General features: G+C 61.6%; 53 protein-coding genes and 1 tRNA gene (1 of these 54 running past the window's edge). 27 read left to right on the top strand and 27 right to left on the bottom strand.

Going from position 1 to position 57,671, the window contains the following annotated elements:
- Positions 1-2,321, top strand: partial view of an Orn/Lys/Arg family decarboxylase gene (locus tag OHL11_RS16480; protein ID WP_263372639.1) — the 3' portion only. It extends 88 nt beyond the left edge of the window; 2,321 of the gene's 2,409 nt are visible here — the last part of the coding sequence; its start codon lies off the left edge, out of view; its stop codon occupies positions 2,319-2,321.
- Between the two features lie 197 nt (positions 2,322-2,518).
- Here the strand turns inward: OHL11_RS16480 and OHL11_RS16475 are convergent, their stop codons facing one another.
- Positions 2,519-3,325, bottom strand: a complete 807-nt coding sequence (locus OHL11_RS16475; RefSeq protein WP_263372638.1) for an SDR family NAD(P)-dependent oxidoreductase — start codon at positions 3,323-3,325, stop codon at positions 2,519-2,521.
- Positions 3,326-3,467: 142 nt separating this feature from the next.
- Here OHL11_RS16475 and OHL11_RS16470 point away from each other — a divergent pair, with 142 nt between their 5' ends.
- From OHL11_RS16470 to OHL11_RS16445, 6 genes are all read left to right on the top strand, one after another.
- Positions 3,468-4,100: a TetR/AcrR family transcriptional regulator gene (locus OHL11_RS16470; RefSeq protein ID WP_263372637.1), complete on the top strand. Its 633-nt coding sequence runs from the start codon at positions 3,468-3,470 to the stop codon at positions 4,098-4,100.
- A gap of 24 nt (positions 4,101-4,124) precedes the next feature.
- Positions 4,125-4,448 (top strand): hypothetical protein, encoded by a 324-nt coding sequence (locus tag OHL11_RS16465; RefSeq protein WP_263372636.1) that lies wholly within the window; start codon positions 4,125-4,127, stop codon positions 4,446-4,448.
- Between the two features lie 162 nt (positions 4,449-4,610).
- Positions 4,611-5,936, top strand: a complete 1,326-nt coding sequence (gene nadA, locus OHL11_RS16460; protein WP_263372635.1) for a quinolinate synthase NadA — start codon at positions 4,611-4,613, stop codon at positions 5,934-5,936.
- Entirely contained in the window at positions 5,933-7,552 is a 1,620-nt protein-coding gene (gene nadB, locus OHL11_RS16455) for an L-aspartate oxidase (protein WP_263372634.1), read from the top strand. Before nadA ends, nadB begins: the two co-directional genes overlap by 4 nt.
- Before the next feature lie 110 nt (positions 7,553-7,662).
- A complete protein-coding gene (gene nadC / locus OHL11_RS16450; RefSeq protein WP_263372633.1) occupies positions 7,663-8,526 on the top strand; it encodes a carboxylating nicotinate-nucleotide diphosphorylase in 864 nt (287 codons plus the stop codon).
- A gap of 191 nt (positions 8,527-8,717) precedes the next feature.
- The gene (locus OHL11_RS16445; RefSeq protein WP_390236401.1) at positions 8,718-9,128 is read left to right on the top strand and encodes a helix-turn-helix domain-containing protein; all 411 of its coding nucleotides are present in this window, start codon (positions 8,718-8,720) and stop codon (positions 9,126-9,128) included.
- A gap of 65 nt (positions 9,129-9,193) precedes the next feature.
- Here OHL11_RS16445 and OHL11_RS16440 read toward each other — a convergent pair whose 3' ends face one another.
- From OHL11_RS16440 to OHL11_RS16425, 4 genes are all read right to left on the bottom strand, one after another.
- Entirely contained in the window at positions 9,194-10,093 is a 900-nt protein-coding gene (locus tag OHL11_RS16440; protein WP_263372631.1) for a rhomboid family intramembrane serine protease, read from the bottom strand.
- A gap of 33 nt (positions 10,094-10,126) precedes the next feature.
- Positions 10,127-10,645 carry a hypothetical protein gene (locus tag OHL11_RS16435; protein WP_263372630.1) on the bottom strand — a complete coding sequence of 173 codons (519 nt, stop codon included), beginning with the start codon at positions 10,643-10,645 and terminating at the stop codon, positions 10,127-10,129.
- 71 nt (positions 10,646-10,716) lie between these two features.
- Positions 10,717-11,730: an MBL fold metallo-hydrolase gene (locus OHL11_RS16430; protein WP_263372629.1), complete on the bottom strand. Its 1,014-nt coding sequence runs from the start codon at positions 11,728-11,730 to the stop codon at positions 10,717-10,719.
- Between the two features lie 227 nt (positions 11,731-11,957).
- Positions 11,958-12,419 (bottom strand): MaoC family dehydratase, encoded by a 462-nt coding sequence (locus OHL11_RS16425; RefSeq protein ID WP_263372628.1) that lies wholly within the window; start codon positions 12,417-12,419, stop codon positions 11,958-11,960.
- A 137-nt stretch (positions 12,420-12,556) separates the two neighbouring features.
- Between OHL11_RS16425 and OHL11_RS16420 the strand changes: the two genes are divergently transcribed.
- Both OHL11_RS16420 and OHL11_RS16415 read left to right on the top strand, forming a co-directional pair.
- Positions 12,557-13,396: a DNA-methyltransferase gene (locus tag OHL11_RS16420; RefSeq protein WP_263372627.1), complete on the top strand. Its 840-nt coding sequence runs from the start codon at positions 12,557-12,559 to the stop codon at positions 13,394-13,396.
- A 46-nt stretch (positions 13,397-13,442) separates the two neighbouring features.
- Positions 13,443-15,080, top strand: coding sequence for an aspartyl protease family protein (locus tag OHL11_RS16415; RefSeq protein ID WP_263372626.1), 1,638 nt, complete (start codon positions 13,443-13,445; stop codon positions 15,078-15,080).
- 46 nt (positions 15,081-15,126) lie between these two features.
- On the opposite strand, the gene OHL11_RS16410 is transcribed toward OHL11_RS16415, so the two are convergent.
- Positions 15,127-16,071, bottom strand: a complete 945-nt coding sequence (locus OHL11_RS16410) for a metallophosphoesterase family protein (protein WP_263372625.1) — start codon at positions 16,069-16,071, stop codon at positions 15,127-15,129.
- Between the two features lie 122 nt (positions 16,072-16,193).
- Here OHL11_RS16410 and OHL11_RS16405 point away from each other — a divergent pair, with 122 nt between their 5' ends.
- Both OHL11_RS16405 and OHL11_RS16400 read left to right on the top strand, forming a co-directional pair.
- Positions 16,194-17,753 (top strand): GH39 family glycosyl hydrolase, encoded by a 1,560-nt coding sequence (locus tag OHL11_RS16405; protein ID WP_263372624.1) that lies wholly within the window; start codon positions 16,194-16,196, stop codon positions 17,751-17,753.
- Positions 17,754-17,932: 179 nt separating this feature from the next.
- Positions 17,933-19,564: an aspartyl protease family protein gene (locus OHL11_RS16400; protein ID WP_263372623.1), complete on the top strand. Its 1,632-nt coding sequence runs from the start codon at positions 17,933-17,935 to the stop codon at positions 19,562-19,564.
- 67 nt (positions 19,565-19,631) lie between these two features.
- Here OHL11_RS16400 and atpC read toward each other — a convergent pair whose 3' ends face one another.
- The 9 genes from atpC to hfq all read right to left on the bottom strand — a co-directional run bounded on the left by atpC (position 19,632) and on the right by hfq (position 28,164).
- Positions 19,632-20,063, bottom strand: coding sequence for an ATP synthase F1 subunit epsilon (gene atpC, locus OHL11_RS16395; protein WP_263372622.1), 432 nt, complete (start codon positions 20,061-20,063; stop codon positions 19,632-19,634).
- Positions 20,064-20,066: 3 nt separating this feature from the next.
- Complete coding sequence (atpD, locus tag OHL11_RS16390; protein ID WP_263372621.1) at positions 20,067-21,515, bottom strand: F0F1 ATP synthase subunit beta; 1,449 nt, start codon at positions 21,513-21,515, stop codon at positions 20,067-20,069.
- A gap of 18 nt (positions 21,516-21,533) precedes the next feature.
- On the bottom strand, positions 21,534-22,625 hold the full coding sequence (locus tag OHL11_RS16385; RefSeq protein ID WP_263372620.1) for a F0F1 ATP synthase subunit gamma: 1,092 nt from the start codon (positions 22,623-22,625) through the stop codon (positions 21,534-21,536).
- Positions 22,626-22,643: 18 nt separating this feature from the next.
- Positions 22,644-24,179, bottom strand: a complete 1,536-nt coding sequence (atpA, locus tag OHL11_RS16380; RefSeq protein WP_263372619.1) for a F0F1 ATP synthase subunit alpha — start codon at positions 24,177-24,179, stop codon at positions 22,644-22,646.
- Between the two features lie 53 nt (positions 24,180-24,232).
- Complete coding sequence (gene atpH, locus OHL11_RS16375; RefSeq protein ID WP_263372618.1) at positions 24,233-24,787, bottom strand: ATP synthase F1 subunit delta; 555 nt, start codon at positions 24,785-24,787, stop codon at positions 24,233-24,235.
- On the bottom strand, positions 24,787-25,500 hold the full coding sequence (locus OHL11_RS16370; protein ID WP_263372617.1) for an ATP synthase F0 subunit B: 714 nt from the start codon (positions 25,498-25,500) through the stop codon (positions 24,787-24,789). The genes atpH and OHL11_RS16370 overlap by 1 nt, the downstream gene beginning before the upstream one ends.
- Positions 25,500-25,961, bottom strand: a complete 462-nt coding sequence (locus tag OHL11_RS16365; protein WP_263372616.1) for a F0F1 ATP synthase subunit B family protein — start codon at positions 25,959-25,961, stop codon at positions 25,500-25,502. Before OHL11_RS16365 ends, OHL11_RS16370 begins: the two co-directional genes overlap by 1 nt.
- 418 nt (positions 25,962-26,379) lie before the next feature.
- The gene (gene hflX / locus OHL11_RS16360) at positions 26,380-27,855 is read right to left on the bottom strand and encodes a GTPase HflX (protein ID WP_263372615.1); all 1,476 of its coding nucleotides are present in this window, start codon (positions 27,853-27,855) and stop codon (positions 26,380-26,382) included.
- A 27-nt stretch (positions 27,856-27,882) separates the two neighbouring features.
- A complete protein-coding gene (gene hfq, locus OHL11_RS16355; RefSeq protein WP_263372614.1) occupies positions 27,883-28,164 on the bottom strand; it encodes an RNA chaperone Hfq in 282 nt (93 codons plus the stop codon).
- Positions 28,165-28,359: 195 nt separating this feature from the next.
- Here hfq and OHL11_RS16350 point away from each other — a divergent pair, with 195 nt between their 5' ends.
- Positions 28,360-29,550, top strand: a complete 1,191-nt coding sequence (locus OHL11_RS16350; protein ID WP_263372613.1) for a DegT/DnrJ/EryC1/StrS family aminotransferase — start codon at positions 28,360-28,362, stop codon at positions 29,548-29,550.
- Positions 29,551-29,709: 159 nt separating this feature from the next.
- Here the strand turns inward: OHL11_RS16350 and OHL11_RS16345 are convergent, their stop codons facing one another.
- Together OHL11_RS16345 and OHL11_RS16340 are read right to left on the bottom strand one after the other, a co-directional pair.
- Complete coding sequence (locus OHL11_RS16345; RefSeq protein ID WP_263372612.1) at positions 29,710-30,843, bottom strand: SH3 domain-containing protein; 1,134 nt, start codon at positions 30,841-30,843, stop codon at positions 29,710-29,712.
- 87 nt (positions 30,844-30,930) lie between these two features.
- Complete coding sequence (locus tag OHL11_RS16340; RefSeq protein ID WP_263372611.1) at positions 30,931-32,055, bottom strand: lactonase family protein; 1,125 nt, start codon at positions 32,053-32,055, stop codon at positions 30,931-30,933.
- A gap of 131 nt (positions 32,056-32,186) precedes the next feature.
- Between OHL11_RS16340 and OHL11_RS16335 the strand changes: the two genes are divergently transcribed.
- The 7 genes from OHL11_RS16335 to ubiE all read left to right on the top strand — a co-directional run bounded on the left by OHL11_RS16335 (position 32,187) and on the right by ubiE (position 38,001).
- Complete coding sequence (locus OHL11_RS16335; RefSeq protein WP_263372610.1) at positions 32,187-32,711, top strand: twin-arginine translocase TatA/TatE family subunit; 525 nt, start codon at positions 32,187-32,189, stop codon at positions 32,709-32,711.
- Positions 32,704-33,603: a twin-arginine translocase subunit TatC gene (gene tatC / locus OHL11_RS16330; RefSeq protein WP_263372609.1), complete on the top strand. Its 900-nt coding sequence runs from the start codon at positions 32,704-32,706 to the stop codon at positions 33,601-33,603. The genes OHL11_RS16335 and tatC overlap by 8 nt, the downstream gene beginning before the upstream one ends.
- Before the next feature lie 9 nt (positions 33,604-33,612).
- Positions 33,613-34,539, top strand: coding sequence for a M28 family peptidase (locus tag OHL11_RS16325; RefSeq protein ID WP_263372608.1), 927 nt, complete (start codon positions 33,613-33,615; stop codon positions 34,537-34,539).
- A 66-nt stretch (positions 34,540-34,605) separates the two neighbouring features.
- Complete coding sequence (locus tag OHL11_RS16320) at positions 34,606-35,022, top strand: DoxX family protein (RefSeq protein ID WP_263372607.1); 417 nt, start codon at positions 34,606-34,608, stop codon at positions 35,020-35,022.
- A 142-nt stretch (positions 35,023-35,164) separates the two neighbouring features.
- Entirely contained in the window at positions 35,165-36,085 is a 921-nt protein-coding gene (locus tag OHL11_RS16315; RefSeq protein ID WP_263372606.1) for a TerC/Alx family metal homeostasis membrane protein, read from the top strand.
- A 45-nt stretch (positions 36,086-36,130) separates the two neighbouring features.
- Positions 36,131-37,255: a 3-dehydroquinate synthase gene (aroB, locus tag OHL11_RS16310; protein WP_263372605.1), complete on the top strand. Its 1,125-nt coding sequence runs from the start codon at positions 36,131-36,133 to the stop codon at positions 37,253-37,255.
- Positions 37,255-38,001 (top strand): bifunctional demethylmenaquinone methyltransferase/2-methoxy-6-polyprenyl-1,4-benzoquinol methylase UbiE, encoded by a 747-nt coding sequence (gene ubiE, locus OHL11_RS16305; RefSeq protein ID WP_263372604.1) that lies wholly within the window; start codon positions 37,255-37,257, stop codon positions 37,999-38,001. The genes aroB and ubiE overlap by 1 nt, the downstream gene beginning before the upstream one ends.
- A gap of 207 nt (positions 38,002-38,208) precedes the next feature.
- On the opposite strand, the gene OHL11_RS16300 is transcribed toward ubiE, so the two are convergent.
- Positions 38,209-38,949: an SDR family oxidoreductase gene (locus OHL11_RS16300; protein WP_263372603.1), complete on the bottom strand. Its 741-nt coding sequence runs from the start codon at positions 38,947-38,949 to the stop codon at positions 38,209-38,211.
- Positions 38,950-39,269: 320 nt separating this feature from the next.
- Here OHL11_RS16300 and OHL11_RS16295 point away from each other — a divergent pair, with 320 nt between their 5' ends.
- Positions 39,270-41,186 (top strand): NHL repeat-containing protein, encoded by a 1,917-nt coding sequence (locus OHL11_RS16295; protein WP_263372602.1) that lies wholly within the window; start codon positions 39,270-39,272, stop codon positions 41,184-41,186.
- Positions 41,187-41,277: 91 nt separating this feature from the next.
- Here the strand turns inward: OHL11_RS16295 and greB are convergent, their stop codons facing one another.
- Positions 41,278-41,832, bottom strand: a complete 555-nt coding sequence (gene greB, locus OHL11_RS16290) for a transcription elongation factor GreB (RefSeq protein ID WP_263372601.1) — start codon at positions 41,830-41,832, stop codon at positions 41,278-41,280.
- Positions 41,833-41,960: 128 nt separating this feature from the next.
- On the opposite strand from greB, the gene OHL11_RS16285 reads away from it, so the two are divergent.
- From OHL11_RS16285 to OHL11_RS16275, 3 genes are all read left to right on the top strand, one after another.
- On the top strand, positions 41,961-42,548 hold the full coding sequence (locus OHL11_RS16285) for a TetR/AcrR family transcriptional regulator (protein ID WP_263372600.1): 588 nt from the start codon (positions 41,961-41,963) through the stop codon (positions 42,546-42,548).
- A gap of 109 nt (positions 42,549-42,657) precedes the next feature.
- On the top strand, positions 42,658-43,455 hold the full coding sequence (locus tag OHL11_RS16280; RefSeq protein ID WP_263372599.1) for an SDR family NAD(P)-dependent oxidoreductase: 798 nt from the start codon (positions 42,658-42,660) through the stop codon (positions 43,453-43,455).
- Between the two features lie 131 nt (positions 43,456-43,586).
- Positions 43,587-43,979: a YybH family protein gene (locus OHL11_RS16275; protein WP_263372598.1), complete on the top strand. Its 393-nt coding sequence runs from the start codon at positions 43,587-43,589 to the stop codon at positions 43,977-43,979.
- A 119-nt stretch (positions 43,980-44,098) separates the two neighbouring features.
- On the opposite strand, the gene OHL11_RS16270 is transcribed toward OHL11_RS16275, so the two are convergent.
- Positions 44,099-45,019, bottom strand: coding sequence for an AraC family transcriptional regulator (locus tag OHL11_RS16270; RefSeq protein ID WP_263372597.1), 921 nt, complete (start codon positions 45,017-45,019; stop codon positions 44,099-44,101).
- A 97-nt stretch (positions 45,020-45,116) separates the two neighbouring features.
- On the opposite strand from OHL11_RS16270, the gene OHL11_RS16265 reads away from it, so the two are divergent.
- Positions 45,117-46,601 (top strand): cation-efflux pump, encoded by a 1,485-nt coding sequence (locus OHL11_RS16265; protein ID WP_263372596.1) that lies wholly within the window; start codon positions 45,117-45,119, stop codon positions 46,599-46,601.
- Complete coding sequence (locus OHL11_RS16260) at positions 46,598-47,473, top strand: PASTA domain-containing protein (protein WP_263372595.1); 876 nt, start codon at positions 46,598-46,600, stop codon at positions 47,471-47,473. The genes OHL11_RS16265 and OHL11_RS16260 overlap by 4 nt, the downstream gene beginning before the upstream one ends.
- A gap of 7 nt (positions 47,474-47,480) precedes the next feature.
- On the opposite strand, the gene OHL11_RS16255 is transcribed toward OHL11_RS16260, so the two are convergent.
- The 6 genes from OHL11_RS16255 to OHL11_RS16230 all read right to left on the bottom strand — a co-directional run bounded on the left by OHL11_RS16255 (position 47,481) and on the right by OHL11_RS16230 (position 54,621).
- The gene (locus OHL11_RS16255; protein ID WP_263372594.1) at positions 47,481-48,740 is read right to left on the bottom strand and encodes a transcription antitermination factor NusB; all 1,260 of its coding nucleotides are present in this window, start codon (positions 48,738-48,740) and stop codon (positions 47,481-47,483) included.
- On the bottom strand, positions 48,724-49,656 hold the full coding sequence (fmt, locus tag OHL11_RS16250; RefSeq protein ID WP_263372593.1) for a methionyl-tRNA formyltransferase: 933 nt from the start codon (positions 49,654-49,656) through the stop codon (positions 48,724-48,726). The genes OHL11_RS16255 and fmt overlap by 17 nt, the downstream gene beginning before the upstream one ends.
- 14 nt (positions 49,657-49,670) lie before the next feature.
- Positions 49,671-50,231, bottom strand: coding sequence for a peptide deformylase (gene def, locus OHL11_RS16245; protein WP_263372592.1), 561 nt, complete (start codon positions 50,229-50,231; stop codon positions 49,671-49,673).
- Positions 50,232-51,413 carry a chorismate synthase gene (gene aroC / locus OHL11_RS16240; RefSeq protein WP_263372591.1) on the bottom strand — a complete coding sequence of 394 codons (1,182 nt, stop codon included), beginning with the start codon at positions 51,411-51,413 and terminating at the stop codon, positions 50,232-50,234.
- Between the two features lie 43 nt (positions 51,414-51,456).
- Positions 51,457-52,527 (bottom strand): 3'-5' exoribonuclease YhaM family protein, encoded by a 1,071-nt coding sequence (locus OHL11_RS16235; protein ID WP_263372590.1) that lies wholly within the window; start codon positions 52,525-52,527, stop codon positions 51,457-51,459.
- Between the two features lie 87 nt (positions 52,528-52,614).
- Entirely contained in the window at positions 52,615-54,621 is a 2,007-nt protein-coding gene (locus tag OHL11_RS16230; protein WP_263372589.1) for a peptidylprolyl isomerase, read from the bottom strand.
- 202 nt (positions 54,622-54,823) lie between these two features.
- On the opposite strand from OHL11_RS16230, the gene OHL11_RS16225 reads away from it, so the two are divergent.
- Positions 54,824-56,437, top strand: coding sequence for a S41 family peptidase (locus tag OHL11_RS16225; protein ID WP_263372588.1), 1,614 nt, complete (start codon positions 54,824-54,826; stop codon positions 56,435-56,437).
- Positions 56,438-56,502: 65 nt separating this feature from the next.
- Here the strand turns inward: OHL11_RS16225 and OHL11_RS16220 are convergent.
- Positions 56,503-56,577: transfer RNA gene (locus OHL11_RS16220), tRNA-Gly, on the bottom strand.
- Between the two features lie 127 nt (positions 56,578-56,704).
- Between OHL11_RS16220 and OHL11_RS16215 the strand changes: the two genes are divergently transcribed.
- On the top strand, positions 56,705-57,568 hold the full coding sequence (locus tag OHL11_RS16215) for a tyrosine-type recombinase/integrase (RefSeq protein WP_263372587.1): 864 nt from the start codon (positions 56,705-56,707) through the stop codon (positions 57,566-57,568).
- The last annotated feature ends 103 nt before the right edge of the window (positions 57,569-57,671 follow it).

Below are 57,671 nucleotides of genomic sequence, written 5' to 3'. Positions count from 1 at the left end.
ACGCCATCGGCGACGAAGGCTACGAGGTCGTCCGTACCACCTCGCCCGAAGACGGCATTTCGCTCGTCAACTCCGACCCCAGCTACTCGGCCATCCTGCTCGACTGGGACCTCGAGACCAACTCGCAGTTTGAAGAACGCGCCGCGCTCGACATCATCCGCGGCGTGCGTCACCGCAACAAGAAGGTGCCGATCTTCCTCATCGCCGACCGCACCCTCGTCTCCGAGCTTCCGCTCGAAGTCGTCAAGCAGGTCCACGAGTACATCCACCTCTTCGGCGACACGCCGGCCTTCATCGCCTCGCGTCTCGACACCGCCATCGAGCGTTACCACGAGCAGCTTCTGCCGCCGTACTTCCGCGAACTTGTGAAGTACAACGACCAGTCCGCCTACAGCTGGGACGCGCCCGGCCACATGGGCGGCGTCGCGTTCCTCAAGCACCCCGTCGGGCAGGAGTTCCACCGCTTCTTCGGCGAGAACCTTCTCCGCTCCGATCTCGGCATCTCGTCTGCACCGCTCGGCTCGTGGCTCGACCACATCGGGCCTCCGGGCGACTCGGAGCGCAACGCCGCGCGCATCTTCGGCGCCGACTGGACCTTCTACGTCCTCGGCGGCTCGAGCACCTCGAACCAGATCGTCGGCCACGGCGTCATCGCGCAGGACGACATCGTCCTCGCCGACGCGAACTGCCACAAGAGCATCTGTCACTCGCTCACCGTCACCGGCGCGCGCCCCGTCTACTTCAAGCCCACGCGCAACGGCTACGGCATGATCGGCCTCGTGCCGCTCAAGCGCTTCACGCCGGAGTCCGTGCAGGAGCTGATCAAGCGCAGCCCGTTTGCTCCCGGCGCGCACTCGCAGCAGCCCACCTACGCGGTCATCACGAACTCCACCTACGACGGCCTCTGCTACAACGTCGATCAGGTCGTTGAGCAGCTCCGTGACTCTGTGCACCGCGTGCACTTCGACGAAGCCTGGTACGCCTACGCGAAGTTCCACCCCATCTATCGTTCGCGCTACGCCATGGGCGTGCCCGAAGAGATGGAGAACCGCCCGACGCTCTTCTCCGTGCAGTCCACGCACAAGATGCTCGCGGCGTTCTCGATGGGTTCGATGGTGCACGTCAAGCTTTCAGACACCGACCCGCTTGACTTCCACCAGTTCAACGAAGCCTTCATGATGCACGGCACCACCTCGCCGTTCTATCCGCTCATCGCCTCGCTGGACGTCGCCGCTGCCATGATGGACGAGCCCGCCGGACCCACCCTCATGGACGAAACCCTGGCCGACGCGATCAGCTTCCGCCAGGCCATGAGCTCCGTCGCGCGCCGCCTGCTGCTCGAAACCGACAACGGCCCCACGTGGTTCTTCGACGTCTATCAGCCCGAGCACGTCATCGACCCCGCCACCGGCGAGAGCATCCTCTTCGAGGATGCCGAGGACGAACTGCTCGCCACCGAGCCCTCCTGCTGGCTCGTGAAGGGCGACGACGAATGGCACGGCTTCACCGGCCTCGACTCACCCGACGATTACTGCATGTTGGACCCGGCGAAGGTGACCATCCTCACGCCCGGCGTCAACGCACAGGGCGTCATGGGCGACTGGGGCATCCCCGGCGCCATCCTCACGGAGTTCCTCGACAGCCGCCACGTAGAAATCGCCCGCACCGGCGACTACACCGTGCTCGTGCTCTTCTCCATCGGCACCTCGAAGGGCAAGTGGGGCTCGCTGCTTGAAAACCTCTTCGAGTTCAAACGCCTCTACGACACCGACGCGATGCTCGACGAAGCGCTGCCCGAGCTCGTGCAGAAGTTCCCGCACCGCTACCGCAACCTCTCGCTCAAGGAACTCTCCGACGAGATGCACGAGGCGATGATCGAGCTGAACCTCGCAGGCCTCGTCAACGCAGCCTGCGACGAAGACTTCGACCCCGTCCTCACGCCCGCGCAGACCTACCAGAAGCTCGTCCGCCACGAAACCGAACGCGTCCCGTTCAGTGAAATGGCCGGCCGCATCGCCGCCGTGATGCTCGTGCCCTACCCGCCGGGAATCCCGATGTCTATGCCCGGCGAACGCTTCGGCGGACCGAAGTCACCGGTGATGCAACTCATCCTCGCGATGGAGGAGTTCGGCAAGCGCTTCCCCGGCTTCGAACGCGAAGTCCACGGCATCGAGGTCGAAGAAGACGGCAGCTACTGGATGCGCGCGGTCATCGAAGACGACAAGCCCGCAAAGAAGCCGACGAAGCGCAAGACCGAGACGACGGAGACGATCGAAGCCAATCGCCTGCCCAGCCGCCCGGTCCGTCGCTCGACCGAGTGATACTCCGCGACACAGCATTAATTTGCCGATCCCTTCAAGGGATCGGCAAATTGCTTTTACGCCCGCAGAGAAAACGCTTTCTGAAGCCCGACGGAGAGACCGGATACCGCCGGCCCGTCACACGAGCAACATTGATGCGATAGCGGGGCTGATGCTCTCCAGGGCGCGATCAAACGGCCTCGCTTCGCAGATAGGCCCTACTTCACGCGGTACCGCTGCGCCGACGTGCTCACCTGCGAAGCCATCAGGAGCTTCATCGAGGTTTCCTCGAATGCTTTCACCAGCTCCGCGTGGTGCACACTCGGCGCGGTAATGAACTCGCCCGCATCCAAACCCGCGAGCGCCGCGTCCACGCATTCGTCCGTGTCCATCAGCGGCATGTCGCCTAACGCTTCCTTCGGCAGCCCCATCACATCCCAGATCTCCGAAACCGTGCCCGATGGAGCCACATATTGCAAGCGAACCGCGCTTTCTGCAATCTGCTGCTTCAGCGCCTGCGTGAAGTTCATCACGTACGCCTTCGTGCCGCCGTACACCGGCACCATCGCATATCCCGCAAAGCTGACAACCGAGCCAATGTTGATGATCGTGCCCGCGTTGCGCGCGAGGAACCCAGGCAACACAGCCTGCGTAAGCAGCGTCAGCGACGTCACATTCAGCGTGATCATCTTCGTCAGCGTCGTCGCCGAAACCTCCGCTACCGGCTCAATATTCGATGTACCCGCGTTGTTCACCAGCAGCGTGATCGACGCATCACCGGCAAGCCGCTTCGCCGTTGCCTCGATCCCCGCAGCGTCGCTAAGGTCAGCGACAAACGACTCCACATTCACGCCATGCTTCGCCTCAATCTCCGCTCCGATCGCCTTCAGGCGATCGCCACGACGCGCCACCAGCAACAGATCGTATCCGCGCTGCGCCAGGCGATCCGCATACACCTTGCCCAAACCCGACGACGCTCCCGTCACTACCGCCACACCCAACGCGCTACGCTTCATCTCGCTCATCAACATCCTCCACTTCCAGAATTTGCGAAAGGCTAATTTCCTACCGCTCGGTAAAAGATGTACACAGTGCGTCCGCGATTCAGATAAATTTACCGTTCGATAGGTAATTGATCCACATGCCATCATCGAGCATCTGATCTTTATGCGATCGACCGCATCAACACCGGCAGAGGAAAAGCGCGGCCCCGGTCGCCCTCGCGGCTTCGACCGCGAAACCGCCCTGCGCGCCGTGCTGCTGCTCTTTTGGAAGCACGGTTTCGACGGCACCTCCTACACCGACCTCACCGAGGCCACCGGCATGAGCAAACCGACGCTCTACGCCACCTTTGGCGACAAAATCGAGCTTTTCCGCCAGGCGATGGTGATGTACGCCGAGGAGTCCATTGCCATCTACAAGGAGGCGCTCGACCAGCCGACAGCGCGCGAAGCCGTCGAGGCCTGCCTGCTGCTCGCACGCGGCCTTCAGCCCAAAGGCGAAGAGCCGCAGGTCTGCTTCCTCGTGCAGGGCGCACTCACCGGCAGCGCCGACACTGCGGCCCTGCGCGCCGAACTCTCCGCCATGCAGCGCGAGGCGACGCGCATGTTGAAGCAGCGGCTTGATCGCGGAAAGCGCAAAGGCGAACTCCCCGTTGACACCAACACCGCCGCGCTCGCGGAATACTTCAGCTCCGTCGTCACCGGCCTCTCCGTGCAAGCCGCCAACGGCGCCGCCCCGAAGGACCTCAACCGCGTCATCGAATTAGCGATGACCGCATGGCCCGGCAAGCACTCGTAGCCAACACTCGATACACTTCTCGCTATGGCTGAGACGTCTGGTTGGATCGAGATTGAAGAGAAGCTGTCGGCACTGATCGAGGAAGAGGAATTCGAGCAAGCAGTGATAGACAATAGCCGCAACCTTATCAAGGCTTGCCAGTTTTTTGCTTCTCCAGCGCAAGTCGACAGGGGCTATAACCCCACCATCTGCTTGATCTGGACTGAGAACGAAGTCGGAGTATGTTCGGATCATTACGAGTTCTACAGCTTCCAAGATGGAGGCATGAATATTCGTCATTTCAACCGTAAGTCAGATGAACCTGTCCCCGAAGAACTCCTGCGCCAAATCGTAGCGATTCCGCATTAACGAGCGTCTTCTGGCCTCAGACGATTTCGCCGCACTGGATCCGCTGAATCACCCGCTCGGCAGTACGAAAAGCGTATCCTAAAAGACAGCGTCTTTCCCCGCGCGCGGCTCATCCAACGTTGAGAGCCTACGCAGCCGACGCATGGCTTACAGGAGTCCGCAGTGCCTTCAGTACCAGAAACGATCCACCTGATTCAGATTGGTGAACAGGCAGGAGCCGGCAGCACTTGTTCCGCAGCCCTCGACGACAACCCCTGGCTGCACGACGCCGACCACAGCTACGGTCCCGGCGCTTCTATCGACGATCCGCTCCCGTCGGATGCGCCCAGGCAAGGCGTTCTTCCCGCAGAGTATCGTCAGGCCTCGCGCGAAGAGCTCGACCTCCGCATCCGCGCCGCCAAGGCCGCGCTCGGCGAGCGTCTCGTCATCCTCGGCCATTTTTATCAGCGCGATGAAGTCGTGAAGTATGCCGACTTCGTGGGCGACAGCTTTCAGCTCGCGCAGGCCACCAAGAAGACGCCGAATGCCGAAGCCATCGTCTTCTGCGGCGTCCACTTCATGGCAGAAACCGCCGACATGCTCTCCGGGCCGAACCAGGCCGTCATCCTGCCGAACCTCGCCGCAGGCTGCTCGATGGCCGACATGGCCGACCTCGACGCCGTCGAAGATTGCTGGGAAGAGCTGACCGCGTTGTTCGCCTCGGATCCGGGTACCCCACATCTCGATTCTGGAGATGTGGGTTCGCAGAAACTCCAGCCGGTCATCCCCGTCACCTACATGAACTCCTCGGCCGCGCTCAAGGCCTTCTGCGGACGCCACGGCGGCGTGGTCTGCACCTCGTCGAACGCGCGCTCCGTGCTGGAGTGGGCCTTCGCCCGCGGCCAGCGCGTGCTCTTCTTCCCCGATCAACACCTCGGCCGCAATACCGCCAAGGCCATGGGCATCTCGCTCGATCAGATGCCGCTCTGGAAGCCCGAAGTGGACCTCGGCGGCAACACCGAGCAGGCTCTTCGTGACAGTAAGGTCATCCTCTGGCACGGCTTCTGCTCCGTACACAAACGCTTCTCCGTCGAGCAGATCGCCATGGCCCGCCAGCGCCATCCCGGTGTGCGAGTCATCGTGCACCCCGAGTGCACGCTCGAGGTCGTCGAAGCCTCTGACGAAAACGGCTCCACCGACTACATCCGCAAGGCCATCGAAGCCGCGCCCGCAGGCAGCATCTTCGCCATCGGCACCGAGATCAACCTCGTGCAGCGCCTCGCGAACGACCACCCGGACAAGACGATCTTCTGCCTCGACTCCATCGTCTGCCCCTGCTCGACGATGTACCGCATCCACCCCAGCTATCTCGCGTGGGTGCTCGAAGCCTTCGAGCGCGGCGAAGTCCTCAACCGCATCACGGTTGACGAAGCCACCACCAGCGACGCGCGCATCGCGCTCGAACGCATGTTGGCCCTCGCCCCCGGAAAGCCTGTGAGCGCAGCATGAGCCAACGCCTTCACGTAGCGGTGGTAGGAAGCGGCATCGCGGGCCTCATCGCCGCACTGCGCTTGTCCAAGCAGCACGATGTCACGCTCGTCACCAAGAACGAGCTCGCCGAGTCCAACACACGCTGGGCGCAGGGCGGCATCGCTGCCGTCATGTTCGAAGACGACAACGTCGAGAACCACATCATCGACACGCTCAACGCAGGCGCAGGCCTCTGCGATCCAGCTGCCGTTCGCGTCCTCTGCGAAGAAGGCCCGGAGCGAATTCAGGACCTCATCCGCTTCGGTGTGCAGTTCGACAAGCGCAACGGCGAACTCGCTAAGGGCCTCGAAGCCGCGCACTCTTACCCGCGCGTGCTACACGCAGGCGGCGACTCCACCGGCCTCTCCATCGAGATGGCGCTCGTCCACGCGGTGTGCTCGAACAAGGCGATCACCGTGCTCGAGCACACCTTCGTCGCCGACATCCTCACACGTAACGACCAGTGCATCGGCCTGCACCTCATCGACCGCCCCCAAAACGGGAAACAAGAGCGCTCACGCATGTTCACCTCGGACGCGGTGATTCTCGCCTCTGGCGGCGCCGGACAGCTCTACCTCCACACCACGAACCCCTCGGTCGCCACGGGCGACGGCACCGCAGCGGCCTTCCGCGCTGGAGCCGAGGTCGCCGACGTCGAGTTCTACCAGTTCCACCCGACCGCGCTCGCGCACGCCGACACCTTCCTCATCTCCGAAGCCGTGCGCGGCGAAGGTGCCGTGCTGCTCGACGCACATGGTCGCCGCTTCATGCAGGCCGTCCACCCGGGCGCCGAGCTCGCCCCGCGCGACATCGTCGCTCGCGGCATCGCTATGCAGATGGCCGCGCAGAACGGCGCACCCGTGATGCTCGACGCCACGCGCCTCGGCGGTTCGTCGCAGCCCGAAGTCGAGGAGTTCCTCCGCACGCGCTTCCCCTCCATCGACGCCGCCGTGCGCCGTCGCGGCATGGACTGGTCGCGCGAGCCGATCCCCGTCACCCCCGCCGCGCACTACTGGATGGGTGGCGTACGCACCGATCTGTACGGCCGAACCTCTGTGCCACGGCTCTTCGCCGTAGGTGAAACCGCCTGCACCGGCGTTCACGGAGCCAATCGCCTCGCCTCGAACTCGCTGCTCGAAAGCCTCGTCTACGCCTGGCGTTGCGCCGGCCTCTTCCTCGGCGAACACATCGCGCCTAGCGCCTCTCTCGACGCCCCCGCCGAGTTCGACGCCAACGAAGTCCGTGCGCTGGCTCCGCCCTACGCCGCAGAGCGTACGATCGACCGCCGTGGCATCCAGTCGCTCATGTGGAACGCCGCAGGTATCGAGCGCAACGCCGAAGACCTCACCACCGCGCTTGCGGAGCTGAAGTCCACACGCGTTGAAGTCCGCAGCATCGCCGACCGCGAGACCGCGAACCTGCACCTGCTCGCGCGCCTCGTCACCACGGCCGCGCTCGCCCGCACCGAAAGCCGCGGGGGCCACTTCCGCAACGACTTCCCGAACCCCAACCCTGCATGGGCGCGCTCGCTGGTTTACGCCGACCGCTCCACACCAGTCCGCATCCCCGCAAACCCTCTCTTCGCCACGCGCTAGGAGAGGGTTTGCTCTGGACAGCCGGACTCTGGACAGCTGGACTCTGGATCACTGGCATTCCGGTGTATTCCTGACAACTGAACACTGACCACCTGATCTCTGGAAGAACCATGAAGCCCGCCTCCGCTCTCGTCGAATCCCTCGTCGCCGCCGCCCTCGCTGAAGACGCCCCCTGGGGCGACCTGAGCGCGCAGACCTTCGTCCCCGCCGACGCCACGATGACCGCGCAGCTCACCGCCCGCGAAGACGGCGTGCTCTGCGGCGAAGCCCTCTTCGCGACCGCGATGGACCTCACCTCGGGCGCCATCACCACCATCTTCCGTGTCCACGACGGCGAGCACTTCACCAAGGGCACCGTTCTCGCAACCGTCGAGGGCCCCGCACGCGCCATCCTGCAGGCTGAGCGCGTCGCCCTCAACTTCGCGCAGCGCCTCTCCGGCATCGCCACGCAGACCGCGAAGTACGTCGCCGCGACGGCAGGCACCTCGACCCGCATTACCGATACCCGCAAGACGACGCCCGGCCTGCGCCAGCTCGAGCGTTACGCCGTGCGCTGCGGCGGCGGCCACAACCACCGCTTCTCGCTCTCCGACGCCGTCATGCTCAAGGACAACCACCTCGCCGTGCTCACGCAGAATGGACAGCGCCCGCTTACCGAAGCCCTCCGCGAGGCCGCGCGCGCACTGCCGCACACCACGCACATCGAGGTCGAGGTCGACCGCATCGACCAGATCGAGCCCGTGCTCGCCTCCGGCGTCGTGAACACCCTCATGCTCGACAACTTCAGCCTCGACCAGCTTCGCGAAGGCTCCGCGCTGGCCCGCAAACTGGCTCCCAGCGTCCTCATCGAGGCTTCGGGCGGTATCACCCTCGAACGCATCCCCGAACTCGCTGCCGCAGGCGTGGACATCATCTCCGTCGGCGCTCTCACGCACTCGGTCCGCGCTCTCGATCTCGGCCTCGACGTCGCGTAACGGACATCGCGTGCGGAACGCGGCTTTTGGAACGACATGCTCCAAACCCCTGTATCCATTGGTTTGGAACCCTGCTCGACACGAGTGCACCGCTCGCCACGAATCTTCGAAGGTACGAACAACCGCGCACTTCGCGCACATTTCCCTTGCGCCCGGTTCCAGCGCTAGTTACTTTACGGCTAATGGCACATATGCACACAGCGCTGCCGGTTGAGTCCGCAGCCCCCGTTGACAACGCCTCCCCGGCACCGATCAATATCGGTACGACGATCCGTGGTTTTCGTCTGCAAAAGGGCATGTCGCAGGGCGACATCGAGAAGCGCACCGGGTTGTTGCGCTGCTACCTTTCGCGCGTAGAAAACGGCCACACCGTGCCTTCACTCGAGACGCTGCAGAAGATCGCCGGCGCGCTCGACCTGCCACTCAGCCACTTCTTTGCCGAGGCTCCCATCAAGGATGTCCCCGGTACGTCGCTCTCCGCCGACGACATCCGCTTCCTCACCCAGGTGCAGCGCTACTCCGCCAACCTGACGGAGAGCGATCGCCGCCTACTGCTCGCCATGGTGCGCAAGTTCGCGGCTACGGCCTCCACCGTTTTCTAGATTTCAGCCCGGGTACGACAAAGGCCGCTCTCACGAGCGGCCTTTGTGATTTGTGGCTTGGCGATCTACGCGAACTTGGACAGCGCGTAGCCAATCATCGACAGCCCCAGCAACGCGGCAGCGAAGGTGACACGCTGCCGGGCGCGGTAGGGTTCTTTGCCGACGATCATGCGGCTGAAGAGCGGCCATCCCAGCAGCAGACCACATAAGAAACCGCCCAGGTGCGCCGAGTTCCCCACGCGAGGTGCATCCTCCACGTTGATGTGTAGCAACCGCAGCGTGCGCGGCGAGAGCATCGGCACGAGGTCCGATCCCCAGCCCAGCACAAGGTTCGCCACGGCAAACAGCCCTACCTGCGCACGCAAGCTTCGAATCTCGCTCCACGGCACGCCATCGCGCGCGAGTCCACGGTTTGAAAGCAGCACAATCAGAATGCCGGCGATGCCAAACACCGCGCCAGACGCACCGACGATCAGCGTCGGCGTCTTCGCCAACACGCCCAGAGCGATCGACAACAGGTTCCCGGCGATGCCTGTCAGCGCATAAACAGCCACCAGGCCGTAGCGCCCCAGCAAACGCTCACCGAAGAGCCCCAGGTTCCAGAGACACCACAGATTCAGCAGGATGTGCAGGGTCGTGCCGTGCACGAAGCAGGCCGTGAGCAAACGCCACCACTGGCCCGCGAGCACATACTCACTGTCGCAACCGCCGAAGCGGACCAGGGATGCTCCATCAAACTGTGCGGTGAAAACGCGCAGCCAGTCATGGTGGAAGAATGCCGTGGATAGCGGACTGCCCGGCAGCATCGCCGCAAAGACAATCAGATTCACCGCCAGTAGCGTGTACGTCGCCGGATAGCTCCACCAGGAGTCAGGACGCTCGGCAGCCTGCTCCGCAGGCACAACTTCGCCCTCGCTCAGTACAGGATGAGTATGGGCAAATTCGAGTTCTTGCGTGGAGTTCAAATCTACCGGTCCAGAGTGATTGTCTAGACCAGTTTACGCGGCGTCAATCTTGCGATCGACACGATCTTCGCTGGAAACCGCATCTGCAGGACGCATCCGCTGGCGCAAAGCGGCCGAAACCATGCCGCCCATCGGCGTTGCCATAGCGACAAGGCCCCAGAGCAGCAGCGAAACCACCACACCCGCGATCGCCACGGCTTCAAGGCCGATAGTCACGCTCGCAGGCAGACGGGCCAGCAGTCCAGCCGACTCCTCCGGATGCAGCTTCAGATGCACGGCAGCGATATGCCGATACGCTTCCAACCGGCGCAGGACCACCGCGGCCAGCAAAAACGCCACAAACGACAGCGTGGTCGCGGCCATCAGCAGTACATCCACCGTGCGATGCAGGCGCTGCTTGCGGCGGCAGTGCGAGCACTCCGCCAGATGCGCTTCGTAATCGACGCGAAGATCCGCCGGAATCTGCGAGATGTCATAACGCCATCCGCTCAGGATGGCACCAACTACGGGGTCGGTGCAGGTCTGGCGCGAATTAGCAGAATTTGTCGGCATGGATCGTTCTACCTAGTTTACTAGATGCTCACGGGGAACGAAAGCCGCAATTGCCGGCGGTGCTGCGAACGCTATAGCTGGATCGGCTCGATCGGCTCGTGCTGCGCGGCCAGAACGACGCGGTTTCCAAGCAGGCTCAGGCGATTTCCCAGCGCGCGTTCGGCGGCGATGCGCGCCAGTTCGGGCAGATTATTGGACTCGCTCAGGTGTCCCAGCACGATCGTATGCGCTCCGCCGTCGTAGTCGCGCAGCAGATACTCCGCTGTGGCGTCGTTCGACAGATGCCCCACGCGCGAGAGCACGCGCTGCTTCACGCTCCATGGATACGGGCCGTCCTTCAGCATCTCGAGGTCGTGGTTCGACTCCAGCAACATCACGTCGACGTTCTTCAGCGCAAGCTTCACGTTCGGCGGCATATAGCCCAGGTCCGTCGCAATCGCCATCCGAATCGTTTCCGTCGTCGCATGAAACACAAAGCCGCACGGATCCGCGGCGTCATGCGGGATCGTGAAGGGGTTCACCTCCAGCGAGCCGATGCGGAACGGCTGGCCGGCCTGGAAGTACTCCACCGCAGGCAGAAACGCGGGATCGGGCTTATCTTTGGCGGCTTCAGCGGGCTCGCACTCGGCTTCGGTCGCCGCAGCGATCAACGTTTCGAGCGCTTCAGCGTCCTCCGCCGCAATGCTCTCTTCAACGATCGCTTCGTCCGCCAGCACCGTGTGTGCCGGAGCGTGTTGAGCGATCGCCGCAGCCTCGCGCTGCTCCTTCTCGCTCTGAATCTTCGCCAGCCATTGCGCGTACGTCATCGTCTGTCGCGGACGCACCATGCGCATCCATGCGCGATGCGTCGCCTCGGTGAAGAACACCGGGATCTTCAGCCGTCGCGCCAGCACTGAAAGCCCCGCAACATGGTCCAGATGCTCGTGCGTGATCAGGATGGCATCGAGGCGAGCGGGGTCTTCCCCAACCATCGCCATGCGCTTCAGAATCTCGCGGCAGCTCAGCCCCGCGTCCACCAGCACCGACGTTCCCGCCGCGCTGATGATCGAGCAGTTGCCCTTGGATCCCGAAGCTAGTACCGACATCTTCACGGCTTTCAGAATACCGCTCGGCACTGTGACAATCAGCCCCGCGCCGTCATGCGATGGCGCGAGTTTTGTTTGTCATCCCCGTAGGCGATTCGCGTTTCGCGCATGACGAAACTGAATCATCGCCACGCTACGACTTACTCGCTGAAAACTCATCCGCTGACATACGGGCTGCAACAGAAAGCGGCACCGTCTCCGGCGCCGCTTCTTTGAATTCCCGTCGGTTACTTCGCTCCACGCAGCGGCGCGAGGAAGTTCACAATCGAGCGCATGACTACCTCTTCGCGCTGGTTGTAAACCGTCGTCCGCGAACGCACAATGCCAAACGTCGGTCGCGACTGAGAGTGGCGCGTCGACAGCAACTCGCTCTCCGTGCGCAACACATCATCGGGGCGCACCGGCAGCAGCCAGCGCATCTCTTCCACGCCGGCGCCGATGATGCCGCCAGCAATCTTGATCGACTCCACGCGCAAGCGCATGACGATCGCTGCGGTAAGCCATCCCGAGGCCGCCAGGCCCTTGAAGAAGGAGCTCTCGCCCGCAGCTTCGTCCAGGTGGAACGGTTGCGGATCGTACTGCTCAGCGAATTGCTTGATCTCTTCAGCCGTCACCTTATACGTGCGTGGCGAGGTGAACGTCATGCCGGGGTACAGGTCTTCAAAGTACAGCTCTTTCAGGGTGTCCATCCAGTGCCCTCCTCCGTTGTGGGAGCCAGTCTATTCCGATGCCGGTGCGATCGTCGCGCATCACGTCCGATGATCGCGCACTCTTTCGCTTCGTGTCGGGCGAAGCAACAGCTTAAACTCAAACACGACACGCGACCGTGAACAAGATCCTCAAAAGCGAAAATCTCCGCGCCCTGCGCCAGCTCGCGTCCGAGTCCGTCGAGCTCATGTACATCGACCCGCCCTTCAACACCGGCATGGTGCAGAAGCGTCGCCGCATGAAGGCCGTTCGCGATGATTCCAGCGAGCGCGTGGCCTTTGGCGGCCGCCGATACCGCATCGAATCCACCGGCGACCATCCTCGTTATGAGGACGACTTTGACGACTACATCGGCTTCCTGCGTCCACGCGTTGAAGAGGCCCGCCGTATCCTCACCGCGCAGGGCTCGCTCTTCCTGCACATCGACCCGCGAGAGAGCCACTACTGCAAAGTGATGCTCGACGAAGTCTTCGGCCGCGACTGCTTCCAGAACGAAATCATCTGGGCCTATGACTACGGCGCGCGCCCGAGCAAACGCTGGCCCACCAAGCACGACACGATCTTCTGGTACACCAAGCACCCGACCCACTACACCTTCAACCTCGCCGCTGCCGACCGCATACCCTACATGGCGCCGAAGCTCGTCGGCAAAGAGAAGGCCGCGCGCGGCAAGACTCCAACGGACGTCTGGTGGCACACCATCGTCTCCCCCACCGGGAAAGAGAAGACCGGCTACCCTACGCAGAAGCCGCTCGGCATCCTCGAGCGCATCATCAAGGTGCACTCGAACCCGGGCGATCTCGTGCTCGACTTCTTCGCAGGCTCCGGCACCACCGGCGTCGCGGCCGAGAAGCACGGACGCCGCTACCTGCTGATCGACCAAAGCCCGGAGGCCATCGCCACCATGCGCAAGCGATTGAATCAGAGGACTGCTAAGTCCACCAACAAGACGCTCTAAGTCTTGCCGCGACGAAGTACATCGCGTAGAGTCTTCCTAAACCTCCATGAAGACCTTTTCCCTCGCTGCGCTGTCGGTCGCGTCATTGTTGTCGCTTTCCCTGAATCCCTCCAGCCTCCATGCTCAGGCTCCCGTCCGAAGGTCGTGTGCAGTCATCACTGCAGAGCCGACCGAGGGCGAAACGATGATCTCCTCGCATCGCTACAAAGATGCGGAGTTGCTTTATCAGGCAGCCATCGCTAAGGATGCCTCCAACATCGAAGATCATCTCGGCCTGGTGCGCGCCTACATCGGCGAAGACATGGTGCCCGAAGCACGCGCCGCGTCCGACGCGATGCTGAAGAAGTTTCCGGACAACTCTCTATCCCTCGTAGCGCAATCGGAGATGTACTACCGGGCCGGAAACGCCGATGAGGCGCAGCGCATCGCCAATAAGGCCGTCATGCAAAACCCCTGCGACGCCAGGGCTCATGCGGCCTTGGCAAATGTCGCTGAGCTGCGAGCGTTCTACGCTACCGCCGCTCACCAACTCGACCTGGCCGCCCGGCTCAGCCCACACGATGAGTTGATCCACCGCGATTGGATGTTCTATCAACCTCGGAAGAAGCGCCTCGAGGAACTGGAGAAGTACCTCACGGGCCCGAACTCACTGGCCGAGGACGAGAAGGCGAGCTTTAACAACATCGCGGAGCACCTCAAGGCGAGGCACGTCAACGAGTGCCACATCACCTCGACTTCAGAGACCGCGAAGGCGGCCATGGCACCGATGTTCGGTGACTCGAGACATCCCATCGCCTATGGCCTCGACGTTTCGCTCAACGGCAAACGTCGCCGCATGCAGATCGACACCGGAGCGTCGGGTATTCTCCTGACGAAAGAGGCCGCTCACTCCCTCGGCCTCAAGCCTGAGATTCAGCGCACGGTGGAAGGCGTTGGCGACGAGGGCTCCGCGGACTCCTACCTCACCCACGTCAAGACGATCCGCATCGGCGATGTGCAGTTCGAAGACTGCATGGTCGAAGTCTATGACGACAAGAAGAGCCACATGTCCATCGATGGCCTGATCGGCATGGACGTTTTCCAGAACTGGCTCGTCACTCTCGACTACCCGAACGCGACGCTGCGGCTTGCTCCCCTGCCGAAGCGCCCCAACGAAGCCAATCAGGATACGAAGCTCGAAACCGCGAACCCGGAAGCCAGCGAAGACACCTATCACCCGCAGGACGCGTATGTGAACGCCCCTGAGTTGAAGGGCTTCATCCCCGTGGCGCGCATCGGTCACGACATCCTGTTGCCCTCCACCTGGGTCGACAAGAAGAACAAGCTGAGCGATCGCGATCACTATCTGATCATGGACACGGGCGCGAGCGCGACCAACATCTCGCCGGCAATGGCCAAGGAAATCGGCAAGCTGCATGGCTCGGACGTGGAGTTCACCGGACTCTCCGGAAAGGTCAAGAAGGTGTGGGAGTCGGACTACTCGGCCATGCGCGTCGCCAACCTGATCCTGCCCGGTGCCGAGTACTTCGTGCTCGATAACAAGTCTCTCTCGCACAACATCGGCTTTGAAACCGACGGCCTCTTCGGATTGCCGACGCTGCAACGCCTCACCATCACCATCGACTACCGCGACAACATGGTCAAGCTGAACTACGATCCCAACCACGACATCGTTCGCTTCTAAGAACTGCGCAGGACGAAAGCGTCGCCATGATGGCGACGCTTTCTGCTTACGTATTCTTCGGGTCCACGGACTTGAAGCCGTACGTCTCGTAACGCGTCTCCATATTGCCGTTGCGCACGCTGACCATGGTGTAACCTTCCGGCGCTCCCATGTGCGTTCCGTGCCACCAGTTGCCGCTCACAGCGCCTGAGGTCACGTACGGCACGCCATGCCAGGTCACCTGCTCGTTGATGTGCGTATGGCCTTGCAGCACACCGATCACGTTGTGGCCCTCGAAGAGTTGAATCACGTCCTTCGAGTTCACAATCGGCCCCGAGTGCACCGACGGCTTCTTGTCGGGCTCGACGTAGCATTCCATCGCCGTCACCAGCGGGATATGCGTGCTCACGATCACCGGCTTCTCGCTGCCCTGCGCGGCGAGGTCCTTCGCCAGCCACGCAATCTGCGCATCATCGATGCGTCCTTCGTAATGGCGGTCCGCCGTGATGCCGATCGAGTCCAGCACGACAAAGTGCACGCCCTTGTGATCGAAGCTGTAGTACAGCGGGCTGATGTGGTCGGCATAGTACTTCTTGCCGAACAACGGATCGTTTAGCGCCACGCCGCTCTTCGCGTATACGCCGATCACATCGTGGTTGCCGATCGTGTGATACGTCTTCAGCCCCAGGTCCTGCTGCGTCTTCTCATACAGATCAAACAAAGCCAGCGAGCGCGTCGTCGGTACGCCCAGCGAATCGAACACATGGTCGCCACCCTGCAACGCGAAGTCCGCATGCTCCTTGCTCATCTGCCTGAACGCCATGGAGCAGCCCTGCGAAGCATTCAACTCCGGCTCAATGTGCGTGTCCGTCAGAAACACGAAGTTGAAATCTTCATGCTTCTTCGCCGTGGCGGCGACGGCGAGCGAAGGCGAGAGTGCGGCAACGGATGCGGCAGCGCCAGCACCCGCCAGAAAACGGCGGCGCGAAAGAGAGCGAGCAAAGGAGTCCATGCTCTGCACTCTATCCATGCGATGTGAACAGCATTTGAAAATCACAGTCGCTTTGCGATGCACTGGCGCATTGTCCATCAAATCGTGTACTGTGTTGCCGACACCTGAGGAGACCTCCTTTTATGCCTTTAGGCAAACGATTGCTCTCAACTGCGCTACTTTGCGCCACGCTTCCACTTGCTGCTCAACAAACGCCGACAGAACACATCGCCGTCGATGCCAACGCCGCGACGACGCCCTTCCCGCACTTCTGGGAACACGTCTTCGGCTCCGGCCGCGCGCACCTCGCGCTGCGCGAGCCCTATCGCAAAGACCTGGAAGCCGTGCACGAAGTCACGGGCTTCGAATACGCCCGCTTCCACGGAATCTTCCACGACGAGAACGGCGTTTACACCGAAGACATCGACGGCAAGCCGCACTACAACTGGTCCACCGTGGACGAGATCTACGACGGCCTGCTGAAGCGCCACGTGCGCCCGCTCGTCGAGCTCAGCTTCATGCCGAAAGCACTCGCCTACAACCCCGACGCCCTCCACGCCTTCTGGTACAAGCAGAACGTCTCCGGCCCCAAGAGCATGGCGCGCTGGAACGACTTCATGCGCGCGTTCGCACAGCACATGATCGAGCGCCACGGCATCGACGAAGTCTCGCAGTGGTACTTCGAAGTGTGGAATGAACCGAATCTGGACTTCTGGATCGGCGTTCCGCAGCAGAAGACCTACTTCGAGTTCTACGCCAACACGGCGAAGACGCTGAAGTCCGTCAGCCCGCGCCTCCGCGTCGGCGGGCCGGCCACCTCCTCCGCGCATTGGATCCCCGAGTTCATCGCCTACATGAACGCGAACCATGCGCCGGTAGACTTCGTCTCCACCCACGGCTACGCGGACGACTCCACCGAAGACTACTTCGACAAGACGATGGACATGCCGAAGGACGAGCGCGTCTGCAAGGCCATCGCCAAGGTGCACGACCAGATCAAGGCCTCCGCCATGCCTAACGTTCCCCTCTTCTGGACCGAGTGGAGCGTGCAGGGCCAGAACAACTCGCGCGACACCATCTTCACCGGCCCCGGACTGGCCAACACCATCCGCCAGTGCGATGGCTTCGTGGACGAGATGAGCTGGTGGACCTTCTCCGATGTTTTCGAAGAAGGCGGCCCCATCCTCCACCCCATGAGCGGACAGTTCGGCATTCGCGGCAAGTGGGGCATCAACAAGCCGGCGTTCTACGACTACGCGCTGCTGCATAAGCTCGGCGAGAAGCGCATCGCCTCCACCTCGGACGACGCGATCATCACGCGCCGCGCCGACGGTTCGCTCGTCATCGCCGCATGGAACATCGTCGATCCCGACGCCGCCAACGAGAAGAACGAAGTGGACAGCGAAGGCCGCACGAAGGCCGACGCCGGCATCCACGGCCCCGAGAAGACCATCGAGCTCGACCTGAAGGGTGTCGCTCCCAATGCAAGCCTGACAATCGAGCGCGTGGACGCCACGCACGGTAACGTGCTGCCGAAGTTCTGGGCCATCGGCGCGCCGGACTATCCCACCGAAGCGCAGGTCACCAAGCTGAACGCCGAGACCGCACTTCCCGCCCCCGAGCGCGCCAAGCTCTCCAACGGCAAACTCACCCTCAAGCTCACACCGAACGCGTTAGTGCTCGTCACGATCGCGCCACGGTAAACAAGGTCGTCTCCATGGGACGCAGGCTTCTTCGCACCTCCATCGCGAAGCAGCCTGCGTCATTTTTTTGTTCGCAGAGCAGCTCATCGAGATCTGCGCTTTCTCACGCGGCAACTATGCCGTAGGATCGAAGAACCCAATCACTCCATCGCATCAGCGATATCTCAGGACCTTCGGCTTTGCTGAGTTTTTTGCCCCACCGCATCCTCCGCGCCAGCGTCTTTATTCTTACGGCTACGCTGACCACCGCGCGCCTGAAAGCCCAGACCGCGTGCACCATCCAGCCGGAAGAACATCTCACCGCAGTACAGCAACTCATCAAAGACAAGAAGGCTCAGGAAGCCTACGACCTCGCACGGAAGAACGCTGATGCCCTCTCGGCAGACACCGCTCCCGAAGCGGACTTCGTCAAAGCGCAAAGCGACTTGCTTCGCGCAGGGATCTTCAGCCGTCAATATCGCAGAGCTCTAACTGACGCGGAAGCAGCTCTGAAGCGATACCCGCAAAGCGCGATCCTGAATGAGCTTGTAGGGTGGGCGCACTTCTCGCGAGGGGAGATCAGCCTTGCCATCGCAGCGTATGAAACCGCGTTGAAGCTTGATCCCTGCTCAGCCCGCATTCACTTCGACATCGCTCGCTATAACCATCTCAACGAGCAACACGTCAGCGAACAGAAACAACTTCGCGTCGCACATCAACTCGCGCCGAACGATCCGACCATCACCAAAGCCTGGAAGGAGTTCGAAGCCAACTCCCTCTCTGCCAGCGAGATCACTGACCGCACTATTCGCTATCTCGCACGCACCGATCTTAGCCCCAAAGATCGCGCCGCCGCAGAACATGACCTCGCCGTGACGCAGAGCTACAGCAAGGGTTCGTGCCACATCACACATCCCGTCGAGAAAACCACGATCCCGATGGTCGACGTCGGTCTAGCGATGACCTATGCAGGACTCTCGATCGGCCTGAACATGAGCTTCAACGATAAGCCGGCAACGCTACAAATCGACACGGGGGCGTCCGGCATTACGATAAGCCAGCGCCTCGCAAAGGCTGTCGGGCTTGTCTCTGAAGCACGCGTCTCCACGTTTGGGGTTGGAAGCGACGGCAACATGGCCGAAGACACTGCGCACGTTGAGAAACTGCGCATCGGCGCTCTCGAGTTCGAAAATTGCATGGTTCACATCATGCGTTCCGAACGACTCCATCAGGACGGCCTCATCGGCACAGACGTCTTCGCTCCCTGGGTCGTGACACTCGACGCCAACCATCATCAATTGCGCCTCTCCCCCTTGCCGCCTCTCCCCGGCGAGTCCGCAGAGAACACGTCACTTCCCACCTTCGGCTACCGCGAGCCCGCCACGCCGCGCAATCGCTACACACCACCGCAGTTCGCGACGTGGACACCCGTATATCGACAGCATCATCTGCTGCTTTTTCCGACGAGCGTGAATGAACACCCAGCGCGCCTGTTCATCATGGATACCGGAGCCTCCGCGCAAGGCGTTATCTCCATCGACGCGGCCCGCGAAGCTACCAATGTGGAGGCAGGAGGCAGGACCGTCGTGGGCCTAAGCGGCAAGAGCGAATCTATGGATACTGGCGACTACACACTCACTTTCGCCCATGTTCGCGACCAATACATGCACGTCCCCGCGCTGCCCCTCTATCAGTTAGAGACAAGTGGCGGCGTGAACATATCTGGCCTCATCGGCTTCAGCACTCTGCAGAAGCTTGTCATTTCCATCGACTACCGCGACTCGCTCGTGCTGGCCATCCCTATCGCCAAGGCGAAGAGCTCGCCTTACTAGAGCCCGTTCTCCGAACAACACAAAACGCCCCAGCGAAAGCTGGGGCGTTTCCATTGTTGAGACAGCATTAGTTCTTGTGCTGTGCCGAAGCGATCTTCTCTTCTGCCACGCGAGCGTCCGTGTTGGCTTCGTCGTACTTCTCACCATCGTCGCCAGCCTGGTTCCAGAGCTCATGAGCTTCCTGGAGTTCAGCCTTCGCGGCGTTGACGTCGATCTCTTCCGGATGCAGCGCAGTCTCCGCGAGGATAGTGACGCGCTCCGGCAGGACCTCGACGAAACCCCAGGCCACAAAGAAGGTCTGCTCGCCGGACGCACCACCGTGGAGGCGGACTTCACCAGCGCCAAGCTCGGCCAGCAACGGAGCCGCGCCATAGAGCGCCTCCATGTAGCCGGTCAGCGCGGGAAGCTCCACCGCCGACGCCGTCGAGTCGAAAACGACTCGATCTGGCGTGACAATGCGCACCTGCATCAGGCCCGAGTTGTTGGTTGCGTCTGCCATTGCTTACGCCTGTGCCTTCAGCTTTTCGGCTGCAGCGAGAACGTCCTCGATGCCGCCCTTGAGGTAGAACGCCTGCTCAGGAATCGAATCGTGCTTGCCTTCGATGATCTCCTTGAACGAACGCACGGTGTCTTCCACCTTGACGTAAGCGCCGGGGATACCGGTGAAGATTTCCGCCACGTGGAAGGGCTGCGACAGGAAGCGCTGCACCTTACGCGCGCGGGTCACCGTGAGCTTGTCCTCTTCCGACAATTCGTCGATACCGAGGATGGCGATGATGTCCTGCAGGTCCTTGTAGCGCTGCAGAATACGCTTCACGCCCTGCGCCACGTCGTAGTGCTCGTCGCCGACGATGCGTGCCGAAAGGATACGCGAGGTGGAGGTGAGCGGATCCACGGCGGGGTAAATGCCGAGCTCCGACAGAGGACGCGAGAGAAGCATCGTCGCATCGAGGTGAGCAAAGGTCGTCGCCGGAGCGGGATCGGTAATATCGTCGGCGGGCACGTACACAGCCTGCACCGAGGTTACCGAACCCTTCTTGGTCGACGTAATGCGTTCCTGCAGCTCGCCCATTTCGGTCGCGAGGTTCGGCTGGTAACCTACCGCCGACGGCATACGACCGAGCAGCGTCGATACTTCCGAACCCGCCTGCGTGAAGCGGAAGATGTTGTCTACGAAGAGCAGCGTGTCCGCGCCTTCTTCGTCACGGAAGTATTCCGCAACGGTGAGGCCGGTCAGCGCCACGCGCAGACGAGCTCCTGGCGGCTCGGTCATCTGGCCGTAAATCAGCGCCGCTTTGCTCTTGTTGAAGTCGTTCGGATCGATAACGCCCGACTCCTGGAACTCGTGCCAGAGATCGTTACCCTCACGGGTACGCTCACCTACACCAGCAAATACCGAGAAGCCACCGTGCTTGGTCGCAACGTTGTTGATCAGCTCCTGAATCACGACGGTCTTGCCGACGCCGGCGCCGCCGAACAGGCCGATCTTACCGCCCTTCAAGAACGGGAGGATGAGGTCAACGACCTTGATGCCCGTCTCGAACATCTCTTCCGAGGTCGCCTGCTCATCGAACGCCGGAGCGAGACGATGAATCGGGCGGTGAGCCTTCGCGTTCACCGGGCCGAGCTTGTCGACCGGCTGACCGAGCACGTTCAGCACGCGGCCCAGGGTCTCACGACCCACAGGAACCGTGATGCCGGCGCCCGAGTCAATCGCCTTCATGCCACGCACCATACCATCGGTCGATTCCATGGCGATGCAACGCACACGGCCTTCGCCGAGATGCTGCTGCACTTCCACCGTCACGTTGATGGGCGCGGGAGTGTCGAAGCCTTCGCTCGTAATCACGAGCGCCTGGTAAATCGGCGGCATCTTCGACTCTTCGAACTGAACATCCACGGCCGGGCCGGAGATGCTGATCACTTTGCCAATGTTTTGTGTATCTGCCATAGTCTCTCTTCGCGTTCCTTAGAGCGCTGCCGCTCCTGAAACGATTTCGATAATTTCCTTCGTGATCGCTGCCTGACGCACGCGGTTCATCGTCAGTGAAAGCTTGTCGATCAGCTCACCGGCGTTCTTCGTCGCTGCATCCGTCGCCGTCATACGCGCTGCATGTTCTGCAGCAATCGACTCGAGGATCGCGTGGAAGATCTGCGTCGTCACATAACGAGGCATCAGGTGGCGGAAGAGCTTCTCGGGCGGCTGATCGTAGATGTAGTCCACGTCCGCCGTACCGAACTTCTTCGCTTCCGCTTCTGCAACCTTGTCTTCGGTCTCGATGACGTGGACGCCGGAAGCCGCTGCAGCCTTCGCCGCCGCTTCCTTCTGCTCTTCCGTCATCTCTTCCGCTGCGGTGATCTCATGCGAACCCAGTTTGCGGATCGGCAGAAGCTTCTCCACCACCACGCGCTGCGCAATCACGCTCTTGAACTCGTTGAACACGATGTACACCGAGTCGATCTCCGCATGTTCGTAGCGCTTGATGATCGCCTCGGACATCTTCGTGATCTCGGTGAAGTCACCCTTCACCAGCAGCGTCGGATGCTCGACTACGACTTCGACGTTCTCCGCACGATGACGAATGTCCTCGATGTGCTTCGAAAGCTCGTTGTCGTAAAGCTCTTCCTTGTGCTCGTACACCGCTGCAGGGTACTTGCGCTTATAGAAGCCGATCGCCTTCTTGCCCACAGGCTCGATGTCGATGGTCTGGCCAGCAGCGCGACGCTCATCGATGAACTTCTGCGCGGCCTTGCCAATGTTGGAGTTGAAGCCGCCCGCGAAGCCCTTGTCACCGGCGACCACAATCACCAGAACATTCTTCTCTTCGCGCTCTACGAGCAGCGGGTGCATGATGCTGCCGGTCTCTTCATTGAAGAGTTCCGTGCGACGCACCAGCGATTCCAGCACAGCCGTCAGCATCTGCGCATAGGGGCGGGCCTGAAGGGCACGCTCCTGCGCACGACGCAGCTTGGCCGCCGAGACCATCTTCATGGCCTTGGTGATCTGCCGCGTGTTCTTCACGCTGCGGATGCGCCGCCTTAGATCGAGTACGTTTGCCATTCTCTGTCAGCTTCTCGCTTAGGCCTTCGCGGCCTTCTTGTGCTCAGCCTGGAAACCCTGCTTGTAGTCGTTGATCGCGTCCTTCAGGCGTGCCTTCAGGTCGTCGTCGAGGGCCTTCTTCGCTTCGATGTCAGCCAGCAACTGCGACTGAGCCGAGTCGAGATAGCCGTAGAAGCCAGCCTCGAATGCGCCGATATCCTTGACCTCAACGTCGTCCAGCAGACCGTTGGTACCAGCGAAGATGATCGCTACCTGCTGTACCCAGGTCAGCGGCTGGAACTGGGGCTGCTTGAGCAGCTCCGTCAGACGCGCGCCACGGTTGAGCTGGTTCTGCGTTACCTTGTCGAGATCCGAACCGAACTGAGCGAACGCTGCGAGCTCGCGATATTGAGCCAGATCCAGCTTCAGCGTCGAACCCACCTGCTTGGTCGCCTTAATTGCCGCCGCGAAGCCTACACGCGACACCGAGAGACCGACGTTCACAGCCGGGCGAACGCCCGAGTTGAACAGATCGGTTTCGAAGAAGATCTGACCGTCGGTGATCGAAATCACGTTCGTCGGAATGTAGGCCGAAACGTCGCCAGCCTGCGTCTCGATGATCGGCAGAGCCGTCAGCGAACCGCCGCCGAGCTCCTTCGACATCTTCGAGCTGCGCTCGAGCAGACGCGAGTGGAGATAGAACACGTCGCCCGGGTATGCTTCACGTCCCGGCGGACGACGGAGCAGCAGCGAGATCTCGCGGTACGAAGCAGCGTGCTTCGAGAGATCGTCATAGATGATCAGCGCGTGCATGCCGTTGTCGCGGAAGTATTCGCCCATCGCGGTCGCCGCGAACGGTGCGAGGTACTGCATCGGTGCGGGCTCCGAGGCCGTCGCCGCCACCACGATCGTGTACGCCATCGCGCCGAAGCGCTCGAGCGTCTGCACGGTCTGGGCTACCGACGAACGCTTCTGGCCGATAGCGCAGTAGATGCAGATGAGGTTGTTCTTCGCCGAGTTGATGATCGTGTCGAGCGCCACAGCGGTCTTACCCGTCTGACGATCGCCGATCAGCAACTCACGCTGGCCACGGCCGATGGGAATCATCGTGTCGATGGCCTTGATGCCCGTTGCCATCGGCTCCGTCACGGACTGACGATCGATAACACCCGGAGCGATGCGCTCCACGGGGAGGGTCTTGTCGGTGTTGATCGGGCCCTTGTCGTCGATCGGCTGACCGAGCGCGTTCACGACGCGACCGATGAGCGCTTCGCCCACGGGCACGCTCATGATCTTGCCGGTACGCTTGACCGTGTCGCCTTCTTTCAGCTCAGCATAGTCGCCGAGCAGCACAGCGCCGACCTGGTCTTCGTCCAGGTTCATGGCCAGACCGGCCACACCGTGCGGGAACTCGATGAGTTCGCCAGCCATGACCTTGTCCAGGCCGTGTACGCGCGCGATACCGTCGCCCAGGGTGACGATCGTGCCGACTTCGTCCACCTGCACACGCTGCTCGTAGTTCTCAATCTGCTGGCGAAGCAGCTCCGTAATTTCGTTTGCTTGAATCGTAGCCATGCGTTTCTCTTTGTCCTTCGTACTTCTGAATCTTGTTCGTTTCTCGTGAGGGCTTAGGCCGCGTTCACGAGGCGTTGCTTCATCTGCTCAAGCTGAGCGCGGACGGAACCATCGTACACAGTCGAACCGACCTTGACGACCGCTCCACCAATCAGGCTCGGGTCCTGCGTGTAAGTCGCCTTCACGCGATCATCGCCCGTCATATCGGCAATCTTCTGCTCGATCAGCTTGCGGGCTGCTTCATCCAGCGGGTGAGCGCTGATCACTTGAGCTTCAGCCACATGGGCAGCCTGATCAGCCAGCGTGTGGAACGCCTCGACCATGTCGCCAAACTCGTGCATGCGCTCGTGCTTGGCGATCAACGCGATGAAGTTGCGCACCTGCGTCGAGATGCCGGTACGGCTGCTCAGCGCATCGAGGAAGCGAAGCTTCTGCGGCTCAGGAATTGACGGGTTGATGAGCACTTCACGAAGCTCGGAGCTTTCGCCCAGCATCGTGTTGAAGTCCTTAAGCTGCTGCTCAACGGAAGCACTATCGAGGTGCTGTTCAGCAACAACCTGGCTTAGGGCGTGCGCGTAACGCAGCGCAGCGGAGTTCGATGCGGCCATTAGTTTGCGCCTCCCTTTCCACCCAGCTTGTTCGCGAAGCTTTCCACCAGCAGGCGGTCCGTTTCAGCGGTCACCACCAGCTTGCGCGCTGCCTGCTCGACAGCAAGCTCTGCAGCGTACTTCTGGATCTCGCGGCGAGCCATCGCGGTCGCGTTGTGGATCTCGCTCTCAGCTGCGGCGACGATCTTGACCTTCTCGTCTTCCACCGACTGCTTGATGCGCTGTTCGTCGCGCTCGGAGTCAGCCTTGGCCTGTGTGCGGTAGTCAGCGATCTGCGTGTCCAACTTGGCAAGACGCTCTTCCACCGAGTTGAGGCGAGCCGTCGCCTCTTCCGTTGCGGTGCGCGCATCGACGAGCTGCTTCTGAATGTTCGACGAACGCTCGCGGAAGGTCTTGGGCAGAATTTTCAGCAGACCAAAACCCACAGCAAAAGCCAGCAGCACGAAGTTCAGCACTGTGAAGGCGGTCGCAGCCTGCTCGACGTTCATGCCGAGCGCCTTGCCCATCTTCTGCACCATCGGCGAGTGACGGAATTCTTCGTCTTCGTCCTTCACTTCCTGCTTCTTCTCAGGAACCTTCGCCATCGGCGAGGAGGACGGAACGGAGATGCCCTGCGAGGCTTCCTGCGCGAACGCACGAGGAGCCACAGACGCCGGAGCAAAGAGCACCAGCGCCATCGCAGCCATCATCAGCTTCTTGGAAAGGTTTGCCATTAGCGGGCCTCCGTGAACGACGCGCCCTGCGGCAGCACTGCGCGGAGGATCTGCTCGGAAAGCTGATCGGCAGCCTGCTCGATCTGCTGGCGAGCAACCACAGCCGAAGCTTCGATCTCGTTCTTGGCGACGCGGACGCGGTCCTGAGCGATCGTGCGCGCTTCGTTCAGCGCAGCATCCTTCTCGGACTGCAGCTTCTGCAGCTTCGCTTCGCGCTCCGCCAGAATCTCTGCACGCGCAGCGCGCAGCTTGGACTCGAAGGCAGCCGTCTCGGCTTCCGCCGCAGCGATCGCTGCACGAGCCTGATCCATCGCGCCCGTCGTGCGGGCACTGCGCTCAGCCAGCGTCTTCTTCAGCGGCCGATTCACCAGCAACTGATAAGCCACGACCAACAAAACAAACAGGATGGCGGTTGGCAAGGAACCAAGCACAAGACCGCCAAGTTGATTCAAAATATCCATGTGTTTTTCAGGGTAGAACAGGTAGGGACCGAGTTGCGATCACCTTCACAGTCGGCCATCCTTGAAACGGAGTGCGACCAACCGGCACCAACGACAGAAAACCTGCCTTTGGTACTTGTCACTTGTAGCAAAGCTGACTGCGGAAAGTCAAAATGCGCGTTCGTTTACCGATTACGGTGATCGGTAATAGATCGGCGAACGAGACAAACGATCATCTGATCGAATTCACCTCTCCGATCATCGAAATTCACGAATTATTTGCTCGTCGGACGAACCACCGGGGGTACACTTGTTCCACCAGCCGAGACCCGTTCCGGGTCGTGCAGGCCGCGTGATCCGGGGACTCCACCTCCGCTCCCCAGGATCAGGCGGCCTGTATTATTTCTGCCGCCAAATCCGACTATCTCGCAGCGCTTTGTCATCCTCGAAGGGGATCTGCGTCAGCATCAGCAGGCTGTGTAGCCTCTTCCCTCACCCAGAACTTCCGATAGCGCTCAAGCAGTGAACTCGGTCCGTGCGCGGTGAAGTAGGTGAGGTTGCCTTCGAACTTCTGGCGCGAGATGTTCGCCCCACGCTCTAGAGCAGCGATCACGCGCCCTTCAGCTTGCGGGATCCGGAAACGAATTTCTGCAAGCGGATCGGCCGTAAGAGCTGCATCGATATGCTTCAGCAGATCGGCCAGACCCTCGCCGCTCAACGCCGATACAGGAATCTCTCCCGGCCCGAAGATGCGTGACTCGGGACCAAGCAAATCGATCTTGTTCAGCACCTGGATCGTCGGCTTGTCGCCTACGCCCAGTTCGTTCAATACGATCTCCACCTGCGCTTTCTGCTCCTCAAGCGTCGGCGAAGCAGCATCACGCACATGGACGAGCAGCTCGGCGCGCTCGACTTCCTCCAGCGTCGCGCGGAAGCTCGTCACCAGCGCATGAGGCAGATGCCGCAGGAACCCTACCGTATCCGACAGCAGCACCTTGCGACGCGAAGGCAACGTCAGCTGTCGCAGCTTCGGATCAAGCGTGGCGAACATGCGCTCCGAGGCCAGCACCTCGGCACCGGTGATCGCATTGAAGAGCGTCGACTTGCCCGCGTTCGTGTAGCCGACCAGCGCGACCGTCGGTACAGGCACGGCCTCGCGGCGTCCGCGCTGCTGCCGTCGAATCCGTCGCACCGCCTCAAGCTGCTGCTTGATGCGATCGACGCGTCCGCGAATCTTTCGCTTGTCGGTTTCAAGCTGCGTTTCGCCCGGACCGCGCGTGCCGATGCCGCCGCCGGTCTGCGACATGCTCTTGCCCTTGCCGCCGATGCGCGGCAGTGAGTACTCGAGCTGCGCAAGCTCCACCTGCAACATGCCTTCACGCGTGCGAGCGTGGCGAGCGAAGATGTCGAGGATCAACTGCGTGCGGTCGATGACCGTGACCGGCAATCGTGCTTCCACGTTGCGCGCCTGCGAAGGCGAGAGGTCGTGATCAAACAGCACGAGCGACGCGCCGGTCGACTCCACCGTCGCAACGATCTCGTCGAGCTTACCGCCTCCGACGAGCGTGGCGGGATCAGGCTTGGCGCGATGCTGCAGCACGACCGCCGCGATGGTCGCACCGGCCGAGCGAGCCAGTTCCTGAAACTCTGCAAGCGATGCTTCGAAGTCGAGATCAGCGGCCGGCGGCTGCACATGCTCCACGCCGCCCTGCCCAGCCGCATCGATTGCCGCAGACGCACGTGCTGCAGACGCCACCGGCGACAGCTTCGGGCGTCCTGCGGAGAAGTCCACGCAGACGAGCACAGCCCGCTCGCCAATCGCCTCTTGTCTGCGACGCAGAAGCTCGCGCTCCTGCTCGGCAGAACGTTTCAGGCGGTTGGCGCCGGGGTGATGCGATGTGTTGTAGTCAGCCAATCTGCGTCGTGCGACCTGCGCGCAGCGTTACTCGACCGGCTGCGCTGCCGGAGCATGCGACACGCGCGATTCACCATGCGGACGCGAATCGCTTCCGTGGTTGCGCATGTTTACGACCGTCGAGATCGCATGCTTGAAGATGAGTTGTTCCTGGGCATTGTTTTCGAGCAGTACCGAGTACTTGTCGAAAGAACGAATCTTGCCGGTTAGCTTTACGCCACTGACGAGATAAATCGTGATGGGGCTCTTGTCCTTACGGACGGTGTTCAGGAAGGTGTCCTGAATATTTTGTGCCGGCTTGGGGTCCATTGTGCCGATCTCCTGATTTCGTTGTTGCTCTTGGTGAAACAACTTATTGCAGAAAAGGTTTGCCGAGCGCAGAGCTCGCCTACCCAGACGTGCAGGGCTACAGCCTAACCCGCAAGCAGCGCGATGAGCAAATAAGTCTTCGCTATACCGCCGCCAGTCTATAAGACGCGTCCCACGACGTTTAGGATAAGGACGATGTCAGATTCCGCACTCAGCCCCGTTCCTCTGCTGGATTTCAGCCGCGAATACCAGGCGCACCGCGAAGAACTCCTCGCCGCTCTTATCGAAGTCGCAGACACGCAGCGATTCATCCTGGGCCCTGCAGTGCAGCAGTTTGAGGCCTCGGCCGCCGCTTCGCTCGAGGTGGAACACGCAGTGGGTTGCGCGAGCGGAACCGATGCGCTCTGGCTCGCGCTCGCGGCGCTTGAGGTCGGCGGCGAAGAAGGAGTGGCCGAGCGCGGCCAGCAGGCCGTCGTCACGACGCCCTTCAGCTTCTTCGCCACGGTCAGCAGCATTCTGCGCGCAGGCGGTGTGCCGGTACTCGCCGACATCGATCCCCTCACCTTCAACCTTTCCGCGACAGCCACGGCCGAAGCCATCGAACGCCACCACACGGCGAGCGGCGCGCAGGTCGCGGCGATCATGCCGGTGCACCTTTACGGCCAGTGCGCGGACATGGACGCCTTCACCACGCTCGCCACGCAACACGGCGCGGTGATCGTTGAAGACGCGGCACAGGCCTTCGGAGCAAAGTGGAACGGCGTGCAGGCCGGCTCGCTCGGCGATGCCGCGGCCTTCAGCTTCTACCCCACCAAGAACCTCGCCGCGATGGGCGACGCAGGCATGGTCACCACGCATGACGCCGCTACCGCTGAGCGTGCGACCATGCTCCGCGCGCATGGCATGAGGAAGCGCTACTTCCACGATGAGGTTGGCTGGAACTCACGTATTGACTCGCTGCAGGCGGCCGCGCTCAGCGTGCGCCTGCGCTATGTGGAGGCTGGCAACGCGCGTCGCCGTGAGATCGCGGCGCTCTATGCCGAGGCCTTCACCGCCGCAGGACTGGTCAGCGATAGCGTGACGACCGGCATCGTGCTTCCCTACACCGATCCGCGCGCGGAACACGTCTTTCACCAGTACGTCATCCGCGCACCGCGCCGCGATGATCTGCGCGCGCACCTTGCTTCGCTGCAGATCGGCAGCGAAGTTTACTATCCGCTACCGCTGCATCTACAGGAGTCGCTCGCCTCGCTCGGCTACAAGCGCGGCGACTTCCCACACAGCGAAAAGGCCGCCGAAGAGGTCCTCGCGTTGCCCATCTATCCTGAGCTGCGTGACGACGAAGTCGCCACGGTCGTTGAAGGCATCCGCCGCTTCTACGCCTAACTCATTACTCGCAACTCACGGCTCATCACTCGAACGAAACTACGAGCCACGAATCTCTGGCTGCCCCATCCGTACGCGCAGATTGCGGACGGGTGGGCCTCTCCCCGCAAGGCGAAAGGCGCTCATCCACGATGAGCGCCTTTCACATTCCACAAAAACCTACCGCCGCTTTCTGCCAGCCTTGGCTTTCTTGTCCTTCTTCTCTTCCACCACAGGGTGCGCTTCGTCAGGCTTCTGCGTGTTCGGCGGCAGAATCCGACGTACGGTCGTCTCTTCCAGGCGATACGTCTTCTCGATCAGCTTGCCCGGCTTCACAATGCCTGTCTTCGGATCAGGCACAGGCGCGGGCGAATCCGCTGCCAGCGTGTGGTATTTGAAGATCGGAAGCTCCATCGCCGCCATCGCGGACTTGCCGTACGGGTCCTTGCCCTTGGTCACGACCACCGGTAGATAGCCTTCGATGTTCTTCTCGCGGAACGCGGTCTCATAACGATGTTTGTTGTGGTTCCAGGTGAAGACGCGCACCTGATCAAAGTCATACGGCAGCCCCGCTTTGTACGGTGCAAGCACGGTCACGTACTCGGGAATCTCCGTCACCGTGACGCCGTTGTTCATCACGCCTGATTCCGGATCGTTCACCGTCGCCAGCACATAGGCACCCACGATGCGCTGCCCTTCGGCGTAGCGCGCCAGCGCGTCCGGCTCGCTGACATCGATCAGACGCGAGTAGATCCAGCCGGTCTGCCCCTTGCTGTCGCGCACCAGCCACCAGTCTTCCATCGTCGGCGGAGCAATCGGGGACGTGGGATCGCTCGGATCAACATGCGGAGGCGCCTGCCCCGGCGGTAGCGGCTTCACCACCGTCGCACGCTGAATCAGGCTCATCGTGTCGCCTTCATTCAAGCGGAAAAAATGTTCGGTCGACCGGCCCGGCGCGATGTGCAGCACCGCTTCATCGCGAGTCACGGCCTTGGCGACAACAGCATCGTTCAGATGCTGCTGTTTGAGCTCATCAAAGGTGTCCATGAGCGCCTGATCTGCGGTGAGCTTCTCATCCAGCCAGCCCACGATGCCGCTCGGCGCCTGCACCTTGATGAAGCGGCGCTGGTGCTCGAGCACCGTCAGCTTCTCGCCGTTCTGCACCACGCCCGTGCGGTTGGACACCGCAGCGATGCGATCGCGCAGCGTAGCTTCTTTGGCTGTGACGTAAACGTACTTGGAGGGTCCGCTGTGCTTGCGAAAACGCGAGCATCCGCCGAGCATGATCGACGACGCCAGACCCAGTACTACCACCGCTTTGCTATGCCACCGCACTGCCCGCAACTAACGCCTCCTGCGCCACATCGCGCTCATCTCTATTGTGCAGGATGGCGCCCGTCGCTAGTGGGTTGCCGCAAGCGCAGGTGCAATGGAAGTACTGGTGCCCGTGGACTCGGTCGTCGACTGCAGGGTCAATCCGCCGCTCGAACCGATCAGGAAGACCTCCAGCCCCGCGCTCGAGTTGTAACCCGAGGCCACCAGGTAGCTGGTGCTCTTGTCCAGCGTCAGTGACGAAACCGACGACGGCGCATTCACGGTGCCCACGCTCGTGAGCGCACCGCTCGACTGCGAGAAGATCGAGATCGTGCTGTCGCCCTTGTTCGCCGCGTACAAGTAGCCGTAACCCGAAGAGAACGCCAGCGCAGACGGGCTCGTGCCCGTTAGGTAGGTCGAAGGCACGGAAGTCGTCACCGTGTTCGATGCGGCGGCGTACACCAACACCGAATACGTCGTCGCATTCGTCGAGCGCGCGATGTAAAGATTGTGGCTGCCATCCCACGTAATTGCGTTATCGCCATCTGCAGAAGACTGCGTATTCACATAATTCGGGTTACCGAGCGTGCCGCTGGAGGTCGTGAACGGAAAGACCTCCACGCCGCCCGAGCCCATCGCTACCGCCACGTAAGTATTGTCCGGCGAGACGCGAATCTGCTTCGGCACGATCGTATACCCGGTCGAATCCGTCAGCGGAATCGCGGCCGTCAGCGACAGAGCGCCGCTCGTTCCGAAGCTGTATACGTACAACTCCGGCGAAGTCGACGTAGAGCTGTCTACCGAGAAGAGCCAGTTGCCATCCGGCGAAATCGCTAGGTCCACCTGGCTGTAATTCTGCGTGTACTGGGCCGTGCCGCTGCTGGGCACACCGGCAGAACTCAGCACGTAGGAGTAGATATTGCCGTTCGTACCCGCTACATACAAGTAGCCGTTGCCGCTGCGAACGACCATCGCCGTCGGCGTGTAGGAAAGCGAAAATGGTGCGCCAGACACCTTGGCCAGCGTGCCCGTCGTATTGCCGTAGGCGTCCAGGTAGGTGCTGCCGGAGTAGCTATTGCCCGCGAAGATCACGTTCGAGGTCGTGCTCGTCGATGTGGTGCAGCTTGCCTTGCCTTCGCACTGGAAGAAAGCCCCGCATCCCACAAAAGCCGGCACCACCGCCAACACGCTCAGCGCTGCCACCCTGCTCACAACCGCTCGCCAATTCATCAACCCAGACGCTCCCTGCTGCGCGATTTTCCGCGTAAATCCGTCGATCTATTGTCGCAGCCTTTTGTTATGTCTGACGCGCAACACCGCGAGCCGTTATCATCTAACGCTGTATGCCCAGTTTTTCTGACAACATCTTCATCTTCGTGCTGGCGCTGCTGCTCTTCGGCCCGAAGCGCCTGCCCAAGCTCGCCCGCGAACTCGGCAAATGGGTTGGCGAATTCCGCCGCGCGTCCAACGACTTCAAGATGCAGATGGAAGACGAACTTCGCTCCAGCGAGCAGGCCGAGCGCGACAGGAAGATTTCCGCCATGGAAGCCGCAGCGCCCGCCACGCCCGCTCTTGACGAACCCAAGCCTGCGGAGTCCACGGAGTCGCGTTACCTCACGCTCGACTCCCCCGAGCGCTCGATGGAAGCGGCCACGCCTGTGGAAGCGCTGCCCGAACCAGCACCCGCGGAAGCGCCCACCGAACCTCTTCCCATCGCCTCTTCCGGCGAGTTGAACCTGATGCCGCCCGCCACCGGGCTTCCGCAGGGACGCTCGCCTCGCGCCACGACCGCATCCTCCGACCCTCTCGGCGGCCTTATCGACTCCATCCCCGTCGCCGACGAGAACAAGGAGAACCACCATGGCTGAGGACGTGCTCGACCGCGCCCGCAACGCCGTCAAGGACCGCGCTGACCTCCCCGGCATGAGCCTGATGCAGCACCTCGAGGAGCTGCGCAACCGCATCCTCTGGGCGCTTGCCTATCTCCTCGTCGGCGTCATCATCGCCTATTGCTTCCACAACCGCATCATCGACTTTCTGCAGAAGCCGCTGCTGGACATCGGGCAGCAGATGACGATGACGCATCCCACCGATGCGCTGAACCTGCAGATCAAAGCCTCGATCGTCGTCGGTGCGATCCTCGCCAGCCCGTTCATCCTGTACCAGATCTGGCTCTTCATCTCGCCCGGCATGTATGCGCACGAGAAGAAGTACGTCTGGCCCTTCATGTTCACCACCATTGGCCTCTTCCTCGCAGGCGCATGGTTCGGCTATCGCTGGGTGCTGCCCGGAGCCATGAAGGTGCTCATTCTGGAGATGGGCCACAACCTCAATCACATGATTACGATTGAGGACTACACAGGGTTCTTCCTCGCAGTGATCCTCGGCCTCGGCGCGACGTTCGAAATGCCGATCCTGATCTTCTTCCTGTCGCTCTTCGGCATCGTCAACGCGCAGTTCCTGCTCAAACACTTCCGCTACGCCGTGCTGGCGATCTTCCTGATCGCCGCGATCATCTGCCCCACGCCCGATCCCATCGGCATGTGTCTCTTCGCCACGCCGATGCTGGTGCTCTACTTCCTCGGGGTGTTCGTGGCGTACTTCGTCCACGCAGACACCGACGCCCGCGCGCGCTGGAGAATGATCGGCTGGGCGATCCTCGCGGTCGCTGCCATCGCCGCTGCGCTGTGGTTCGTCAAACCTCTCCACGCACATGACGCGATCATCCACTTCATTCAACACACCAGCAGGAAGCGCTAGCCCAAGACCATGAACCTACTTCGCACCCTCGCTGCTGCTCTCGCACTGACCACCACCACACTCGCCTCGGCACAGGGACATCCTGTGTCTGGCGCGAAGGTGATGGACCTGACGAAGCAATACCTCGCCGCCGCGCCGCATCGTGCGATCGGCACGCCCGGACACGAAGCCGCAGAGAAATTCATCCGCGACCACTTTGCGACGGAGGCTTCCAAGGGCAATCTCGTCGTCGATAAGTTCACCGCACACACCCCCGTCGGCATGCAGCCGATGACGAATTACATCGCCAAATTCCCGGGCAAGAAGGACGGCGTGATCGTACTGGCCTCTCACTACGAGACCAACTATCCGCTGCAGAGCATCGGCTTCGTCGGCGCTAACGACGGTGCCTGCACCACTGCACTGCTCATCGCACTCGGCGACTACTACCGTACGCATCCGCCGCAGGGCTATAGCGTTTGGCTGGTGTTCGACGACGGCGAAGAAGCCGTTGGCAAGGAAGGCATGGTGCCGAGCGATTCGCTGTACGGCGTGCGCCACCTCGCAGCAAAGTGGTCCGGCGATGGAACGATCGGCAAGATCAAAGCCTTCGTCGTCGCTGACATGCTCGGCTGGAAGAGCATGAACATCGACCGCGAAGGCAACTCGACCCCCTGGCTGCTGGACCTGCTGGCGAAGGCTGCAAAGACCACCGGCCACAGCTCGTCCGTTTTCGCCAACGAGATGACGATCGAAGACGATCACATCCCCTTCAAGCAGCGTGGTGTGCCGGTGCTGGACGTCATCTGCTACGAGTACGGCCCCTACGAGCAGAACCGTGGCGACTACGCCTTCCACCACACCGCGAAGGACACGATCGACAAGCTCTCCGTAGCTTCACTCCAGACCTCTGCTGATCTTTTCGTTGAACTCGTGAAGCTCATCGACCAGCACTAAAGCATCCCCAGCAGCAACGATTGTTTCTAACTCCTGAAGCCCCACCGGGTTTCAGGAGTTTTTTCTATGTCGCGAACCACTACCGCGCAGGACATCACCCGCATCGCCATGGGCGCAGCCCTCGCCGGAGCCGGCATTACGCATCTCACTGTCGCGCGCGAGGAGTTCAAGAACCAGGTTCCGCCGTGGATGCCCTTTGACACCGATGCGGTCGTGCTCGCCTCTGGCGTTGGCGAAATCGCCCTGGGCACGGCGCTCGCACTTGCGCCCGAAAAACTTCGTCCGCTCGCAGGCTGTGCGGCCGCAGGCTTCTTCGCTGCGATCTTTCCCGGCAACCTCGCGCAGTACACCGAACGCCGTAACGCCTTCGGCCTCGACACCGACAAGAAACGCTTCGGGCGCCTCTTCTTCCAGCCAGTGCTCATCGGCCTCGCGCTCTGGTCGGCAGGCACCATCGCCAAGAAGCGCAAACGCCTCTTCTGACGAAGTTACATCTTCGCTCGCTGACATACTGGAAGGCCCATCTGGCACTCTGGATACCTCGACCCTGACACACTGATGTCAACCTTCGCCGTCGCAGCGAACTCGCGAAACTCTAACCTGTTACACCGTACAATTCTTCCGAGTGACTCCTATCTCCCACTGGCTCTGGTTCCACGTCGCCGTCGTCGCGCTGATGCTGGCCGAGTTCGGCTTGCACCGCCTGTTCCCCGACCCGCACCGCAAGGCCGTCTGGGCCACAGTACTCTGGACCGTCGCCGCGCTCGCGCTCGCAGCCATTCTGCTACCGCTGTACGGCCACGCGCACGCCACCGAATACGTTGCGAGCTGGGCCATCGAGGAAGCGCTCTCCGTCGATAACCTCTTCGTCTTCCTGCTGCTCTTCAAGACCTTCACCATTCCTGAAGACCGCCAGCCCAAAGTCCTCTTCTGGGGCGTCGCCGGAGCCATCGTCATGCGCGGCGCGTTCATCGCCGGCGGTCTCTCGCTGCTCGCGCGCTTCCATTGGGTCGAATACGTCTTCGGCGCGCTTCTTCTCGCTGCCGCCGTCAAGCTCCTGAAACCCGAGGACGACTCTGAGGGTAATGAAGTCAGCCAGCCCACGTGGCTCCGCTGGCTCACTCGGGTTCACCCTGTCTCGCCGCGCACAGACACGTTCTCAGCCCGCGAAACAGTAGGCGGCAAGCTCGTATGGATGCCCACCACGCTCCTGCTCGCGCTCATCGCCGTGGAACTCACCGACGTCGTCTTCGCGCTCGACTCGATCCCCGCGGTGCTCTCGATCACGCGCATTCCCTTCATCGCCTACACCTCAAACATCATGGCTGTGATGGGTCTCCGCTCGCTTTACGTGCTGCTCGCCGCGATGCTGAAGAGCCTCCGCTTCATGCACTACGGCCTCGCCGCACTGCTCGCCTTCGCTGCGGTAAAGATGCTCGCCGTCCACTGGATCGAAATCGGCCCGCTGGCTTCGCTCGGCGTGATCGCGGTGGTGCTGGCGATCACCGTCGGCACCTCGGTCGCGTTCCGGCAGAAACAAGCGTAGTCTTCGCGGCACCGGCCATCAGGCACACGCGGTATCCTTGAAGAGATGTCCACCGCGATCGAAGTCCGCACGCCGTCCGCCAACTACACCGTCCACATCGGTCCCGGCCTGCTCGCGGACCTCGCCCAGCGCATCGCCGCGCTCCACACCACGCCCAAGGCGAAGCTCTTCGTCGTCACCTCGCCCGTCATCTGGTCGCACTGGTCCGAGCGCTTCCTCGCCTCCTTCGGCGGCACTCAGCCAGTCGTGCTGCAGGTGCTCGCCGGCGAGCAGTACAAGCGCTTCTCCACCCTCGAGTCCCTCGCCGAACAGCTTGCCGAACACGGCGCTGATCGCGACTCGATCCTCATCGCCTTCGGAGGCGGCGTCCTCGGCGACATGACCGGCTTCCTCGCCGCCATCTACATGCGTGGCATCCGCTACGTGCAGGTGCCCACCACGGCGCTCGCGCAGATCGACTCCTCCGTCGGCGGCAAGACCGGCGCAAACCTCGCGGCAGGCAAGAACCTCATCGGCAGCTTCCACCACCCGCTCGCCGTCTTCGCCGACATTGATACCCTCTCCACGCTGCCCGAAAACGAACTCCGCGCAGGCCTGCAGGAGTCCGTCAAAGCCGGCATCATCCGCGATCGCGAGCTCTTCGACTACATGGAGGCGCACACCGCCGCCATCCTCGCCGGCAATCACGAAGCCCTCACCCGCGTCATCGCCGACAGCGTGCAGATGAAGGTCAACGTCGTCGCCGAAGACGAGTTCGAAACCGGCGTCCGCATGTTGCTCAACCTCGGCCACACGCTCGGCCACGCCATCGAAGCCGCCACACGCTACGAGCAGCTCCTCCACGGCGAAGCCATCGCCTGGGGCATGATCGCCGCCACCTCCATCGCGCAGAAGCGCGGCATGGTCACCAGCGCACAGGTCGAGCGCATCACGAACCTCGTCCGCGCCTACGGCCCGCTCAAGCCCTTCACCGCCGACGTGCACGAACTCGTCTCACTCACCGCCAAGGACAAGAAGAACCGCAGCGACTCGCGCCGCTTCATCCTGCCCGTCGGCATCGGCGACGCCACCGTCGTCCGCGACGTCACCGAAGCCGAGCTCACCGTGGCCACAGAAGAGCTCTTCGCCCAGATGCCCACCCGCGAAGACCTCGCCGAAGCGAACGCCTGATGCCTACCGAAACCACTGGCGCACGCACCGCCAACGAACGCACCCAGGCCGAAGCCGCACAAAACGTGCAGGCGATGTTCAACTCCATCGCGCCCAAGTACGATCTGCTGAACCACCTCATCAGCATGGGCCTCGACCGCCGCTGGTGGCGCAAAACCGCCCGCGCCTTCACGCCGGTACTGAAGAACCCCGACGCGCGCATCCTCGACATCTGCTGCGGCACCGGCGACCAGACCTCCGCGCTACTAGCCGCGCGCCCTGCCAATGCAGCCCGACTCACCGGCCTCGATTTCTCGGCACAGATGCTCGACCGCGCCCGCTGCAAGTACGCCACCGAGCCGATTGACTGGATCGAAGGCGACGCCATGCACCTGCCCTTCCCCGACAACTCATTCGATCTCGTCACCTCGGCCTTCGGCTTCCGCAACCTCACCGACTACGCCGCTGGCCTGCGCGAGATCGCCCGCGTGCTTAAGCCCGGCGGCCGCATCGGCGTCCTCGAAGCTAATCAGCCCGAAGGCGCCAAGGCGCTCGCCTACAACCTCTACTTCTCGCAGATCGCCCCCCTCATCGGCGGCATGATCTCCGGCGACCGCGCGGCCTACAAGTACCTGCCCGACTCCGTGCGCCGCTTCCCGCGCCCGCCCAAGATGCTCGCCCTCATGGCCGAAGCCGGCTTCGTCGACGCCCACTGGGACGGCTACCTGCTCCACTCCGCTGGCCTTTACCGCGGCACCAAGGCGTAGACCACCGCGATCGGGTGCCCCACATCTCGATTCTTGAGATGTGGGTTTGCAGAAATTTACGGACATCACCACCGTCGGTGGCCCCATCCGTACGCGGCTTCATGCGGACGGGTGGGCAGCCACGAACGCTAGAGCGAGTTACGTCCCTTCGCCCCAAAACTCAGAAAGGAGGCAGCCCAAGAGGCCGCCTCCCCCCATCATCAGCACCTACACAAACTGCGCAGCGGGCCGAACCACTAGCTCGTTCACAGCCACACCAGCAGGCTGACCGATCGCATATGCAATCGCCTCAGCGATCGCCTGCGGCGGTTGCGCCACCTGCATGAAGTGCCCCATCTGCTCAGCAGTTTCCTTGTGCGTGATCGTATTGCCCAATTCAGTCTCAAACGCACCCGGCAGAATCACCGTAGTGCGAATGTTCTTGCCCACACACTCCTGCCGCAGCGTCTCGGTGATCGCCCCCACAGCCCACTTCGAGCCGCAGTACACCGCCGCCATCGGAAACGCGCGGATCCCCGCCACGGACGAGATATTCACAAAGTGCCCGCTGCCCTGCTTTTCAAACACCGGCAGCGCTGCGGCAATGCCATACAGCACGCCCTTCACGTTTACGTCGATCGTCTGCTCCCACTCCTCCACGCGCAGTTCGCTCAGCGGCGACAGCGGCATGATGCCTGCGTTGTTCACGATCACATCGATCTTCCCAAACGCCTTCACGCCCGCAGCCACAAGCGCCTCAAGATCAGCACGCTTCACCACATCGCAGGCCACTGCCAGAGCCTTGCCACCAGCGGCTTCGATCTCGCTCACGAGAGCATCCAGCCGGTCTTTGCGACGCGCACCGAGCACGACCACCGCACCCTGCTTCGCCAACTCCTTCGCCGTCACCGCGCCAATGCCGCTGCTCGCGCCCGTAATCACTACAACCTTGCCTTGAATGTCAGCCATGATTCGCTGTTCTCCTTGAAGGACAGCTTAGTGATCACACGCTCGCGACCGTTAGCCCGCTCCTGCCGAGTTCTTGCCTAATCCTCTTGCAGCCTCGACGCTCAAACGGCAATAGCTCCTTACTCGACCTCTACGACCAAGCTCTCAATCGCATGAAGCTGATATTTTCATCAGGCGCAGGATTCGCACGTCGTAATTTCATCCCAGCCTCGCGCGACAGATAAGACGAATTCCTCGAACCATTAACGGCTAAGATGTTCGCATCAAGACAAACCTCTGAAGACCTCAGGCTTCAGCAAACTCATGTCAAAGGGCCCCCCATGCTGCCTTTCCGTCCTCGCCTTGCGTCGTTCGCTATCCTCGTAGCATCCACCTCTTTTGTCGGCTGCGGCGTGGGCAACCTTGCCACCGCAGGCCCCGCGCAAGGTGTTCGCCTTCAAGGGCACGTCTTCGGCGGCCAACAACCCGTGAAGGGTTCGCATGTCTATCTGCTGGCAGCCAACAAGAGCGGCTATGGCGGCAACGGATACGCGGCCTCCACGAGCAATGCTTCGGTGTCCTTGCTCAATGCAGCCTCGACCGGCACGGCCGACAGCATCGGCGCCTACGTCAGCTCTGACGCAAACGGCAACTTCTCCATCACCGGTGACTACACCTGCCAGCCCGGCCAGCAGGTCTATGTGCTCGCGCGTGGCGGCGACTCCGGCTCCGGCAACAACGCTGAGATTGCCAACGCAGCCGTGCTGGGTGATTGCCCCACCACAGGCAGCTTTCTGGCGAGCGTCCCTTTCGTGAGCGTGAACGAAGTCACCACAGTCGCTGCGGCCTATGCTCTCGCGGGTTTCGCAACGGACGCGACACACATCTCCAGCTCCGGCACTGCGCCTGCGCTGATCGGCATCAAGAACGCTTTTGCCAACGCGAGCAATCTCGCCGATCTCGGCACTGGCTCTGCACTGGCCACCACGCCCGCAGGCAACGGTACCGTGCCGCAGACATTGCTCAACATGCTCGGCAACATCCTTGCCGGCTGCGAAAATACGGCTGACAGCACCGCAACTCCTGCGGCGCCATCATCGACCTGCCAGAGCCTCTTCGCAGCGACACCGACGGCTACCGATACCTTCACTGCGATGATCAATATCGCGCACAATCCGATCGCCAACATCAGTGCTCTCTGCGCACTTAGCAGCTCCACGGCGCCGTTCCAGCCGAGCCTGCCTTGCTCCACAACAGCGCTGCCGAACGACTTCAGCGTCGCGATCTCCTTCGCCGACTCCCACATCAACAATGGAGCGAGCAATGTCGCCATCGACTCACAAGGCAACGTCATCATCGAGGGCAACGCGGCACTCGTGAAGCTGACGTCCCTCGGAGTACCGTACCCCGGTTCGCCTTTCTCGGGCGGAGGCACCACGTACATGGCCATCGATCTGCAAGACAACATCTGGTCGCTCTATCCCGCGGAAAGCAGCAGCGGCGGATCTCTTCATGGACTCTCTGCCTCGGGTGTGACACTCCCGGGCACGCCGTTCGCTTTACCTGTCTCGTCTGCGCCCTTTGATATCGAAGGCGCATCCGGCTTGGCAATCGACGGTGCAGGCAACATCTTCTCGACAGAATCGATCGACTCCGTCATGAACAGCATTCGCATGAGTTACAACGGTACGGCGATCAGTTCAGTCAGCTACCCGCTGCAGGGCACGTCAGACACATACACAAACGCTCTGCGATTCGACTCCTCGAGGAACCTTTGGACCTCTCTCTTTTCAGGATCGAACGTACGCCAGAACGCTGGCACGTACGCCCAGACATCAGGCTTCCCCGTTACTGCAAGCAGAGGTTTCGCATTCAGCGTCGATCGCTCTGGAAGATTCTGGACCTCCGGGAATTCGAATTTCGTCTCGGTTAGCTCCACGGGCACGGTCACCACGATCACTCCAACCAGCTACGCGCCTGGCTTCGATATGACCTTCGACGGCGACAATACACTCTGGATGCCTTACCGAAATGGCAGTCGACTGCAGCACTTCACCAGCGCGGGAGCCAGCATCGTGCCTGGGTTTACCAGCGCCACCGGTCCACAGTACATCGCCATCGACGCATCAGGAGACATTTGGCTCACGCAGAACCTCGGTTCAGCGTCGGCCGTCACAGAAGTCATCGGCGCAGCCGGCCCGGTCACCACTCCCATTGCGCTTTCCGTGAAGAACGGTACCGTCGCAGCTCGCCCATAACCCAAACAGGAGATGGCGCCTGAGTCCTATGCAGTTCTGCATTGACCTCAGGCGCCTTTCTGTTTCCGATCACGAAAGATTCCGCCTGCTGCTACGGCTTGCGCGCAGAAGCGTATGAGCCAATCGGCTCCACGAACGGCTCTACTTCAATCCGCTCATAACGAATCTCGAGCACCTTCAAGTTCTCCTTGCCACCTGGAGCATCGAGCACGACACGATCGCCCTCTGCCGAACGCATAAGCGCGCGTCCTATCGGCGACTGCCAACTTACATGGTTGCGATCAAGGTCCACTTCATCGACGCCAACGATGCAAACCTCGCGCTCATCTCCAGCGGCATTTTCATAAAGCACCGTCGCACCGAAGAACGCCTTCGCCTCTTGCAGCTTCGACCGCGGAGCCTCAGGGTCGATCACATCTGCAGCTTCAATGCGCTTGGACAGAAAGCGAATCCGCCCGTCGATCTGTCGCAGCCTGCGCTTGGCGTATTGATAGTCCGCGTTCTCGCTACGATCCCCCAGACTCGCCGCCCACGCCACGGCCTCCGTCACAGCCGGACGGTCTTTGTTGAGCAAAAACTGGTGCTCCGCCTTCAACCGCTCGAGCCCACCGGGCGTAATGTAGTTCCGCACTGTCGTCGCAGGCACTTCTCGATTCGGTTCTCTCGTAAACCCTTTTCGCATGGCCCTATTCTCTCAGCGTGACGTTCGCTCACGTCTTGATTCATGCCTGATAGGAGAATCCTATCGCTCGATAGACTAGTCTATTCTTTGTTATGAGCAAGCCATCCACACGCGAACGCTTGATCGAAGTCGGCCTGCGTCTTTTGCGCTCTGCAGGCTACTCGGCTGCGGGCATCAACCAGATCCTGCAAGCCGCCGAAATCCCCAAAGGCTCCTTCTACCATCACTTCTCCACCAAGGATGAGTTCGTGATAGAGGTGATCGAGCGCTATGCCACAGGAGAGATGGAACGCTTAGAGCGAAATATCCAGAGCGCCTCCCTTTCTCCGCTCAAGAAGCTGCGGGCTTACTTCAAAGACCTCATTGCAACATACGGTCAACGAGGCGGACCGATATCAGGTTGCTTACTAGGAAACCTCAGCCTTGAGGTGGGCGGCCAAAATGAAGAGATTCGCACTCTTCTTGAAAGCGCATTCTCTGCCTGGCAGAAAGAACTCGCGAAGATAATTCGCGAAGCGATCGACGCGAAGGAACTCCCGAGGACCGTCAGACCCGACGACTTGGCCGCCCTGCTCGTCAACGGCTGGGAAGGTGCACAGGTCCGAGCAAAAGCCACCCAGAGCGACAAACCTCTGGAACTCTTCTTTAACTACACGTTCAACGTTTTGCTGAAGCCATAGCGACCCATTGGGAGGCAAAGCAGATTTTTCTGAATCCATGAACAGACTGGTCTAATCTATGACACCGTAGCTCCCATGTGAGCTCAATTCAACGACCAAGGTGAAATTCATGTCTACTGCAAACTCCAAAGGCACTGTCGTCATCACAGGAGCATCCTCCGGCATTGGCGCCGTCTACGCCGATCGCTTCGCCAAGCGCGGATACAATCTGCTACTCATTGCTCGGGACACAAAGCGTCTCACTTCCATCGCCGACACGCTGACCGCCGAGTACGGCATCGCAGTTGAAACATTGGCCGCCGACCTCACCGACAGGTCGTCGTTGCTTGCGCTCGAGACGAGGCTTAAAGCTGATGACACCATCTCCATCCTGGTCAACAATGCAGGCTTCGGCGGCACGAAATCTCTTACCGACTCCGACGTCGACGAGCTTGAAAACATGATCTTCCTCAACGTCACTGCGTTGACTCGACTCACCGCTGCCGTGCTCCCAAGTCTCATCGCGAAGAAGGCAGGAGCGGTGATCAATATCGCTTCGGTCGTGGCGGTCAACCCGGACGTGCTCAACGGGACTTACAGCGGCTCCAAGGCCTACGTGCTGAGCTTCACGCAGTCGCTCTTTAAGAACCTCAAGGACACCGGCGTACAGGTGCAGGCAGTCCTCCCCGGAGCCACACGAACGGAGTTCTGGGACCGCGCCGGGCTTCCGGTGCATAACCTCCCTGAGAAGAATGTGATGAGCGCCGAGGACTGCGTTGACGCGGCGCTGGTCGCCTTTGACCAGAAGGAACTCGTGACAATCCCAGCTCTTCCCGATGTAGAGGTATGGAACCGCTACGAGCAAGCACGCCTCGCGCTCTACCCGTTCCTCTCCAGCAAAGAAGCAGCACCACGTTACCGCGCATAATCTTAGACATAGAACGCCAGCGAGCAGACACGATCTCTCGCTGGCGAGTCGCTCCTACGCGCCAGCAGAGTTCTGTTACTTGCGATAAGGTGTTCCTTGTTGCACTCACTTCTGCGCCATCTGGAACTCTCGTGAACGAAGAATCAGACGAAGCCACCATCCGCCGTACTCGCGACAATTCCAATCGTGCCATCGCGCGCCGCAACCTCGCCGGTGTCGGAGCTTCACTCGCCGAGGACTATGTCGGCATCATCGGCGACGGCACCTTCGTCGCTTCACGCGCGGAGTATCTGCGCTTGTACAAGCAGGGTTTCGACCAACCGAAGCACGGCCTGACCTACGTACGCACGCCTGACGCGATCCACGTCGCGGAGGACCATTCGCTCGCCGCCGAGCATGGCCGTTGGGTCGCCACACTGCCCTCCGGAGAAGTGGTCTACACCGGCGTCTATTCAGCGATGTGGCGCAATGCGCCATCCGGTTGGATGATCCGCACCGAAACCTTCGTCACTCTTGAGAGTTAACAATAGCGAGGAGTTCGGCTCGTGACCTCTGATGTTTCATCTCTGTTAGCTCTTACCGATTGAGTTCTTAGGGACCTCAGTCCGATCACATCACTCGAGCATGCGCCGCCTCTTCGCCCTCAGCTGACCAACGCGAGTTCGCCCACAGTCATCAACTCCACCACATCTCTGCGGGGCGGCGCTCCAAACTGCCGGCGGTATTCGCGGCTGAACTGCGTCGCGCTCTCATATCCGGTCTCAAATGCTGCTGTCGCGGCGTCCATGCCGTTCATCAACATCAGCCGCCGCGCTTCGAAGAGTCGCAGCTGCTTCTGAAACTGCAGAGGGCTGCTTCCGGTCATCTCGCGGAAGTGATGATGCAGCGTCGACACACCCATGCGAGCATGCTCGGCCAACTCGTCAGTACGAAACGGCTCGCGATAATGGACTCGCAGCCACTCCACAGCACGCGCCACACGATGACTCTGCGAGCCAGTCGTGACGATCTGCCGCAGCATTCCACCCATCGTGCTCGTCAGCAGGCGATACAAAATCTCGCGCTGCAATAACGAAGCCAGCACAGGGATGTCACCGGGCTTCTCGTTCAATCGCACCAGGCGCAGCACGGCATCCATTAACTCCGGCGACATCGGTCCAACCGTCACAGCATGACCGCGCTCGTCACCTTTCACGACATCAAGCTCCGTCATGAGCTCACGCGCCATCTGAAGATCCAGCAACACAGCGCATGCCAGATAAGGCCGCGTGAGTGAAGCCCGCGTAATGCGCGAGAGCGCGGGCACATGGACCGGAGTCAGCAGACAACTCGCCTCGCCGAAGGGGAAGCTTTCTCCTCCGACATCCACGACCTTAGCGCCTTGAGCGACGATCGCAAACGCCGGCTCGTATACCTGGCACGCCCCCACCACAGGCTCATGCCGACGATACAAATGCAGCCCCGGCACGGCCGCCGGAAAGTCTCCTTCTTCCTGCACCTGCTTCGCAATCAACGTCGCCAGCTCCAGCCGCGCCTCGCTCATCCTTTCCCGCTTCGTCTTCATAGCAAGAGGATCAGGCAATCTACCGCACAAATGCAAACCAGAGGCCCAGGTTGGAAATCCTCGAAAGGAGGACGCCGTACGCGGTATCCTCGGAGGGATGACGGTCGAGTCCACGAACGAAGCCAGCGAATCCAAACGAGCGGCGGCCTTAGCCTCGCTGGTGGCGGCCACGGCCATCACGCTGCTGAAGCTCGTCACAGGCGTGCTCACCGGCTCGCTCGGCATGTTCTCCGAAGCCGCGCATTCTGGCATTGATCTCGTAGCTTCCGGCGTGACGTTGCTGGCGGTGCGGGCGTCCGACCGTCCCGCCGACGACGACCACAACTACGGTCACGGCAAGGTCGAAAATCTTTCCGCCGCGTTTGAGATTCTGCTGATGCTCGGATCCTGCGGCTGGATCGCCTATGAAGCCGTGTCGCGCCTGCGTCATCCCGATCATCTCCATCTGGCTTTTTCTCCCTGGCCGTTCGTCGTGCTGGGCTGCAGCATCGCTGTCGACCTCACGCGCTCGCGTGCTCTCCACAAGGCCGCTAAGGAACATCAGTCCGAAGCGCTCGAAGCCGACGCGATCCACTTCGGTACGGACATCTGGTCCGCGTCCGCCGTCATGCTCGGCCTCGCGTGCTCGTATATCGGTCAACGCTTCGGCATCGCCGCCCTGGACTTCGCCGACCCCATCGCCGCTCTCATCGTGGCAGGCATCATCCTCTTCGTTACGCTGCGCCTCGCGCGCATCACCATCGACTCGCTGACAGACGCAACGCCCCTTGAAGTCCGGCAGCAGCGCCACCGCGACATCGTCCGCGAGCTGGAGCGCATCACCGATGTGCTCAGCGTCGAACGCCTGCGCGTGCGTCGTTCAGGGCCGAAGTACTTCGTCGACATGACGCTCGGCCTGCCGCGCAACCTTACCTTCCAGCGCGCCGAGCAGGTCACGCTGGCCGCACGCTATGCCGTGCAGCAGTTTCTGCCAGACGCCGACGTCGTCGTCTCCACGCTCGCAGCAGTTGCGTCCTCGGAGTCTGTCTTCGACCGCGTCCGTGCGGTCGCCGCTCGCGCCAATCTCTCCATCCACGACGTGACCGTGCAGCAGATCGACGGCTCCCTGCATGTGGAACAACACCTCGAAGTGCCGGAGACGATGACGCTGCGCGAGGCACACGATGTGGCCTCCAGGCTCGAAGCCGACATTCGCCATGACGTGCCTGAGGTCCGTTCCCTCCTCACGCACATCGAGAGCGAACCCTCGACGATCGACGAAGCCGCGTCCGGTCCGCCGGCAGCCGCGCTGGAACGCAATTTCCTCAAGGTGGCGCGCGAGTTCCGCGACATTATCGACGTGCACGAGATCCGCGTAACGCGTTCGCACGGCGGCGCCGCGCACGGGCTGCAGATCTCCTGCCACTGCACGCTGCCCGACGGCATGGCCATGGACCGCGTACACGCTGTCATCACCGACCTGGAAGCGGCGTTCCGCCACGACCATCCCGACGTGACCCGCGTGTTCATCCACCCTGAGCCCGCGACCGACAACTGCCACGAAGAGCCCGTCGCGATATCCTTGTCTGCGGACCCAAGATGAAGCGCCTCTTTATCATCGCCTTCACGGCACTGACGATGATCGCCACCATGCTCGTCATGGCTGGCATCACCATGCGCATCGCGCTGCACACCGGCGAGACGGACGTCCCCAGCTTTTCGGGCATGACCGTCTCCGAAGCCACGGACGCCGCCCTGCGCGCCGGCCTCGACCTCACCATCGAAAACAAGTTCTACTCGACGACCGTTCCCACCGGACGCATCCTCTCGCAGGCCCCCGCGGTTGGCTCACAGGTGCGCAAGGGCTGGCAGGTGCGCGTCACCGAATCCCTCGGCCCGCAGCAGGTCACGATTCCGGACGTTGTCGGCAAAACCGAGCGATCGGCCGCGATGGCGATTCGCCGCGATCAGCTTGACCTCGGCACGCTCGCGCACCTCGATGCTCCCGGCGACGCGGACATCGTGCTCGCGCAGACTCCTCCGCCCGACGCTGGCGTTGACCAGCCACGTATTTCCCTGCTGCTCAGTTCTTCGGGATCAGGCGCGTCTGCGGCGTTCGTGTTGCCAAGCTTTGTCGGCCTAAGCTACCCCGCGGCGAACAGGGCCGCCGCCGCGCTCGGTCTGAAGACCGCTCTCATCGGCCAGACCACCACCAATATCGCAGCGACGGCGCTTCCTCCCGGCGCCCACCCCGGTCCCAACGGCACGTTATTGGATGCGGCAGGCGAGCCGATCGCCCGTCCCGCGGCCCCGCCGGATGTGGCGCAAAGCACCGGCCCCTCAGGCCCGGTCGTGAGCCAGTCACCGGAGTCAGGACATCGCGCAAATCGCGGTGACGTGGTGAGGCTCACCTTCTCGCACTTGACCGTGAATGCTCCCGCCGCTGTGACCACAACGGCGCCCACCGAGCACTAAACCACGGCTAAGCCTTTTCGAGAATAGCGGCGAAGAAGCCGTCTCCAGCGAACCCCACCCCCGGAAGCGTGCGCAGGAAGGCGCCGCTCAGGAGGTTCTCCCCCGCCGGCAACTTCAGCTGCATAAGCAGCGGCGCCACAGGGACGATCTTCACGTCGCGTAGGCTGCCAACGACGCGCTCGTTCTCCTCCGGCTCCAGCGAGCAGGTCGAATAAACGATGCGTCCGCCGGGTTCAAGACGGTGGAGGGCGGCAAGCAGGATTTCTCGCTGGCGGGCCGACTGGCGAGCGATGTCCTCGGCCGCAAGGCGCAACTTGATCTCCGGGTTGCGCGCCAACGTTCCGGTGCCCGAGCAAGGCGCATCGATCAGGATGAGATCGAAGCGTCCCTCGGTGGTCGGCAACTTTGCGGCATCCGCGGTACGCGTACGAACACGTCCCGGCAACTCGCGGTCAAGCCGATCGGCCAGACGCTCGCGGCGCTTCGGGCTGGCATCGGTGGCAAGAAACTTGGCCTCCGGCAGACGGTTCGCCAACACCAGGGTCTTGCCGCCGGGCGCCGCGCACGCGTCCCAAACCGACTTCGCCTCAGGCTTGGCGGCCGCAGTCAGTTCAGCCACCAGTCGCGAGCCGTCGTCCATCGGGAACGCCGCATCCGGGAAAAGCTCGCCGGCCGGAGGCTCCACGAGATCATAAGCGCAGATCGTTTCGGTGGCCGCCTTGCCGTAGGTATCTACCCACCGTTTCACCAGCCACGCGGGATGTCCCAGGCGGGCCGCCATCGCGTCGATGGACTCGACCAGCGGACGACGCGGGGTGACGATCTCGGTGGAAAGCTTGCGCAGCAGCGCGTTCACTAAGCCGGCAGCGCCGGGGTGTCCGGCGTGGCGGACAAGCTCCACGCTCTCGCTGATAGCGGCGTGCGCCGGAACCCGATCCATATGCAGCAACTGGAATGCACCAAGGCGAAGCGCATTGGCGACTGGCGAAAGCATTGGCGCGTCGGGCCGTGCGAGTAGCGGGATCAGCCGGTCTTCCAGCGCGAGTTGCTGGCGGAGTGTCCCCATGACCAGCGCGTTGGCGAGTGCCGTGTCCTGTGGTGTGAGCTTGGCCAGCAGCGGCCCATGCAGTAGGTCGTCGGAGTGGGAATCCGAATTTTCCACTGCTTCGAGCACACGGAAAGCGGCCCATCGAGCCGGGCTCACAGGCTTGAGCGGCTGTGGGAAAGCGGGTCGGCGATGACGAGGATCGTTAGCCAACGCGCTCACCCGACTTCACCTGAAAGTCGCGAGCGAACTGCCCGCCTGGCATCGCCGGCTTGCCCTCGAGTTGGACTTCGAGCAGTTCCAGCGCACTGCCATCCGAGGTGCCCATGAGCAGCTTTCCATCGCGAACTTCAAGCGTTCCTGCTGAAACTTTTACTTCAGAAACAAGCGACAATTCTTTCAAAATAAATCGCTTACCACGCAACATGGTGTAGGCCCCGGGCCATGGCTGAAATCCACGCCAACGATTGAATATACACAAGGCGTTCCGCTCGGCAGGATTCGCATTTCCATCTTCCCGGGTGAGTTGCGGAGCAAGCGTGGCCTCCGAGTCATCCTGCTTCTGACGCTGGATCGTCCCCGCCTCGAGCCCTGCGAGGGTTTCCACAAGGGCAGAAGCGCCGACCTCGGAGAGCTGTGGAAAAAGTTCGGCGGAGGTTGCGGTCGTCGGAATCGCCAGACGGCGCTCCAAGAGCATGTCGCCAGTGTCGAGGCCCTCGTTGAGCAACATCGTGGTCACGCCGGTCTCGGCTTCGCCGTTGGCCACCGCCCATTGGATGGGTGCCGCACCGCGGTACTTCGGCAGCAGCGATCCATGGACGTTGATGTTGCCGAAGCGCGGCAATTCGAGCATCCAGGTAGGGATCAGTTTGCCGTAGGCGACGACGCAGATCGCATCGGGAGCGATTTCCCTCAGTTGGGACTCGATTTCCACATTGTTCCGCAGCTTGTCCGGCTGCGCGACCGCCAGTCCCTGCTCCAGGGCGAACTGCTTCACCGACGAAGGGCGCAGTGCCATGCCTCGGCCGGCGGGCTTGTCGGGCTGCGTCAGCACGAGGGCGACCTCGTGCCCGGCCGCCAACACGGCCTTCAGGCTGGGGACGGCAAAAAGCGGGGTTCCACAGAAAACGAGCTTCACAAACGCCTCCGGTACTACTTCCAGTCGCCGTTGCGAATCAGCTTCTTGATGCGGCGCAGGACAAGATCGCGCTTGAGACGGCTAAGGTGATCGATGAAGAGGATGCCGTGAAGATGATCGATCTCGTGCTGCATCGCACGGGCCAGCAACTCCTCACCATCTACTTCAAAGAATTCCCCTTTCGTATTCTGAGCACGGACTTTAACCCACTCCGCACGTTGAACTTTTTCACGAATATCGGGAAGGCTCAGGCAGCCCTCCTCTTCGTTCAGGCGGCCTTCGCGCTCGATGATCACCGGATTCACGAGCACAAGCTTGTCTTCCGGACGCTCCTTGAAAGAGACATCGATGACCGTCAGCTGCTTCGGAATGCCGATTTGTGGCGCGGCAAGGCCGATGCCCTCCGAAACGTACATCGACTCGAACATCTCCTCAACCAGCTGGTCGAGCTCGGGGCCGAACTCGGTGACGGGGTCGGCTTCCTTCAGCAGGACGGGGTCGGGGTACAGAACGACCTTGTGAATTTTGACGCCCTTCTTGGGGACGTGGGGGCGGCGCGGCTCGTGTTCGCTCATCTAGAAGTTCCGGATCTGATCTTTGTAGCTGTCGAAGTTGCGCTTCAACTCGCGGAGGCTGTCGCCGCCAAATTTGTCGATAACGAGGCGCGCTACGGTCAGCGCAACCATCGCTTCCCCGGCCACGCCCGCGGCCGGGACCACGCAGACATCCGAACGTTCGTAGGCGGCCTTCGTCTCCTCGCGGGTGTCAAAGGAGACGCTGGGAAGCGGACGACGCAGTGTGGAAATCGGCTTGAGATATCCACGGACGACGAGGTCCTGACCGTTAGAGATGCCGCCTTCGATGCCACCCGCATTGTTGCGCTCACGGGTAAATCGAGTGAAGCCGTCGCCGGAGCCTTCTTCGGCGTAAGCAATGGCGTCGTGAACCTGCGAGCCGGGGGTGCTGGCTGCGGTGACGCCGCGGCCGAGTTCGACCGCCTTCACTGCCTGGAGGCTCATCAGCGCCTGTGCGAGCAGGCCGTCGAGGCGCTCGTCCCAGTTCACGTGGGTGCCCACGCCCGGAGGCAGGCCGTGAACGACCACCTCAAAGACGCCGCCGACGGTATCGCCGGTGCGCAGCGCCTGATCCACCTGAGACTTCATGCGAGCTTCCGCCTCGGGATCGACGCAGGCCAACAGCACGGTTTCGCGCTCGCGGATCGTGCGAATCTCCTCAAAGCTGGCATCGCGGCCGAGCTCTTCCGTGCCAACGCGAATGACATGGCTGGCGACTTCGATGCCGAGTTCGCGAAGAAGCATCTGGGCCAAAGCACCACAGGCCACGCGAGCGGCAGATTCTCTAGCACTCGCCCTTTCAAGGATATAGCGTGCATCCTTGAAGTCATACTTGAGAGCACCGGGGAGATCCGCATGACCCGGGCGGGGGCTGGCGACAGCCTTGTGCTTCTCCGCGTCACCTTCGCTCACCGGAAGAATTTCTTCCCAGTTCTTCCAATCGTTATTCGCAAGCGTCATCGCGACCGGCGAGCCGATCGTCTTACCGTGGCGCACGCCGGAGAGGATATGCGCGGCGTCCTTCTCGATGCGCATGCGGCCGCCACGACCGTAGCCCTGCTGACGGCGCCACAGTTCACGGCTGAGGTACTCCTGATCGACCGGCACACCGGCCGGTAGTCCACTTACCAGTGCCACGAGCGCTTCGCCGTGACTCTCTCCTGCTGTCGAAAACCTGAGCATAACCCTGTAAGTATAAAGGCTCAGGCGGTGGGATGCGGGCCGATTAGAGGTCGAAGAGCGAGATGGTGGCTTCGGGCTCGGGTTCGACGGTGCGCTCAGGGCGAAGGCTGGCCGCGGCTTCCTCCGCGACGAAGGCTTGCGAGTTGAAGAGCGCGCGGTCCATGGAACGAACCCAGTCGGTGGTCTCGTCGACCTTCTTGCCTGCCGAGCGGCTGGCGGCGAACTCGCTGCGAAGCGTCTGGAACTTGGCCTCGAGGTCGTCGAGGGTCGAGAGCAGCAGCGCCTCCGGCGTCATGGGGAGCTTGGGCGAGCCGAACTCCAGCTTGCCGTGGTGAGCAAGGATCATGTGCTCGAGCACGATGCGCAGGCGAAGCGGGAACGGTTCGGCTCCCGGCTCGGCGTTGAGCTGGGCGATCTTTTCAGCGATCATGCTCGCGCCGATGGAGATGTGGCCGATGAGCTGACCTTCGATGGTGTAGCCGAAGTTCGTCTTCCAGCTCAGCTCCCGGACCTTGCCCATGTCGTGCAGGATGGCACCGGTGAGAAGCAGGTCGGGGTCGACCTCCGGATAGAACGGCACGGTCGCGCGGCAGACGCGGACAAGGTAGAGGACGTGTTCGAGCAGGCCGCCAATCCACGCATGGTGGAGACGCTTGGCGGCGGGGGCGACGCGGAAGAGCGGACCGATTTCGGGGTCGTCCAGGAAGCTGAGGACAAGCCGCTGAAGGTGCTGGTTGGTAAACGCGGCGACGTACCCGCGAAGCTCGGCGTCCATCTCAGCGATGTCGTACTGGGTCGTCGGCTGGAAATCGGCGCTGTCGATCTCGGATTCAGCGGCGGAGCGAAGCTTCTGCAGCGTGATCTGGAACTTGCCCTGATACTTCGAGACGGTTCCCTGTGCTTTGACGTAGCAGCCCTCGGAGCAGGAAGCGATGACGTCGGCGAAGTCGTCCCACATGCGCGCTTCAAAGCTGCCGGTTTTGTCGGCGAGCGTGATGGCGAGGTAGGTGCCGCCGCCCTTGCGGTCGCGCTGGCTGATGGCGGCGAGGACGAAGTAGCTGGTGATCGCCTGGTTCTCAAAACGCGCGGCGTCGCTGATGAAAAAGTCTTTCATGGCTGGGTCGATTGTAAGGCCGCAGGCTGTGCGGCAAAAGCAAACGGCCTGCACGAGGCGGGCCGTTCGAAGTGGTGGATGAACGTCTTACTGCGGCGGAACCGGAGTGGTTGCCGGAGCATTCGGGTCAGCCGACGTCACCTTCGGGATCGGCTGGCCGACCGGCGAAGAGTTCGGCGCGCCCTGCGATGCGGGAGGCAGCGTGGTCTGGTCCGAAGGGTTGGTCTTCGGAGCCGGCTTCACAACCGGAGCCGCGAGGTTCGGGTTCACCGTCGGGTCAACCACCACAGGCTTGCTGGCTTCCACCTGCTTGGCCGGACGTTCTGTAATGCGCTCGATCGGATCGCCCTTCTTGCGCTTCTTCTTCTTCTTGCGTGTGTCGCCGTTCAGTCCCAGAGCTTCCGCACGATAGGTCTCGTCGGACTTCTCCTGCGCAGTTGCCTGCTTCGGCTGCTTCGCCAGGTGAGCGTTCGCGGTCTTCAGCTTGTTGACGGCACGGTTCGCCTCAACCTCACGTTCGCGATCGGTGAAGCGCGACTTCTTATCCGTCGTCGGACGCTGATCGAGCGGGTTGTCCATATCGCCACCGGTACCGGAGGAGATGATCGTGCTGCTCTGCGTCGGAGCCATCGCTACGCCGGGCGCCTGCCCTGAGAGCGGCGCATTCTCTTCAACCGCTGCGGCAGCAATGCCCGTCGGCAGTGCGTTGCGAGGGGCCTGACCGTAGCGCACCTTCTCGCGACGAATCTTCTTCTGCTTCACCGGAGCCGCTACGTCCTTGTTGCCTGCGCGGCGAGCCTGCTCAGCAGCCTTTGCCTGTTCCTTCTCGCGAACCTTTTCACGCGACGCCTGCAGCGCTGCAGCAGCTTCTTCGCGCTTCTTCTGCTCGATGCGCTGCTTCTCCACGACCTTCTTCTTCGGAGCGGGAGGAACGTACGCCGTGAAGGTGGGCTTCGATTCCTTACGGTCCGAGCCTGTATCGACGAAGCCGGGCTTGATGTCGATGTACGCTTCGTCGCGGGCCTTGGTCAGGTATGCACGCAGCGCAGGCTGCAGCGCGCTCATGTAGATACCTTCCTGAACCTGCTGCTCCACGTCCTTCAACGGAGGAATGCCCGACTGCTGATGGCTGTCCACACGGAGAATCACGAAGCCCTGACGCGTACGGATCGGAGCGGTGTATCCACCGACCGGGAGATCAAAGGTCGCCTTCTCCAGCACATCGCCCAGCGTGCCGCGCTTGAAGTCGCCAAGGTCGCCACCGGCCGAAGCCGTGGGACCACCGGAAACCTTCTTCGCGAGTTCTGCGAAATTCGCTCCCGCCTTGAGCTGTGCTGCGGCGGCGTCCGCCTTCTTCTGCGCTTCAGCCACCTGCGCATCGGTCGCGTTATCCGCGGTCGGAATCAGGATTTCGCTGAGGTGAAGCTGCTCCGGCGTGCGGAACTCTTCTTTGTGCGCGTCGTAGTAGGTCTGTTCGGAGCCGTGGGTCATGCGGATCGAGCGGCCCACCTCTTCCTGCACGACACGCTGCGAGACGGCGCGGTCCTTGATGGACTGCTTGAAATCTTCGAAGGAAATCCCCTGCTGTTCGGCGGCCTTCTGCAAGGCTTCCATCGAGTCCAGGTGGTTCTGCTTACGCAGTTCGTCGAGCTGGCGCAGCGCCTCGGCGTCGCCGGTGATTCCCAGCTCCTTGCCTTTCGAGAGCAGGATCTGCTGGTCGATCATGTCGCGCAGCATGTTGCGCTGGCGGTCTTCGAGGTCAGCTGCGGACCCGTTCTGCTGCTGAGCTTCCTGCAGCAGGCTCTGCTGCGCACGCTCGTACTCAGTGCGCGTGATGATGCGATCGTTCACACGCGCGATCACGTCTTCGACGACACTGCCATTCGGTGTGATCGGCGTGGCTGCCGGAATGTTCGGCAAGTGAAGCTGTGGTGCGGTCGGAAACTGCGAACCGGGAACGGGATAGCGCGAGGCAGCGCCCGTCTGTTGCGCCAGCAGCGCGGAAGCCGCGCAGCTTAACAAAAATGCGGTGGCCGTTACCCGCAGCACTTGAACACGACCAGTTTTCACAACGCCCATCTGCTTCTCGGTCATTCTTCCCTTTGCTGATTATTGACCGCGCTCCGGGCGCAACGTCACCAGCTTCCTCCCATTGTAGAGGAGAAGTAGCGGAAAGGCGCTGGCGAAGGCGAGGGTTTTGCCGAGCGCGCGGCACGCACCTATCGAAACGCATATACTTACGTCCAATCAGCACGGTTCTGCCGTGCTCTCGTTTTCCCTGAGGATTTGCTGCCCCATGCCCAGCCGCACCCGACGCGCTCTTTTTGCCTCCACCATCTTTCTTTCGGCCTGCGCCGTCACCGGCTCCGTGCTCGGCGGCCACGTTGCGGCGCAGTCGGCCTCCGATGAGTCCAACCTGCGCGACTCCATGAAGAGCTTCACCGACGCCTACGCGATCGTTGAGGCAAACTACGCCGACAAGCTGAAGACTGACCAGGTGGACAAGGCGATTTACGACGGCGCCATCCCCGGCATGTTGGACACGCTGGACCCGCACTCCAACTTCTTTGACCCGAAGGCCTACGCGAAGATGCGCGAAGACCAGACCGGCAAGTACTTCGGTGTGGGCATGACCATTCAGCCGCAAGGCACGAAGATCGTGGTCGTAGCACCGTTTGAAGGCACGCCTTCTTATCGCGCTGGCATCCGTCCGGGCGACGTGATCCTTTCGGTAGATGGCAAGACGACCGAGAAGATGGATTCGGCGGATGTCGCGAATCTTTTGAAGGGGCCGCGCGGCACGCATGTTGTTGTGGTGATGGCGCGCGAGGGATCGGAGAAGCCGCTGAGCTTTGATCTCATCCGTGACGAGATCCCGCACCTCACCGTCGATCTGGCATACGAGATCAAGCCGCACATCGGCTACGTCCACATCGCCAGCTTTAGCTCCGAGACGACCGCACGCGAGTTTCAGGACGCGCTCGACAAGTTTGGTCCGGAGACGCAGGGCCTGCTGATCGACCTGCGTGGCAACCCCGGCGGCCTGCTCAACATGGCCGTCGACATCAGCGACAAGTTCCTGCAGAAGGGACAGATCGTGGTGTCACAGCGCGGACGCGCGTTCCCGGACCAGGTCTATCGCGCACCGCATGGCTCGGACGCCAAGTTCCCTGTCGTGATCCTGGTGAACCGCAACACAGCTTCGGCGGCGGAGATCCTCTCCGGCGCGCTGCAGGACCATGACCGCGCCCTCATCGTCGGTGAGACGACCTTCGGCAAGGGCCTCGTGCAGACGGTCTTCCCGATCAGCGAAAACACAGGTCTGGCGCTGACGACTTACCACTACTTCACGCCGTCGGGTCGTCTGATCCAGCGTGACTACTCGGGCGAGTCGCGCTTCGACTACTTCTACATTCGCGAGGACGCAGCACCGGCGAACAACACCAATAAGGAAGTGAAGCTCACCGACTCCGGCCGCACCATGTACGGCGGCGGCGGCATCACGCCGGACGAGAAGATTCCTGAGTTGAAGAGCAATCACCAGCAGGACGTGCTGCTGATGAAGTACGCGTTCTTCAACTACAGCAAGCACTACCTGGCGACACACGCCTCGGTGCCGCGCGACTTCGTGGTGGATGACGCGGTCATGAATGACTTCAAGAGCTTCCTGAAGGAAAACAAGATCGAGTACACGGACGCCGACATCGCGACGAACCTGGACTGGATCAAGTCGAGCATCAAGGCGGAGCTCTTCACCGCGCAGTTCGGCCAGACGCAGGGCATGAAGGTGCGCGCTGACTGGGACCCGCAGATCGCGAAGGCCCTGACGTACATGCCCGAGGCACTGGCGCTCTACGAGCACAAACTGCCCACACAACAGGGCGGCGCGAAGCAAACCGCCAGCAACTAGCTTCAGCTCCACAACGGAAAGGGCCGCCTGTCATCAGGCGGCCCTTTCCGTTGCGTCTTATACGTTGGAGCGGGAGACCGGGATCGAACCGGCGACATTCAGCTTGGGAAGCTGACGTTCTGCCACTGAACTACTCCCGCAAGTCATTCACAATCAACAACTTACGCGTTTTGCGCAACCCCACAAAACCCCACAACACCCGAATTATACGCATGAAACGGGTGGAAATGGGGCAAATCTCAGTATTAGAGAGTCGAGGGTGCAAAAATGGCGGATACATATCAACGCGGCAGTATACGGAAGGTAGACCGGGCGAAGGGCAAGAAGGTTTGGGAGTGGCGTTATCGGGTCAGGGGGAAGATGTATCAACGTACCTTTGCCTGTAGTGAGTTCCCCGCGAAGAAGGACATCTGGGCGCACGTCGATACGCTCGCTAAGACGGTCAACGAACAACAGGTGGTGGTCAAGACACCAGACCCGACGATGTCGATGTTGATGGTCAAATACATGACCAAGCAACTACCCGAGCTGGCGAAATCTACTCGCGATACAGATAAATCAATGCTCCGGGTTCACTTCTTCCCCCGTTGGGAACTAGTCAAGATCAAAGACGTACACGCCGAAGAGGTCGAGGACTGGATCAAACAGTTGAAGGGTGCTGACGGTAAACCTCTCTCACCTTCTAGCAAGGGACGGGCGCGGCGATTGATGAAACAGTTGATCGACCGGGCAATGTTCTGGAGGCTCTTACCGGTACAGGAGAACCCCATCAAACTAGTCCGTATCAAGGGTGTGACTAAGCGACAGAAGCCCATCGTCATCCTGCCCATTGCGGGGGTAAACAAACTCATCGCCGCGATGCAGCAGCCATACTCGTTGATGGTCTACGTCGCCGCGTCTCTCGGCCTCCGTGTGGAAGAGGTGCTCCCTCTTCAATGGGGTGACTTCGACTTCGATAACCTAACGCTCACCATCAAACGAGCGTATACGCACGGTGAGCTAAAGGTTGCGAAGACAGATGCGTCCAATGCGACCCTCCCCATCACACAAACCCTCTCTGATGCCCTTCTTGAGCACAAGAAGACGAGTAAGAGCTGGTCTGCCCGGCGTTTTTTGTACCAGTCTGAGTGATAGAGACTGAGTACAAGGAGCTTGATATGCCGAGGGGCAAGAAGCATAGTGCGGAGCAGGTAGTGAACCTGCTGCGTCAGATTGAAGTGGCGGTTGCGAACGG

Source organism: Granulicella cerasi, from assembly GCF_025685575.1.
GTDB lineage: Bacteria > Acidobacteriota > Terriglobia > Terriglobales > Acidobacteriaceae > Granulicella > Granulicella cerasi.
The sequence above is the reverse complement of the archived record's forward strand: the minus strand, read 5'-3'. Positions and strand labels throughout refer to the sequence as shown.

Excerpts from the sequence above, each read along its gene's own strand:
- hfq (WP_263372614.1), bottom strand. The coding sequence starts at position 28,164 with ATGGACCCCAAGCCGGCACAAAATATTCAGGACACCTTCCTGAACACC.
- aroC (WP_263372591.1), bottom strand. The coding sequence starts at position 51,413 with ATGCTCAGGTTTTCGACAGCAGGAGAGAGTCACGGCGAAGCGCTCGTG.
- OHL11_RS16365 (WP_263372616.1), bottom strand. The coding sequence starts at position 25,961 with ATGGATATTTTGAATCAACTTGGCGGTCTTGTGCTTGGTTCCTTGCCA.
- nadC (WP_263372633.1), top strand. The coding sequence starts at position 7,663 with ATGAAGCCCGCCTCCGCTCTCGTCGAATCCCTCGTCGCCGCCGCCCTC.
- OHL11_RS16425 (WP_263372628.1), bottom strand. The coding sequence starts at position 12,419 with ATGGACACCCTGAAAGAGCTGTACTTTGAAGACCTGTACCCCGGCATG.
- nadB (WP_263372634.1), top strand. The coding sequence starts at position 5,933 with ATGAGCCAACGCCTTCACGTAGCGGTGGTAGGAAGCGGCATCGCGGGC.
- atpA (WP_263372619.1), bottom strand. The coding sequence starts at position 24,179 with ATGGCTACGATTCAAGCAAACGAAATTACGGAGCTGCTTCGCCAGCAG.
- OHL11_RS16435 (WP_263372630.1), bottom strand. The coding sequence starts at position 10,645 with ATGCCGACAAATTCTGCTAATTCGCGCCAGACCTGCACCGACCCCGTA.
- OHL11_RS16430 (WP_263372629.1), bottom strand. The coding sequence starts at position 11,730 with ATGTCGGTACTAGCTTCGGGATCCAAGGGCAACTGCTCGATCATCAGC.
- OHL11_RS16295 (WP_263372602.1), top strand. The coding sequence starts at position 39,270 with ATGCTGCCTTTCCGTCCTCGCCTTGCGTCGTTCGCTATCCTCGTAGCA.
- aroB (WP_263372605.1), top strand. The coding sequence starts at position 36,131 with ATGTCCACCGCGATCGAAGTCCGCACGCCGTCCGCCAACTACACCGTC.
- atpH (WP_263372618.1), bottom strand. The coding sequence starts at position 24,787 with ATGGCCGCATCGAACTCCGCTGCGCTGCGTTACGCGCACGCCCTAAGC.
- OHL11_RS16350 (WP_263372613.1), top strand. The coding sequence starts at position 28,360 with ATGTCAGATTCCGCACTCAGCCCCGTTCCTCTGCTGGATTTCAGCCGC.
- ubiE (WP_263372604.1), top strand. The coding sequence starts at position 37,255 with ATGCCTACCGAAACCACTGGCGCACGCACCGCCAACGAACGCACCCAG.
- OHL11_RS16410 (WP_263372625.1), bottom strand. The coding sequence starts at position 16,071 with ATGGACTCCTTTGCTCGCTCTCTTTCGCGCCGCCGTTTTCTGGCGGGT.
- OHL11_RS16265 (WP_263372596.1), top strand. The coding sequence starts at position 45,117 with ATGACGGTCGAGTCCACGAACGAAGCCAGCGAATCCAAACGAGCGGCG.
- OHL11_RS16445 (WP_390236401.1), top strand. The coding sequence starts at position 8,718 with ATGCACACAGCGCTGCCGGTTGAGTCCGCAGCCCCCGTTGACAACGCC.
- OHL11_RS16260 (WP_263372595.1), top strand. The coding sequence starts at position 46,598 with ATGAAGCGCCTCTTTATCATCGCCTTCACGGCACTGACGATGATCGCC.
- OHL11_RS16475 (WP_263372638.1), bottom strand. The coding sequence starts at position 3,325 with ATGAGCGAGATGAAGCGTAGCGCGTTGGGTGTGGCGGTAGTGACGGGA.
- OHL11_RS16270 (WP_263372597.1), bottom strand. The coding sequence starts at position 45,019 with ATGAAGACGAAGCGGGAAAGGATGAGCGAGGCGCGGCTGGAGCTGGCG.
- OHL11_RS16465 (WP_263372636.1), top strand. The coding sequence starts at position 4,125 with ATGGCTGAGACGTCTGGTTGGATCGAGATTGAAGAGAAGCTGTCGGCA.
- OHL11_RS16405 (WP_263372624.1), top strand. The coding sequence starts at position 16,194 with ATGCCTTTAGGCAAACGATTGCTCTCAACTGCGCTACTTTGCGCCACG.
- OHL11_RS16470 (WP_263372637.1), top strand. The coding sequence starts at position 3,468 with ATGCGATCGACCGCATCAACACCGGCAGAGGAAAAGCGCGGCCCCGGT.
- def (WP_263372592.1), bottom strand. The coding sequence starts at position 50,231 with ATGAGCGAACACGAGCCGCGCCGCCCCCACGTCCCCAAGAAGGGCGTC.
- atpC (WP_263372622.1), bottom strand. The coding sequence starts at position 20,063 with ATGGCAGACGCAACCAACAACTCGGGCCTGATGCAGGTGCGCATTGTC.
- atpD (WP_263372621.1), bottom strand. The coding sequence starts at position 21,515 with ATGGCAGATACACAAAACATTGGCAAAGTGATCAGCATCTCCGGCCCG.
- OHL11_RS16215 (WP_263372587.1), top strand. The coding sequence starts at position 56,705 with ATGGCGGATACATATCAACGCGGCAGTATACGGAAGGTAGACCGGGCG.
- OHL11_RS16225 (WP_263372588.1), top strand. The coding sequence starts at position 54,824 with ATGCCCAGCCGCACCCGACGCGCTCTTTTTGCCTCCACCATCTTTCTT.
- OHL11_RS16385 (WP_263372620.1), bottom strand. The coding sequence starts at position 22,625 with ATGGCAAACGTACTCGATCTAAGGCGGCGCATCCGCAGCGTGAAGAAC.
- OHL11_RS16285 (WP_263372600.1), top strand. The coding sequence starts at position 41,961 with ATGAGCAAGCCATCCACACGCGAACGCTTGATCGAAGTCGGCCTGCGT.
- OHL11_RS16230 (WP_263372589.1), bottom strand. The coding sequence starts at position 54,621 with ATGACCGAGAAGCAGATGGGCGTTGTGAAAACTGGTCGTGTTCAAGTG.
- OHL11_RS16415 (WP_263372626.1), top strand. The coding sequence starts at position 13,443 with ATGAAGACCTTTTCCCTCGCTGCGCTGTCGGTCGCGTCATTGTTGTCG.
- OHL11_RS16320 (WP_263372607.1), top strand. The coding sequence starts at position 34,606 with ATGTCGCGAACCACTACCGCGCAGGACATCACCCGCATCGCCATGGGC.
- OHL11_RS16335 (WP_263372610.1), top strand. The coding sequence starts at position 32,187 with ATGCCCAGTTTTTCTGACAACATCTTCATCTTCGTGCTGGCGCTGCTG.
- OHL11_RS16235 (WP_263372590.1), bottom strand. The coding sequence starts at position 52,527 with ATGAAAGACTTTTTCATCAGCGACGCCGCGCGTTTTGAGAACCAGGCG.
- OHL11_RS16325 (WP_263372608.1), top strand. The coding sequence starts at position 33,613 with ATGAACCTACTTCGCACCCTCGCTGCTGCTCTCGCACTGACCACCACC.
- tatC (WP_263372609.1), top strand. The coding sequence starts at position 32,704 with ATGGCTGAGGACGTGCTCGACCGCGCCCGCAACGCCGTCAAGGACCGC.
- OHL11_RS16280 (WP_263372599.1), top strand. The coding sequence starts at position 42,658 with ATGTCTACTGCAAACTCCAAAGGCACTGTCGTCATCACAGGAGCATCC.
- OHL11_RS16300 (WP_263372603.1), bottom strand. The coding sequence starts at position 38,949 with ATGGCTGACATTCAAGGCAAGGTTGTAGTGATTACGGGCGCGAGCAGC.
- OHL11_RS16370 (WP_263372617.1), bottom strand. The coding sequence starts at position 25,500 with ATGGCAAACCTTTCCAAGAAGCTGATGATGGCTGCGATGGCGCTGGTG.